The organism is Streptomyces sp. NPDC127119 (assembly GCF_042677425.1).
In the GTDB taxonomy this organism is placed as follows: domain Bacteria; phylum Actinomycetota; class Actinomycetes; order Streptomycetales; family Streptomycetaceae; genus Streptomyces.
Genome location: NZ_JBHXTO010000025.1, coordinates 1 through 57,671, shown reverse-complemented (window position 1 = coordinate 57,671; position 57,671 = coordinate 1). Strand labels below are relative to the sequence as shown.

Here is a 57,671-nt window from a genome sequence, read left to right as displayed (position 1 = left end):
GGGACCGAGACGGTCGACACGTTCGACTACGACTTCGAGAAGCAGATGAAGGACCTCACCGCGAAACTGGCCGCCGCCGAGGACCTCGCCGACGACGCCGCGGGCGTGAAGCCGGTCGAGGCCGCGACGGGCAACATGAAGGTCTGGAAGCAGCGGCACGCGGAGGCCCGCGAGAAGGACCAGCTGGGCGACTACCAGGGCGCGCTGGCCCGGATCATCGGCTCGAAGGCCGACAAGCCGACGGGCGAGTGCTTCGACAGCGTGGACACGAACCTGGCGGCAGCGCTCACGCACGAGCGCGCCGAGTTCGAGCAGGCGGCCGGTGACGGCCGGGGCGCGATGAACGGCCTCGTGGTGGGCGCCGCGGTGCTCGCCGTGCTGGCCGCGGCCGGCGCGGTGCTGGGCATCGGGCGCAGGCTGTCGGAGTACCGGTGAGAGGGGGCATGACGATGAACGCGCGACGTCTGCGGGCCAGCCTGAGGGGCTGGGGCGGTGTGGCGGCCATGGCGGTCGTCTGTGCCCTGGCGGTGGTCTTCGCACTGCTGCTGCCGGTGACCCAGTCACGCGGGGACGACGCCGAGGACCTCGCCGCGCCGGGCACGGCCAGGGGCGACCAGGTCAGGGCTCCGGAGAAGTGCCCCGACCCCGAGAAGCAGAGCCTGTCGCCGTCCTCGGGCGACCAGAACGGCAAGACGGTCCAGAAGATCAAGGAGCGCGGCTACCTGATCGTCGGCGTCGACCAGAACAGCTACCGCTTCGGCTACCGCGACCCGAACAGCGAGTCGGACAATGCCGAGCTGGAGGGCTTCGACATCGACCTCGCGCACGAGATCGCGAACAAGATCGTCGGAGACAAGCCGAACAACATCCGCTTCCGGGCCATCCCCACCGATCAGCGCATCCCGGCGATCCAGGACGAAAAGGTCGACATGGTGGTACGCACCATGACGATCAACTGCAAGCGGCTGGAACAGGTCGCCTTCTCCTCGCCGTACTTCGAGACCGGCCAGCAGGTGCTCGCCCCGAAGAAGTCGGACATCACCGGACTCGACAAGTCCCTGGCGGGCAAACGGATCTGCACGGCGAAGGGCTCGACCGCCTTCGACGCACTGGACGCGGCCGACGGGGACGGCACCCTCCCGGCGTCCGCCAAGTTCAGGGACCGCACCGTGCCGAACCAACTCGACTGTCTGGTACGGCTGCAGCTCGGTGAGGCGGACGCCGTGGTGACCGACGGGGCGCTCGCCGCGAGCCAGGCCGCACAGGACCCGACGGTCGGTCTCAAGGGCAAGCCGTTCACGGACGAGTTCTACGGCGTGGCGATGAAGAAGGGCACCGACGACCTGGTGCGCCGGGTCAACCAGATCCTCGTGGACTACCGCAAGGACGGGTGGCAGACGTCGTACGACAAGTGGCTCGCCGAGAGCCTCGGTGAGTCGTCCGGGCCACCCCCGGTCCAGTACAAATGACCATGACACTCCCGTAGTTCCACGGATGACGCGGATGATTTCGCACCGGGACGACGAGACGAGCGGCGCGGGACGAGCGGTACAGGACAGACCAGCGCGGGCAACAGGAAACGAGGGGTGATCGATGGGCGTCGCGGGACCATCCGGGCCGGTACTGGACCGGGACGAGGTGGACCGTGCGCTGGCGCGGCTCGGCGCGGAGCACGAGGCCATCGAGACCTCGCTCCTCGCCCTCCAGGACCACGCGGGCCGCAGACTCCTCGAAGGCGCCGAGCTGACGGGCACCACCAAGGAGCGCTGGGGCACCGCCGAGGCGTCGATCACCCTGCTCTGGTCCTACTTCGACGCGTACGCCGACGCGCTGCGCTCCGCCCGCGAGATCCGCTCCCGCAGACGCTGGTCCAGCCGCGACGACCTCGTGGAACTGACGGAACTGCTGCGCGGCGAGAGCGTCACGGTGGCCGGCAGCGCCTCCGCGACGGCCGCCGCGCCCACGATGGCGGGCACGGGCCGACTGAGCGAACGCTTCACCCTCGCCGAACTGGTCGAGCGGATGAACGAGTTGTACGCGACCTCGCTGGACATGGTCGTCACGGCCGACGCCGTCTGGTCGGCCCTGCCCGCGCGGATAGATTTACTGGCCGCCGAGCTGCAGCGCACCCGCAGGCTCGCGCACTCCGTGGGCGTACGGCCCGGTGAGCACCCCTCGGGCGACGACCTGGAGCGGATCACCCGCACCCTGACGTCGTTGCGCGAGCAGGTGGTGTCCGACCCGCTGGCCTTCTGGGCCCCCGCGCAGGGGAGTTCGGCGCCGGGCGGCGGTCGTCCCGACACCACGCGCTACGACCGCGAGGCGCGCGCCCTGGAAGAGGTGCGCCGCGAGATCGACGCCGTGCTCACCGTGCGGCAGGACGCGGAGGCACGGCTGGTGCGGCTGCGGGACGTGCTGAGCCGCGCGGACCGCACGCTGGCCGAGGCGAGGAGCGCGCGCGGCGAGGTGCTGGCGAAGATCGCCGCCTCCGAGGTGCCCGCGGTGAGCGGCCCGCCGACCGCGCTGCAGGAACAGCTGGCCATGGCCTCCGAGTACCGCAGGCACGCGCAGTGGCACCGCCTGTCGCCCCTGCTGGAGTCCCTGGAGGAGAAGGCCGAGGACGAACTGCTGCGCGCCCGCGAGTCGTTGACCGCGGTCACCGCGCCGCTCGCGGTCCGCGCGGAGCTGCGCGGCCGGCTCGACGCGTACAAGGCGAAGGTCGCCCGGCTCGGCTTCGCCGAGGATCCGCTGCTGGTGGAGCGGTACGACGCGGCGCGCCGCATGCTGTGGAGTGCGCCCTGCGACTTGCGCGTGGCGGAACAGGCGGTGCTGCGCTACCAGCAGGCAGCCGCCGAAGTACTGGTGCCGAGGGTCCCCGGGGACGGCGGGCCACAGGACCGGAGGGGGGAGTCATGAGTCAGCCGAACGAAAGCCGGCCGAGTCAGGAGAGTCAGCAGAAACAGTGTCAGCGGCCCGGCTGCCCCGGCTCGTACGAGGACATGGGCGGCGGCGAGCTGTACTGCGACACCTGCGGTCTGGCGCCGGTCGTCTCGTCGACCGGTATGGTGGGTTCGCCGCCGACCGGGATCACGGCGGGCGGCAGGGGCTCCCGCGGTTCGGGCAGCGGGAGTTCACGCTCCGGCTCCCGTGCGTCCGCCCGCTCCACGTCACGTTCCGCGCAGTCCCGGCGTTCGGTGTCGGGCCGCCTCTCGCGGGCCGTCTCGGGGCGGTCGACGGGCCGTTCGGTGTCGGTGCGCAGCTCCGGTTCGGCGGCCGGGTCCTCCAGCCGCGGCCGGCTCGGCGTCGGCCTCGTACAGGTGCCGGACGTGCCGCGGCCCGATCCGCGCGCGATGGTGCAGGAGAACCCCGAGGTTCCGGAGCGGAAGCGATTCTGCTCGCGGTCCGACTGCGGGGCGCCGGTGGGGCGTTCGCGCGGGGAGCGGTCCGGCCGTACGGAGGGTTTCTGCACCAAGTGCGGCCACCCGTATTCGTTCGTGCCGAAGCTGCAGACCGGCGACATCGTGCACGGCCAGTACGAGGTCATGGGCTGTCTGGCGCACGGCGGGCTCGGCTGGGTCTATCTCGCCGTGGACCGGGCGGTGTCCGACCGCTGGGTGGTCCTCAAGGGCCTCCTCGACACGGGCGACCAGGACGCCATGGCCGCCGCGATCTCCGAGCGCCGCTTCCTCGCCGAGATCGAGCACTCGAACATCGTGCGGATCTACAACTTCGTGGAGCACCTAGACCAGCGCACCGGCTCCCTCGACGGCTACATCGTCATGGAGTACGTCGGCGGAAAGTCCCTCAAGGAGATCGCCAACGACCGCCGCACCGCGACCGGCAAGCGTGACCCGCTGCCGGTGGAGCAGGCCTGCGCGTACGGCATCGAGGCGCTGGAGGCGCTCGGCCATCTGCACAGCCGCAACCTCCTGTACTGCGACTTCAAGGTCGACAACGCGATACAGACCGAGGACCAGCTCAAGCTGATCGACATGGGCGCGGTGCGCAGGATGGACGACGACGAGTCGGCCATCTACGGCACGGTCGGCTACCAGGCCCCGGAGGTCGCCGACGTCGGCCCCTCGGTCGCCTCCGACCTGTACACGGTCGCCCGCACCCTGGCCGTGATGACCTTCGACTTCCAGGGCTACACGAACGTGTTCGTGGACTCCCTGCCCGACCCCGACAACATCGAGGTCTTCCGCACCTACGAGTCGTTCTACCGGCTGCTCGTCCGGGCCACCGACCCCGACCCGGCCCGCAGGTTCGCCTCCGCGCAGGAGATGGCCGAGCAGCTCACGGGCGTGCTGCGCGAGGTCGTCTCCATGCAGACGGGCCGGGCGCGGCCCGCGCTGTCCACCCTGTTCGGACCCGAACTGAAGGTCACGGACACGGAGTTGTTCGGCAAGCTGAGCGGCGACGTGTCGCGGCTGGGCGTACGGGTGGAGCCCGTACGGGAGAAGCGGGGAAGGCGGGGGAGGAAGGGCGCGCCGGCCGTGACGGCCGGGGCGAACGGATCACCGCGGCTGCCTGCCGGAGCGTACGGATCACCGGCTCCGACGGCCGGAACGAACGGTTCGCCGCAGCTGACGGCGGGAGCGAACGGCTCACCCGGGACGCGGACGGGGGCAGGTACGGGGGCGGGGGCAGGTGCAGGTACGGGTGCGGGGGCAAACGGTTCCCCTCTTCTGGCGCCCGCTCCGGCCTCCCTCGTGAAACCGCTCAACACCTCGGCCGCCTCGCTCGCGCTCCCGGTCCCCCATGTCGACCCCGGCGATCCGAACGCGGGCTTCCTGGCCGGCCTCATGACGTCCGCGCCCGGGGAGCTGATCAGCGCCCTGCGGTCGGCGCCCGCCGGCTCCCCCGAGCTGCGGCTGCGCGAGCTGCGGGCCCGCCTGGAGCTGGGCGAGCTCGACCAGGCGACCAGGGCGCTCGAAACGCTGGAGAGCGACCACCCCGACGACTGGCGGGTCGTCTGGTACCGGGGCGTCGCCGCGCTCGCGGCCGGCGACCACGAGGTGGCGGCGGTGTCCTTCGACGCGATCTACGACGCGTTCCCGGGTGAGCCCGCGCCCAAGCTGGCCCTCGGCCTGTGCGCGGAGGTCCTCGGACAGCTGGACAACGCCGCCGAGTACTACCGGCTGGTGTGGACGACCGACCCGAGCTATGTCAGCGCCGCGTTCGGCCTGGCGCGCGTCCAGCTCGCGGCGGGCGACCGCACCGGCGCCGTACGGACGCTGGAGTCGGTGCCGGAGTCCTCGATCCACTACACGGCGGCCCGGGTCGCCGCGGTCCGGGCGCGGCTGCGGCAGCGCCTGGCCGAGGCCGCTCCGCGCCCGCCGGGAGCACCGGGCGCTCCAATCGGGGCTCCAGGGGCCCCGGTGACTCCTGGGACTTCTGAGGGCCCTGTGGCGCCGTTCCTGGACGACCTGACCTCGGCCGCGGCCCAGGTCGAGGCACTGGACGGGTACGGCCTGGACGCGGTGCGCCGCGAGCAGTTGTCCACAGAGGTCCTTGGCTGCGCCCTGGACTGGGTACTCTCCGGTATCCAGGGTTCCGCCCCGTCGAACACGGGTGCGCGGACCGTACTGCTCGGCAGTGACCTGGACGAGCGGGGCCTGCGCTTCGGACTGGAGCGTTCGTACCGGACCTTGGCCCGGCTCGCCCAGGGTGGCGAGGAGAGGATCGATCTGGTGGAGCGCGCCAACCGCTACCGCCCCCGGACGTGGGTGTAATTCATGTCGCAGATGCCCCAACTGGCCGCCTGCCCCAGCTGTGAGGAACCGCTGGAGTCGGGAGACCGCTTCTGCGGTGCGTGCGGCTACGACCTGTCGGCCGTGCCCGCGCCGCCGGACGACCGTCCCACGATCACCATGAACGGCTCGGCGCCACGGCCGCCCTCAGCCGTGGCCGGGGTGGCCCCCGCGGCGCCCGTGGCCCCGGTGACCGCCGTGGACTGGCCCGTCGCGCCCGAGGCCGACAGCTCGGGCACACCGGCGGCCGTGGTGCTGCCGGCGGACATCGAGGGCCGCGAGTCGGGTGGCTCCGACAGCCCCGGTGTGCGCTTCGACCGCCCCGCCGGGTCGCCCGTACCACCGCACGCGCAGTCGTCCGCCCTGCCACCGGAACGGTCGCAGCCCCCCTCGCCCGCCCAGCCGCATGCGCGACCGCAGTCGCAGGCCCAGGGACGAGGGCAGGGGCATGACCAGCCGCCGGCCCGCGCCGCGGCCGAGCCGGACGAGTACCCGCTCGCCGCCCCGCTGCCTCCCGAGATCCCGGCGGACGAGATGCCGACCGTCGAGGTGCCCACGATCGAGGCGTCGCCCGCCGACCCGCGGACGGCCGACCTCGTGACGCCCGCCGCCGGTCTGAAGGTCTGCGTGGCGTGCCGCGCGGGCCAGGTCGACCGGGACGGCTACTGCGAGAACTGCGGCCACGCGCAGCCGCGCGAACGCGACCACATGGAGCAGGAGCTGGACGCGGTCGCCGCGGTCAGCGACCGCGGGCTGCGCCACCACCGCAACGAGGACGCGTTCACCGTGTCCGCGACCGCGCTGCCCGACGGTTCGCCCGCGGTCGTCGCGATCGTCTGCGACGGCGTCTCCTCGGCGACCCGCCCCGACGAGGCCTCCCTGGCCGCCTCCCGCACCGCGAACGAGTCGCTGCTCGCCGCCCTGCCCTGCGGCACGCACCCGCAGCAGGCCATGCACGACGCGATCCTCGCCGCCGCCGAGGCGGTCAACTCCCTCGCGGACCCCGCCGCCCCGTCCCAGGAGCATCAGCCGCATGTGAACGCCCCGGCGTGCACGCTCGTCGGCGCCGTCGTCACCCCCACCCTGCTGGTCGTCGGCTGGGTCGGCGACAGCCGCGTCTACTGGGTGCCCGTCGACCGGTCGGCACCGCCCGCCCGGCTCACGGAGGACGACTCCTGGGCGGCCCAGATGGTCGCCGCGGGCCTGATGAGCGAGGCCGAGGCGTACGCGGACGACCGCGCCCACGCCATCACGGGCTGGCTCGGGGCGGACTCGTACGAACTGGAGCCGCACACCGCTTCCTTCAAGCCGGACCGGCCCGGTGTGGTCGTGGTGTGCACCGACGGACTGTGGAACTACGCCGAGGGCGCCGAGGAGATGGCCGAGGTCATCCCGGCCGACGCCGCCGACCGGCCGCTGCACAGCGCCCAGGTCCTGGTGGGCCACGCCCTGGACGGCGGGGGCCACGACAACGTAACAGTGGCCGTGCTTCCGTTCCCGGCACCGCAACAAGGGGCAGGATCGGCCTAAGAGGCCCAAGCGGTACGAAACGGTAGAGACGGCAGCGACGGTAGGGACGACCGGGAGAGCGCAGGGGCCTCGGCCCGGTCGGGGCCGGAGGGGACCGGTCCGCCTACCGACATCACCCACCACCTGTGGGAGTCCTGAGGGGGAGCAGAGAACGCATGGCCAATTTCTCGAAGTCGAACGTGCCGCAGTTCTCGGTGGAGGTCTACCAGAACGAGTACCTGCCGGAGGGGGGCCGCGAGGTCAACGCGATCGTGACGGTCACCTCCACCGGCGGCGGCACGGTCGGGAGTGCCGTCGCGGCACCCCATCTGTACACACCGGGAGAGAGCCCGGACGCGGCCGTGGCGATCATGGTCGACTGTTCCGGGTCCATGGACTACCCGCCGACCAAGATGCGCGGCGCCAGGGACGCGACGGCCGCCGCGATCGACGCCCTGCGGGACGGCGTGCACTTCGCGGTCATCGGCGGGACGCACGTGGCCAAGGAGGTCTACCCGGGCAACGGTGAACTGGCCGTCGCCGACGCCCGGACCCGTGAGCAGGCCAAGCAGTCGCTGCGCAAGCTCAGCGCGGGCGGCGGGACCGCGATCGGCACCTGGCTGAAGCTGGCCGACCGGCTGCTGTCCTCGGCGGACGTCACCATCCGGCACGGCATCGTGCTCACCGACGGCCGCAACGAACACGAGTCGCCCGAGGACCTCAAGGCCGCCCTGGACGCCTGCGCCGGCCGTTTCACCGCGGACGCCCGGGGCGTCGGCACGGACTGGGAAGTGAAAGAAGTCACGGGGATCGCGTCCGCGCTGCTCGGCACCGCCGACATCGTGGCCGATCCGGCGGGCCTGTCCGCCGACTTCACGCAGATGATGGAGACGGCCATGGGCAAGGAGGTCGCGGACGTGGCGCTGCGGCTGTGGACCCCGGTCGGCACCTCCATCAAGTTCGTCAAGCAGGTCGCGCCGACGGTCGAGCCGCTGACCGACCGCCGTACCGAGGCGGGCCCGCGCGCCGGGGACTACCCCACGGGCTCCTGGGGCGACGAGTCCCGCGACTACCACGTGTGCGTGGAGGTGCCCGAGGCCGGCCTCGGGCAGGAGATGCTCGCCGCCCGGGTCTCCCTGGTGATCCCGCACGGCGACGGCACCGCCCAGACCCTGGGCGCACAGGGCCTCGTACGGGCCGTGTGGACCGACGACATGACGGCGTCCACGTCGATCAATCCGCAGGTCGCGCACTACACGGGTCAGGCGGAACTGGCGCAAGTCATCCAACAGGGCCTGGATGCCCGTAAAGCGGGAGATGCCGACGGGGCAACAGCCAAACTGGGCCGCGCGGTTCAGCTCGCGAGTGCCTCCGGAAACGCGGATACGGCGAAACTGCTTGCGAAGGTGGTGGACGTGGTCGATGCCGCGGCGGGTACTGTGCGATTGAAGGCGAAGGTCGCGGAGGCCGACGAGATGACTCTCGAAACACGGTCCACAAAGACTGTTCGTGTAAAGAAGTAGCGCAGCGCACACGCACTGCGCGCACAGTTGCGTAGCGAAACGCGAGCATCACGCACGCCGTTCTGCACGATTTACGGTCCCCGGTGGGCCGGACATGAGAGGGGGAAGCGCCGACATGCCGACCTGCCCGAACGGACACCAGTCGGGTTCCGACGACTGGTGCGAGGTCTGCGGTCACCGCATGGCCGGTGCCGTGCCCCCGCCACCTCCGCCGCCGCCCCCGGCGGCCGGTTATGGCTATCCCCCGCCCGGTACGCAGCCGCCGCCCGGCCAGGGCGGCCGGCCCCACCTCTCCGCGGTGCCCGACCCGGCGCCCGAGGCGGAGCTGTGCCCGCAGTGCCGCACCCCGCGCGAGGGCGGGGCGCCGTTCTGCGAGGAGTGCCGGTGGAACTTCCTGACGAACACCGCGACCTCGTACACCCCCGCCGCGCCACGTCCACCGGGGCCCGGTCCCGGCGGTCCGGGTCCCGGCGGTCCGGGTCCCGGCGGTCCGGGTCCCGGCGGTCCGGGTGCGGGTCCCGGCGGTCCGGGTGCGGGTCCCGGCGGACAGAACCCGGCGCTCCGCTTCCAGCAGCAGCCGCCTCCCGGGCCGTCAGGACCGACCCACGGCGGCTTCGACTACCAGGGTTCCCGGCCCTCCCAGATGAACCGGCCCGCGGAACCGATCCCGCCCTACGGCGAGGACCCCTCGGGCTTCCCCGGTGATCCGTCACGACCGGTACCGGCACCGCCCGGTCCCGGGGGCACCAGCCCCGGCGGCCCTGGCGGGTACGGCGGCCCCGGCCCCGGCGGGCAGGGTGGGTACGGCGGTCCGAACGGTCCCGGTGGTCCGAACGGTCCTGGCGGCCCCGGTGGTCCCGGCGGCCCCCAGGGGTTCCAGCAGCCCGGTCCTCCCGGACAGCCGGGCCGGCCCGGTCCGCCCTCGTATCAGCAGGAGACCGCGTATCCGCCGGAGACCGGGCGTCCGCAGGCGCCGGGCGGTCCGTCCTTCGGCGGCGGCGCGGACGACTGGGTGATCTCCCCGCCGGCGCCCGGCAGCCCCGGCGGCCCGCCCGCACCCGGTGGCCCCGGTGGCGGTTACGGCTACCCGCAGGCCGGCTCGACGCAGGCGCCCGCCGGGTACCAGCAACAGCCGCAACAGCCCCAGCAGTCGTCGTCGTGGAGCATCACGATCGGGCCCGACCGTGAGTACTTCATGGCGATGATGCAACGCTCCGGACCGGAGGCCGCGGGGCTGAACCTGCCCGCGTACTCGCCGGAACAGCAGCGTCCGCTCAGCGGCAACCAGATCACGATCGGCCGTCGCCGCCACTCCACGGGCGACACCCCGGACATCGATCTGTCGGTGCCGCCGGAGGACCCGGGCGTCTCGCACCAGCACGCGGTGCTCGTGCAGCAGCCGGACAGCAGCTGGGCGGTCGTCGACCAGAACTCCACCAACGGCACCACGGTCAACGGCGCCGAGGACCCCATCCAGCCGTTCGTCCCCGTCCCGCTCCTGGACGGCGACCGCGTGCACGTGGGCGCCTGGACGACGATCACGATCAGGCGGGGCTAGGCACTTCGGGCGCGGTACGGCGGCGGGTAGCGGTCACCGGACACCGGAAAGCAGTCACCGGGCGGCGGTCACGGCAGCGGCCAGGTGTACCGCCCCCCGGGGTCGTCCAGCCACGCCCACGCGCGGTCGCCGGCGACCGTGATCCCGTACCGCTCGCGCGCCGGCCAGCCCCCGTGCTCCCACAGCGCGTGCGCCTCGTCCGAGGTGAGGCCGCCCGCCGTCAGGGTCAGCAGGAAGCGCAGCAGCTCGTGCTCCCTGGCCCGGCGCGGCAGACCGGAGAGGCGCACGTCAGGGGCCTCGGGCTCGGTCCGGGTGCCGCCGCGCAGGGGCACGAAGTAGGCGGACGTGTGCAGGAAGCGGCCTTCGGCGTGCCCGGCGTCCCGTACCCGCAGGGCGATCAGGCCGGTGGCGAGCGGGGCGAGGATCCGGGCGCCGGGACGGCACTGGGCGAGCCAGGGTCGCGGGACGGTGTTCAGCGCGCAGGTGGCGACGACACGGTCGAAGGGGGCTCGCTCGGGGCAGCCGCGCGCCCCGTCGCCGGTGACGACGGCCGGTCGGCGGCCCGCGGCGGCCAGGTGCCGCCGGGCGGACTCCGTGATCTCCGGGTCCAGGTCGACCGTGGTGACCAGCTCGTCGCCCAGCCGGTACGAGAGCAGCGCCGCGTTGTAGCCGGTGCCCGCGCCGATCTCCAGGACCGCGTCACCGTCCCGTACCGCCAGCTCGGCCAGCATCTTCGCCATCAGGGACGGCTGGCTGCTGGACGACAGCAGCTCGCCGTCGCGCATGCGTGTGGCCAGCGGGGTGTCCGCGTACGCCCCGCGCAGCCACTCCTCGCGTCGGCGCGCGCTGGGGTCCTCACCCCATCTGCGCTCGTAGCCGCCCCGCGGGCCGCCCGCGCCCACGTAGTAGTACGGCACGAAGAGGTGGCGCGGGACGGCCCCGAAGGCCGCCCGCCAGACCGGGTCGGCGTCCCAGGCCCCGCTCGCGTCGATCTCGCGCACCAGCGCCGCCCGCGCCGTGGCGGCGAGGTCGTCGAGCCCGTGGTCGACCGCGTACGTGCTCATGCCTCCACTGTGCTGCGGGACGGGCCGGGAGGCGAGCGCCGGCGCCGCCCGATCCGGAACCGGCCCCTTCGATTCAGGAACCGGCCCCTACGATCCAGCCGGTTCGATCCGGCCGATTCCCCGGTGGTCCTAAGTCTTGAGTCCTCGGTCGGCCCGTCTGAGACCATGGACGGTGTGAAAGAGATTCGGCGCGGCACGCTTCAGGAGCAGACCTTCTACGAGCAGGTCGGCGGCGAGGAGACCTTCCGGCGCCTGGTGCACCGGTTCTACGAGGGTGTCGCCGGGGATCCGCTGCTGCGGCCCATGTACCCCGAGGAGGACCTGGGCCCGGCCGAGGAGCGCTTCACGCTGTTCCTGATCCAGTACTGGGGCGGTCCGACCACGTACAGCGAGAACCGCGGTCACCCCCGGCTGCGGATGCGGCACGCCCCCTTCGCGGTCGACCGGGCTGCGCACGACGCCTGGCTGAAGCACATGCGGGTCGCCGTCGACGAGCTCGGCCTCTCCGAGGAGCACGAGCACACGCTGTGGAACTACCTGACGTACGCGGCGGCTTCGATGGTGAACACCGAGGGCTGATTCGATGGCGAACACCTGAGGCTGATTCGATGGTGAACACCTCGGGTTGAACAGCAACGCCCTTACCCGGCGGCACAGCAGCACCTGTCTTGGGCTCAACCACCCCGGCTGACGCGCGGATTCCGGTCGCGCGTCGCCGGATTCCGGTCACGATCCGGTCAAACCCGGTCCTCAAGCGCTTACCCGCGCCCCCTCACCTCTGACAACATCGTCGAAGATCCGGGAAGTCCGGCGATACGGCGGGGGGCCGGGTGACGGGGTTCGTCCTACTGCGTGTGCGAGCGCATCGTTTGCTGCTGACCGCCGCGCTGCTCACCGTCCTGCTGACGACGGCCGTGCTGGCGACCCTGACCGCGTACTCGGGTGCGATCGGCGACGCGGCGCTGCGGCACTCGCTCCTCGACACGTCGGCGACCACGACGGACCAGGCCGACCAGGAGGGCACCGCGCCCGGGGCGGCCAGCGCGGCTACGCAGAGCGCCGCGGCCACGACGCTGATCGTCAAGGCCGACGTCCCCGCGGCGGAGCGCGAGGCCGCCGACCGGGCCGTACGGGACGGGGCCGGGCGCACCTTCGACGGGCTGCCCGTGACGCTGCGGACGCTGACCCGGTCGGGGCCCTACGCCCTGCCGAGGTCGCTGCAGGAACCCGCCGCCCGCTCGAAGGACCCGGACCTCACGCACTTCGCGGCGCTGGACCCCTCCCAGGTGCGGACGGTCGAGGGACGCGCGCCCCGGGCTCCGGGCGACCGCGCCGACGGCCGCGAGATAGAGGTGGCCCTTCCCGAGACCGCCGCCCGCCGGCTGGCGGTCGAACCGGGCACGCGGCTGACCCTCGTCGACCGTTTCGACGGCCCGAAGGTACGGATCCTGGTGACCGGCCTCTACCGGCCCGTGCGCGTCACCTCGCCCTACTGGCAACTGGACGACCTGCACGGACGCGGGGTCAGCAAGGTCGACTTCACGACGTACGGGCCGCTGCTGACGGACCCGTCGGTGCTCGCGGCCTCCGGAAGCGGGCGGCCGGTCAGCGCCGGGCCGACCGCCTGGCTGGCGTCCGCCGACTTCTCGGCGCTGACGACCGGGCGGATCGGTGCCCTGCGGGAGGCGGCCACCGCCGGGCCCCGCGCCCTGCTCAAGTCGCCCGCGCTGCACGGCACCACGGCCATCACGACCTCGTTGCCGGAGGAACTGGAGCGGGTCGAGAAGTCGTTGCTGGTCTCCCGTTCGACGCTGCTGATCGTCGCGCTCCAGCTCGCCCTGCTCGCCGGTTACGCGCTGCTGCTCGTGGCCCGGCTGCTGAGCGTCGAACGTGCCGGTGAGACACGGCTGTTGCGGGCACGCGGCGCCTCACGCGGGCGGGTGGCCGCGCTCGCCGCGCTGGAGGCCTCGCTCCTCGCCCTGCCGGCCGCCGTCTGCGCGCCGCTGCTCGCCGGGCCGCTGACACGGCTGCTGGCCGGACAGGGGGCGCTGTCCCGGATCGGGCTGCGCCTGGACACCTCGGCGACGGCCGGAGCGGTGTGGACGACGGCTGCCGCGGTCGCCCTGGGATGCGCGCTGGCGGTGACCGTACCCGCGCTGACCGCGCGGGAGGAGACCGCGGAGGGCGGTCGGGCCCGCTCGCTCCCGGCGCCGGTACGGGCCGGTGCGGACCTCGGCCTGCTGGTCGTCGCGGCCGTCGCGTACTGGCAGTTGAGCCGGCAGACCTCCGGTGCCGTCGGCTCCACCGGCCCCGGCCGGTCGGAGGCGGCGCCCGCGGACACGCTCGGCATCGACCCCCTGCTGGTCGCCGCCCCCGCGCTGGCCCTGCTGGCCGGGACGGTCCTCACCCTGCGTCTCATGCCGCCCGTGGCCCGTCTCGCCGAGCGGCGCGCGGCCGGTGGCCGCGGGCTCCCGGCCGCGCTCGCGGGCTGGCAGTTCAGCCGCCGCCCGATGCGCGGCGCGGGACCGGTCCTGCTGCTCGTCCTCGCCGTCGCCATGGGCATGCTCGCGATCGGCCAGGGCGCGTCGTGGAACCGCTCGCAGGACGATCAGGCGGACTTCCTGGCCGGCACGTCGGTTCGGGTCCTGTCGGGCGGCGAGGACGGCCTGTCCCGGGCCGGGCTGTACGCGGACCTCGACGGCGTGCGCGGGGCGGCCCCCGCCATGCGTACGTCGCTGCCGCTGTCCGGCAACCGGACGGCCGCGGTACTGGCGCTGGACACGGAGGGTGCCGGGGCAGACTCCGGCGACGGCTCCGGTGACCGCTCCGGCGACGGCTCCGGAGGCAGTTCCGGCGACGGCGGCTCCGGGAGCGGGGACGCCGCCGCGATGCTGCTGCGCGGGGACCTCGCGGACAGGCCCGCCGGGCCGCTGCTGGCGGGGCTCGGCCCCGGCCGGGCGGGATCGACGGGCGTGACCCTGCCGAAGGACAGCACGCGGCTGGAACTGGAGCTGCGCATCCGGGCGAGCGCGCAGCCCTCGGCCCCCGGCCCGGCGGCGTACCGCTCCAAGATGTCGGCGGAGGTGACCGTGACACTGGAGGACCGCTACGGCACCCCGTACCGCATGTCCGCGGGCGACCTCCCAGCCGACGGCAAGGCACACCGCCTCACCGTGCAGCTGGCACAGGCCGAGCAGGCGCCGTCCGACCGGGCCGCCGAACCCCTCTCGCTGACCGGGGCGCAGCTGGACCTGTCCCAGCCGACCGGGCGCGCGGAGGAACACCGGCTGTCCGTCGAGCAGTTGACGGCCACGACGTCCGACGGGACGCGGCGGACGCTGTCGTCGCCCCCGTCCTGGCAGGTGACGTCGGAGAACAACCAGACCACGGCGGACCCCAAGGCGGGCAACACCCCGACGAGCCCGGACGTGACGTCCGAGCGCCCGCTGACCGTGACCTACGGAACGGGCTACATCCCCCGGGAGACCCCCTGGGAGACCTCGTCGGTGACGATCCGGCTGCAGGCGGAACGGCCCGCCGCACCCGAGGTCGAGGCCGTCGCGACCGACGCCTTCCTGAAGGCCGCGGGCGCGCGCGAGGGAGAACGCCTCGACGTCCCCTTCGGCGGCTCGGCCGTCCCCGTACGGATCGTGGAGAGCGTCCGCGCGCTGCCCACCACGGAGGGCACGGAGGGCTCCGGCACCGCGCGGAGCTCCGGCGGGGCGCTGCTGGTCGATCTGCGTTCCGTGAACCGGGTGCTGGAGGAGCGGTACGGGGAGAGCGTCGCGCCCACCGAGTGGTGGCTGCGCACCGAGCCCGGCGCCGAGGCGCGGGTGGCGGCCGAGTTGAGGCAGCGGCCCGATGTCGAGCCGTCGCAGGTCGTCGTGCGCGACGAGATCGCGGAACGGCTGCGGGACGATCCGTTCGGGGCGGGGCCGGAGGCGGCGTTCGCCGCGGCCTCCGTGGTCGCCGCCGCGCTGGCCGCGGTCGGCTTCGCGGTGAGCACGGCGGGCTCGCTGCGGGAGCGGAGCGCCGAGTTCGCGCTGCTCCGCGCGCTGGGGGCGCCCCGCCGCCAGCTGGCCCGGCTGGTCGCGGCCGAGCAGGGCGTCCTGGTGGCGCTGGCCCTGGTGGTGGGGGTGGCGCTGGGAGCGGTACTGACCCGGGCGGTCGTTCCGTTGATCGTGCTGACGTCCCGGGCCACCCGGCCGGTCCCGGAGGTACTGGTGGAACTGCCCCTCGCCCGCGTCGCGTTCCTGCTGGCGGGCCTGGTGGCCGCGCCGCTGATCGTGACCGGTGTGCTGGCGCTGCGGCGGGGCGACTCGGCCTCGTCGCTGCGGTCGCTGCGTGTGCTGCACGAACAGGGAGGTGAGTGAGATGGGCAGGGAGGAGAGCGAAACGGGCGGAGAAGTGAGTGGGACGGGCAAAGAGGTGAGTGAGATGGGCCGCCGCCGGACCTTCACGCGTCGGGATGCCGAACCCCCCGTCGTCGCCCCCTGGATCCGCACCCGGCTGCGCGCCGCACCCGGTGCGGCCGTCGCCCTCGCCCTGCTGGTGCTGGCGACCGTCTGCCTGGCCGCGTCCTTCCCGCGTGCCGTCGACCGTTACGAGGACGCGGGTCTGCGCCGGGCGGTCGCCGACGCCACGGCCCTCAGGACCTCCGTGCAGTTGTCGGCCCCGCCGCCCTCCCTCGGCGCCACGCAGCAGGAACGCGAGTCGGTCCTGCGCCCGGCCTCCCTGCGCGAGCAGTACCGGAGCATCCTGAAGGTGATCGAGCGCCCCCTGGTCGCCGACCCCGGGCAGTCCGCGTACGGCGTGCGGACCACGAAATCCCTCGAAGCGCCGGAGAAGTGGCTGCCGCGGCCGACCGGGCTGCCCGCGCAGATGACCCTCGCCGCGCAGAACGGCCTCGCCGACCACTCCAGGCTGCGCGAGGGCCGCCTCCCGCGCGCCGGCGGCACGGTCACCGCCTCGACGCCGGAACTGGAGGCCGCGGTCACCACGGAGACCGCCGACAGCCTCCACATCGAGGTCGGTGCGGTGATCCACGTACCCGCCGTCGAACGCGCCCCGCTCGCCGTACGCGTCACCGGCATCGTCGCCCCGCGCGACCGGGAGGGCGCCTACTGGGCGACCCAGCCCATCCTGCGCACCCCGTCCCTCGTACGACTGCCGACCCAGGGCGCGGAACCGAGCATCTACTGGCTCGGCGCGCTCCTCCTGGCCCCGGACGCGGCACCGGCCCTCCTCGGCACCCCCGGCGCCCCCGCCCGCTACTGGCAACTGGCCCCGTCCCCCGCCGCCCTGACCGCGAGCGGACTGCCCCGGCTGGCGAGCGCGATCGCCGCGCTGGAGTCCGGCCCCGGCCTGCTGAAGGTGCGCGCGCTCACGGATCCGGAGGCCGACGCGAGCACCGACCTCGACGACGTCCTCGCCTCGTACGCCGGACTCCGCTCCGGCATCCGCCCCCTGATCGCCGTCGCCGCCTTCGGCAGCGCCACGGTCGCGGCCGTCGTCCTGCTCATGGCGGGCGGCCTCACCGCCGACCGCCGCCGCGGCGAACTCGCCCTGCTGCGCGCCCGGGGCGTGTCCCTGCGCGGCCTGACGGCCCGGCTGTTCGCCGAGACGGCGGTGGTCGCGGTACCGGCCGCCGCGCTCGGCCTCGCGGCAGCCGTACTCGCCGTCCCGTACGGCCGCCTGTCGTACGCCGTCTGGACGGCCGCCGCGGTCGCGCTCCTCGCCTGCGCCATGCTGCCCGTGCGCGCCTGGATCACCCACCGTGCCGTACGGGTCCACGGCGCCCGTGAGGACCTCGCGTCCGTACGCCCTTCGCGCCGCCGTACGGTCGCCGAACTCACCCTGCTGGTACTGGCGTCGGCGGCGGTGTTCGCGCTGCGGAGCCGCGGGACGTCGGGCGGTTCCGCCGGTGCGGGCGGCTCGGGCGACCCGGCGGACCTGGACGGTTCCGCCTCCGGCTCCGGTGATCAACTCGTCGCGCTGGCACCGGTCCTGATCGGTGTGATCGCCGCGCTCCTGCTGGTCCGGCTCTACCCGCTTCCCCTGCGCTGGCTGGCCCGTCCCGCGGGCCGGCTGCGCGGTGCGGTCGGGCATCTCTCCCTGGCCCGCGCGGGCCGCACCTCCGTGTCCACGGTGCTGCCCCTGCTCGCCCTGCTGACGGCCCTCACCACGGCCGCGTTCGGCGGGTCCGTCCTCGCGGGCGTCGCGGACGCCCGGGACCGGGCGGCCCTGCTGAGCCTGGGCGCCGACGCCCGCGTCGAGGTGATGGGCGCGCTCCCCGCCGACCTCCCCGAACAGCTCCGCTCGGCACGCGGCGTACGCGAGGTCACACCGCTGAGCATCGGCTACCAGGCCAGGCCCGGGACCGGCGTGGAGACGGTACCCCTGGCGGGCGTGGAGCCCGAGGGATACGCCCGGCTGGCACGCAGCACACACCTCGGGGCCTTCCCCGCGGGCGAGTTGACGGCACCGGCGGACGCGAGGCCCGCGAACTCCTCGAAGCCGGCGAAGTCCGCGAAGCCCACCGAGTCCGCGAAGTCCGCCGGGAACGGCGCGTCGGTCGAGTCCCCGCTGCCCGCCCTCGCCTCCCCCACCGTCGCCGAGCGGTTCGGCACGCAGCCCTTCCCGGTGCGCCTGGAGGACGGCAGCGACATCACCGTCCGCATCACCGTGGTGCGCGAACTGACCCCGGCCGTCTCGGGAACCGAGTTCCTCGTCGTGGACCGCGCCGGCCTCGGTGCCGTCGCCGCACGGCCGACGGCCCTCCTGCTGACCGGGGACCGGATGGACGCGGGCGCCCTGCGCAAGGCCGCGGGCACCGCGGCCGACGTCCGCCTCCGGGCCGACGAACGCGCGCGGTACGTCGACTCCCCTCTCCAGTCCGGCGCCGAACGCGTCTACGCGGTGGCGGTCGCCGCCGGCTCCGGCTACGCCGTACTCGCGCTGCTGCTCGCCCTCGTACGCGCCGCTCCCGAACGCTCCGCCCTGCTGGCCCGGTTGCGCACCATGGGCCTCACCCGCAGCCAGGGCCGTCGGCTGCTCGTGCTCGAAGCGCTGCCGCAGGCCCTGCTCGCCGCGGTGGGCGGGGTCCTGACGGGCTGGGCGGCGGTCCGCCTCCTGGCACCCGGCGTCGACCTGACCGCCGTGGCCCTCGCCACCTCCAGCGGCAGCCCTCCCCCCGGCACCGCCGCGCTGCACACTGACCCGGCGTCCCTGCTCCTGCCCGCGCTCGCCGTGCTCCTCGTCGCCACAGGCATCGCCGCGGCCCAGGCGTGGTGGACCGGACGACGGGGTTCGGTCAGGGAACTGCGGGCGGGAGACGCCCGATGACCCCTCCCGAAGGCCTTTCCCGAGGCCACTCGATGCCGCTCGAAGAGAGTCGCCCGACGACGACCACGACCAGCCGGAGCCACCGGATGACGACCACGACCGGAGACGCCCGATGACGACCACCGACTCCGTCGGTCCTGCCGACTCCGTCGGTCCTGCCGGTTCCGCCGGTCCGGCCGGTCCCTCCTTCGCCGACCTCGCCCGGCGTGCCGCCGACCGCCGCGACCGCCCCGCCTACGGCCATGACGCCCTGATCACCTGTGACCGGCTGGTGCGGATCTTCTCCACGGACGGCGTGGAGGTTCAGGCGCTCCAGGGCCTCGATCTCCTCGTGCGCGAGGGCGAGTTGATGGCGCTGGTCGGCGCGTCCGGCAGCGGCAAGTCGACCCTGATGAACATCCTGGCGGGTCTGGACACCCCCACCGCGGGCGCCGCCCGGGTCGCGGGGCACGACCTGCTGACCATGGGGGCGAAGGACCGGCTCAGCTACCGGCGCGAGACCGTCGGCTTCGTCTGGCAGCAGACGGCCCGCAATCTCCTGCCCTATCTGACGGCCGCCCAGAACGTCGCCCTGCCGATGCAGCTCGGCGTCTCCCGCAAGGGCCGTCGCGCGCAGGCCCAACGCGCCCTGGAACTGCTGGAGTTGCTGGAGGTCGGGGAGTGCCGGGACCGCCGCCCGTTCCAGATGTCCGGCGGTCAGCAGCAGCGCGTCGCCATCGCCGTGGCGCTGGCCAACGACCCCTCGGTCCTCCTCGCCGACGAACCCACCGGTGAACTCGACTCCCACACCGCCGAACAGATCTTCGCCGCCTTCCGCACCGCGAACGAGCGTCTCGGCACGACCATCGTGATCGTCACGCACGACCAGGCGGTCGCCACCGAGGTCCGCCGGACCGTCGCCATCCGCGACGGCCGTACCTCCACGGAGGTCCTGCGCCGCACCGAGGTCGACGCCACGACCGGTCACGAGACGGTGGTGGCCCGCGAGTACGCGATGCTCGACCGGGCCGGCCGGCTCCAACTGCCCGCCGAGTACACCGAGGCCCTCGGTATGCGCGACCGCGTCGCCCTCGAACTCGAACCGGACCACATCGGCGTATGGCCGGACGACAGCGAACACCGCTGACCCGCGGTCGAAAGAGGCCGTGAAAAGGGAGCGCCGAAGGGGACGGTCTCCCCGGGGGGCTCCAGGGGGGGCTCCGGGGGCGGCCTCCCGGACGGTCTCCGGAGGGGAACGCTCAGCGGACGCTGACGTCCAGCGCCCCGAGCCCGGCCTTGCGCACGGCGACGGTCCCGTACGGCGTCCGCAGCCTGAGCCACGCGCCCGACGAGAGCAGGCGCAGCGGGGCCTCGTCGGGGGCGGCGGCGGAGGCGGAGGCGGTGCGCGCGGGCCTGAGGAAGCCCAGCGACTGGGCCGCGTGTGCGGCCCGTACCGGGAGTTCGGTGTCCCCGACCGGCCGGGACCAGATCTCCCGCCCGATCCCGTCGAGCGCGGCCCGCGTACGTCCCTCGGGCGCCAACTCGTCGATGCGTGAACGGAATTCGGCGACCACCGCGGCCACGATCGTGCGCACCGCGTCGAGGCCGGGCAGCCCCGGCTCCGGCCGCCAGCCGCCGCGCGGCGGCAGCACTCCGGCCCACGGCGGTCCGGTGACGGCGGCGGGCACGGCCGCCGTGGCCGCCGCCTCGTCGAGGGACTCCAGGAGTTCACCGGCCGAGACCGTCACGTCCAGGGTGAGGTCGAGACCGTCCTCGTACGGCTTCGCGAGCCGTGCCGTACGGATCGCGAGCACCTCGAACGACGGCGGCCGGCCGAACACCGCGAGCGTCGTCCCCGACGCCTGCAGCCGCACCGCGGCGGCCCGGTCGTAGTGGATCAGCCGGGCCAGGAAGGCGGCGAGATCCGCCGCCTCCCCCTCGTCGACGAGGTGCAGGGCCGTCATGCGGCGACGGCCCCCGCGGAACCGGCCCCGTCGTCCGCGTACTCCTGGAGGAACTCGCGCTCCTCCGCGGTGATACGACGCGGCCGCTGCGCCTCGAAGTCGAACGGCACTATCACCGTCTGGGCCCGTACATACACCTGGTCCGGGTCCTTGACCTCGTAGGAGATGGTGAACGAGGCCGCTCTGATCTGCGTGACCCACAGCTCGATGTCCACCGGGGTGTGCCGGTGCACCAACTGCTGCTTGTAGTCGATCTCATGGCGTGCCACCACGGACCCCTGCTGGAAATCCTTGTCCGGGCGGAACAGGAAGTCGATACGCGCCTCCTCCAGATAGCGGAGGAAGACCACGTTGTTGATGTGGCCGTACGCGTCCATGTCCGCCCAGCGCAGCGGGCAGCGGTAGATGTGCCGCAAGGAGATCAGCCCCGGGTCAGCTTCTTGTAGGTGGCACGGTGCGGACGGGCGGCGTCCGCACCGAGCCGCTCGACCTTGTTCTTCTCGTACGACTCGAAGTTGCCCTCGAACCAGTACCACTTCGACTCACCCTCGTACGCGAGGATGTGCGTCGCGACCCGGTCCAGGAACCACCGGTCGTGGGAGATGACCACGGCCGCGCCGGGGAACTCGAGCAGCGCGTTCTCCAGCGACGACAGGGTCTCCACGTCGAGGTCGTTGGTGGGCTCGTCGAGGAGCAGCAGGTTGCCGCCCTCCTTGAGGGTCAGCGCCAGGTTCAGGCGGTTGCGCTCACCACCGGAGAGGACACCGGCCGGCTTCTGCTGGTCCGGACCCTTGAAGCCGAACGCGGAGACGTACGCCCGCGACGGCATCTCGACCTGGCCGACGTTGATGTAGTCCAGCTCGTCGGAGACGACGGCCCACAGCGTCTTCTTGGGGTCGATGTTGGCGCGGCTCTGGTCGACATAGCTGATCTTGACGGTGTCGCCGACCTTGATGGCGCCGGAGTCCGGGGTCTCCAGACCCTGGATCATCTTGAAGAGCGTGGTCTTGCCTGCGCCGTTGGGACCGATGACGCCGACGATGCCGTTGCGCGGCAGCGTGAAGCTCAAGTCATCGATCAGAACCTTGTCACCGAAGGCCTTGGACAGGTTCTGGACCTCGACGACGATGGAGCCGAGTCGCGGGCCCGGCGGGATCTGGATCTCCTCGAAGTCCAGCTTCCGCATCTTGTCGGCCTCGGCCGCCATCTCCTCGTAACGGGCGAGGCGGGCCTTGGACTTGGTCTGGCGGCCCTTGGCGTTGGACCGCACCCACTCCAGCTCTTCCTTGAGCCGCTTCTGCCGCTTCTCGTCCTTGCGGCCCTCGACCTTGAGGCGGGCGGACTTCTTGTCGAGGTACGTGGAGTAGTTGCCCTCGTAGGGGATCGCGCGGCCGCGGTCCAGTTCGAGGATCCACTCGGCGACGTTGTTCAGGAAGTACCGGTCGTGCGTGACGGCGACGACGGCGCCCGCGTACTTCGAGAGGTGCTGCTCCAGCCAGTTCACCGACTCGGCGTCGAGATGGTTGGTGGGCTCGTCGAGGAGCAGCAGGTCGGGCGCCTCGATGAGGAGCTTGCAGAGCGCGACGCGGCGCTTCTCACCACCGGAGAGGTTGGTGACCGGCCAGTCGCCGGGCGGGCAGCCCAGCGCGTCCATGGCCTGCTCCAGCTGCGCGTCGAGGTCCCAGGCGTTCGCGTGGTCCAGGTCCTCCTGGAGCTTGCCCATCTCGTCCAGGAGCGCGTCCGAGTAGTCGGTCGCCATCAGCTCGGCGACCTCGTTGAAGCGGCTGAGCTTGCCCATGAGCTCGGCGGCGCCGTCCTGGACGTTCTGCAGAACCGTCTTGCTCTCGTCCAGCTGCGGCTCCTGCATGAGGATGCCGACGCTGAAGCCGGGCGACAGGAACGCGTCACCGTTGGACGGCTGCTCAAGGCCCGCCATGATCTTCAGCACGGTCGACTTACCGGCACCGTTCGGCCCGACGACGCCGATCTTCGCCCCCGGCAGGAAGTTCAGGGTGACGTCATCAAGAATCACCTTGTCGCCGTGCGCTTTGCGCGTCTTGCGCATGGTGTAAATGAACTCAGCCAAGAGAAACCGTCCGGACGCTTGAATTCGGCAGTGGGCAGATACACCCCATCTTGCCGCACGGCTACCCCCCGGGGGAAACGCGTTCGGCTGTGGGCACCTGACCTGGCGTTTCCCCACCAGCGACCAAAGCTCGCCTGTCACCGCCGGTCGCCGTTTGTCGGCCCCGGTCGCCCTCGCACGGCCCAGAGACGGCCCAGCATCGGCCGTGATCAAGGACGCCGTAACCTCCTCGGATGGACGCCTCCTCCTGCTTCTGTCTCCTGTGCGCCCCTCCTGCGGATGGCCCTGCCTGGGAGGAACGCGACAGTCGCACAGCCGCGAACGTGACCGAACACGGCTGGCACGTGATGGGCGTCGGCGCTGCGGATGAGGCTCCGGCGGACTGGGCCTACTCGATCGGTCTGTGGCACACCCTGCGCAGCCCGGAGGTCTGCATCTTCGGCCTGCGGACAGAAACGATGATGTCCGTCCTCAACGTCGCGGGTCGGGAGATCCGCAACGGTCACCCTCTGAAACCCGACCAACTGCGTGACGACATCCTGAACGGCTACTCGGTGGCCATCCGGCCGGTGCACACGAGTTGGTATCGGATCTTCTTCGGCGCTGGGCTCGACTTCTACCAGGCACCCCCGCTTCCGATCATGCAGCTGTTCTGGCCGGACAAGGACAGCCGGTTCCCCTGGGACAACCAGGCACAGGAACACTGCCGCACGAGCCAGCCCCAGCTGTGGCTCTCGAAGAAAGAGACCAGCGGAGCCTGGGCCGACCTCGACTGAGGCCCACGGCCCGACTCGTCTCCGGAACCGAGTGGAGCCCACTCCCCCGCTGCGCCGCTAACGACTGATCGGGATCTCGTAGACGATCTCGCAGTGAGCGGCGGGCACCACGATGTCCGCCGTCTCCACGGGCCGCCCCTGGTCGCTGTAGTACGTCCGCCGGATGTGCGTGACGAGCGCGGCTTTCTGGATTCCGAGAAGCGACGCCTCCTCGGCGCTGGCCTGCCTGGGCTCCGGCTGCTCCACGGCATGGCTGATGGTGATCCCAATCGCGGCCATGCGGTTCACGACACCCGCTCCGGCGTGCGGCCCTCCCTCCGGAAGGACGACGAGCGTTCCCGCGGTGAGGTCGTACGGCTCCCAGCTCGTCGACAGCTGCACTGGCCTGCCGTTGGCCAGGAACTCATAGACAGTCCGGACGCACAGAGCGCCTTCCTCGATACCCAACCGTGCCGCGACATCCACCGGAGCCGGCACTTTGGCGTCCGTCCGGCTCTCCCAGTCGCCCTGCTTGCCGACAGCCTTCATGTCCGCGCGAAACGGCGACCCCTCGGGCTGCTCACGCGCCGATGACCGCACGACCCGCACCCGCTTCCGCGGCTCGGCGACGTACGTACCTGATCCGGCGCGGCCTTCCAACAGGCCCTGCGAGATCAACAGTTCCTGCGCCCGCCGGACCACGTTCTCGCCCACGCCGTACTCCTGGCCGATCTGGGCGCGAGAGGGAAGCCGGTCCCCCGGCTCCCACGCGTGTTCCACGATCCGCCGTCGGAGCTCGTCGGCGATGCGAAGGAAGGGCGCTTGCTCAGGCATGTGGAAAATCTAGTCCACTAGCTCTAATCTAGTTAACTAGCTTCACTCCATGTGATCGCTGCTTAACGGAGGCTGTCCTGTGCCCGCTTCGGGAGTTAGCGCGGCGGCCATCGCCAACCGCCTGTCGGGGCTCGGACTCCCCACGCGCATAGAGCAACACGCCCAGTTCACGTCGGTCGAAGCGGAGGTGCCGGAAGAGCTCCCCGCCGAGTCGTGGAGGGAAGCCCTGGAGGTCGTGGCCGAGGCCGATCGATTCGGACTCCTCGCCACGAGCCTGGGCGCCCGCACCCTCTGGGCGGTCTTACACAAAGCGGTCCCAAGACAGACGACGCCACGGGACCAACCCATCAGCGACAGGAGCTGATCCATCGTGCTCAACCGCATCCTTCGCGCTGTCACACGAGCCGGAGCACGACACTCCAAGGGCAGGCACCGCCGCCCCTCAACACCTTCACGGCCACCGTCCGCTCCTGCTTCGGCGGCATTCACGGACGAACCGACGGTCGCCTTACGACGGACCCCCGATTCCGCGAGGCACTACTACCGGCTAACGGGCGAGGAAAACGCGCTCATCCGCCCGTACATGCTGGCCTGGGAAAAGCACGCGCAACAGCGACCGACGGTTGCCACGGCTCCCCACCTGCCGAGCGAAACATGGTCGGCACATCTGGAAACAGTCTGATGCGCTCCCGACACCAGACTCCCGCTTCAGACACTTCGGGCATCTCCTACCGATCGATCGCCTGCCGGATCGGCACACACCACGCCTGCGCGGAGTCCTCTCCGGCATCGGCACCGGTCGACGTGCCAGTGATCTATGAGGCCTGCGACTGCCCATGCCATCCAGTGCCTGACTGCTCCACACCCGCCGAAAGCGAACCGCCGAGCGGCTGGATCCCTGGATGTGCGCCGGCACCCAACCTCGAAACCACCGGAAGGCAGACTCAGTGATGACGGAACAGCGCGGACTCAGGCTCCTCCCGTGGGTGGGACCGGAAGGCAAACCGTGCTACCTGAGCACCAACGATGGTGACGGCTTCATGTCCCGTCTGGCGGACCGCATCGAGGCGGATCAGCTCGACACGGCGTCCGAACTCCTGAAGCACGCACTTCAGGTACTCGATCACAGGACGGGCGACTTTGATGAACTACCACTTCTTGCCGCCCAGTTGACTGCGACGCTGAGAGACGTATTGCGAGTTGCAACCAGCCGCGGGAGCCGCCTGGCCACACCGGAACATCTTCGAGAGGAACTACCGTCTGACCGCTGAGGGCGACGTCGGCCAGGCAACGTCCAGCACGACAGGGAGTCTCGGGCACGGTTCGAGGCTCCCTGCTTTGTGGGCAGTAGACGATCAGATCCCTACGGCCACTTACGAAAGCCCCGCCCAAATTGGTGTCTACGGTTCAGGATAGAAGCGCCCGCACCAACTTTCGCAACTCGTCATAGTGAGTGGTCTTCCGAGCTCCGTCACCCTTATGCCCCCACAATGTGAAACCACTAGAGCTCTCCTGTACCGGATCCGGTTTCCATTGCCCCTTGCTGACGAATCGGACATCCAGGAATCGTGTCGCGTCGTGCCGATGCCGAATATTGACAAGCTTCCGCGCCGCCGCCTCGTGGATCAAGTGTTCACCCTTGGTGTCCACTAGCAATACCCTATTCCTAATCCAGATGACAAAATCTGGATAGAAATTTTCGGTTGGCCCGAGCACTGCTAGAGGGATCTTATACCCAATACGAGACGGATTCCGGCACCAAGGCACATCGAACTGGTCTACAGCTTGAGCAAATTCAAGCTCAAACCGATTCAGGCGATCGTAACCCTCATGCAGAGAGTTTTGAAATAGGTGAATTTCATCCGATCTGGCGAGGATGGGCCCTATAGAATACGGATTTGACTTACGCTGCGTCAGGGATATGTTTTCGAGATAGGCGTCTACGACGTCGGCAGCGACTTCAGTGACATGAGTGTGCGCCGGGCTACCAACCCCGATACCCGCATCAAATTTCGGATCGTCTGTCAGGACAACGTTTAACACACTGGAGTGTCGCTGCCTGAGCTCACGGTTGAAAACCCAACGAACTGAAACCAAGCTAGGATTTTCCAGAACTTCCCATTCACTTTCCGTCTTTCTCCGCTCCGCAAGATCGAAGGAAGTGACTTTACGGCTTCCTTTTCCGTGAGTGTTGACTGACGGGACTCGGTAGTCGTGCAACTTGGCTAGAGCGTGTTCCATCGGATCGAGCGCATCTTTGGTTTCGTAACCAGTCGCCGGCAGCGACATCGGCTCAGAGGGCACATACTCTTGCGGACGAGGCTTCCCAGGCGGGGTGCTAATGAACTTCACCTGCGGAGCTTCCTGACCCAGTCGTTGCTCGACATCATTTAGAACTTTCTGGAAGGCCTCGTTTCTATCCACTCGAACATAGAAGTGCGCTGTGTTCAAACGCTCCGCTGGATAGTGCTGGGCTCCCGGTTGCCGGAGTACTCGGCCAATGATCTGCTCAATTTGAACTTTTGAGTCCATACTCTTGTCGACGTATGCGAAATAGCATAGCGGGTCGTCCCAGCCCTCCTGCAGACTTATGTTGAAAATAACATGTTTATAGTCCCCGCGAGTAAAGGATTCATAGTCCTTATCTCCTCCAGAGAAAAGGTTGAACTCATCAGGTAGGGGATAGTCCTTGTCCTGTTTTAGAGTACAATAGACAGCCACTTCCTCTGGGCTCACGCCACATTGTTCTGTTAGATATCGCCAGATTAGGATCGGAGGCGCTTTCCTTTGCGAGAACGGCTTCCTTGGGTCATCGATTCGGTAGCCGTCATCAGCGACAGTATTTATGTTACAGACATAAATTGCCTTCGGGGCTCCGAGAAGCCCCTGCGCGTCGCCCTCTGTTGCGGCTTCGCGCATATCGCTGAGCATGTCAGCAATCGTGTCTTCCATAGGCGAGTTATAACCTGCGAGAAGAACTGTACTCTTCACAAGTCCCGAGTCGGCAACTCGGTTTGCATCGATGCGAGTTGTGAACCAATTATCGGCCCTTCCGCCGGCGTCCCTCAGGTGTTCTACCTCTCTTGCAATGCGGACTGGAAGCTTCATAGTTGCACTTGCCAGGAGCAGGGCATCGGGCTGTAGCTCCAGTAGCAAATCACTCTGCTGATCACTCAAGTTATGCGCCTCGTCGTACACGACAAGCAGGGGGCGCCGGACGTTGTTAGCGTCGATGCGGGATTTCAATGCCTCCCAGATTGATTGGTCGGTCGTATCCAAACCAGACTTATAGATCAGGAGATTGCTATTCTCCTTCCCTTTCTGGTTAAAGGTACCGACCGTGGCAAAATACATCTGCGGTTGATTTGACTCCCTGACCTCCCCGGCATTGTATTCAGCTAACGGCTTAATTAAGTAGTTGCCGAGTAAGTGGTGATACTTACCACCTGCTTGAAAATTTGCAAAACTCTGCTCCACTACGACGTTTAGCTTGGATAGCCAGAGGACTACGGGTTCAACCGTAAGCGATGAGGCAATCACGTTAAGAGCGTCCGCCATGATGACGGTTTTTCCGGATGCCGTTAGCGATGAAAGCGCTTGAAAGAAAGGGACGCTGTGTCGATTCTGCGACGTACCTACCGTAACTGGATCTGCAGCGTATTCGAGGAACCTGGTTGCGATCTGAGTTGAGGCAATCTGCTGGAACGGCAAAAGAGAAATCATATCTCATCGTCCTCCGTGAATGAGTCGATTCTCAAATCGAGTCCAAAATCAACCAGTATTCGATCTGGTATCTTCAAAAAATTGACGTTGTCTGTGCGGAAAAGTTCGCGGCGGGCGTATACATGAAAGAACGGCTCTAACCCCTCCCTGACAGCTTCACTGGCACACTCTTCGTACACGTCTTCGGTTAGGTCTATATTCTGGTCCGGGCCATCCCAGACTAGAAAGTAACCCTCATTGTCGCCATTCCTGCCGACCAAGTACCGGTATGCAGAATTGTCGACCGCTACAATCCTAGGAGTTCGACGACGGCTTGAGTCGTAATGCGAGGCAAGTACAGTGTCTCGCATTTCGTCACGCTCCATTTGCAGAAGGGTAGCCGCGTCCACCTGCTTTGTAAGTTCGAGGAACTTGAACCCACCAGACAGGGGGATACCCTTCTTGTTTGCCCAATCACCTTTTATTGCATTGATTAGTCGTTTTGCAGTTAAGGTTCGCGCGTAAGAGTCTCCCCGCTCTGGTCTGCCTTGTTCGATCAGGATAAAACGACGATCAGTACCAGCTTCATTGTTTAGCCCGATGACGGCGTGAGCCGTCGTCCCTGATCCTGCAAATGGGTCCAAAACTAATCCGTCAGGCGGGCACCACAAACTGATTATTTTCCTCATCAGCATGAGGGGCTTTACAGTATCGAACCCGTGGCCTCGACCAACAATACGGTTGAGCTCCTGAACTCCAGCTTCGCTGGTTCCTGACTTAGGATGTTCCCACGATACGGCCCCCATAGCGATCGGCTCAAAATCATCATTGGCCCAAAAAGTTGTCGGAACCACTCCCTTGGCAACGTCGGTTAGGTATGTCTTGTAGCGTAATTCGCCATGCCCGGCATTTCTGCGCTGATCGTCTCTCCAGAAGAATCGAGGCCACACACCTCCCCTACGCTTGATGACCTTCTTTTGAGCCGCAATTACTTTCGGATCGGACTCATAGTCTTCTGTCAGGGGATTGCGAGCCCCTCGAATTATCAGGGCTGGACGAAGACCATCACCGACATCCCGGTCCTCATAGGTAATCCCCCATTCCTCAACCCCAGCCTTCATTTTTGCCCGCTCGTTTCGCCAGCAGCGTCCTTGCTGCGGATAATGGAGCCGTCCAGTGAATGGGTTCTGGATTCCGTACACCTGACCGGGGTGAGTCGGTGCCCCCATGAGCGTTGAGTCGGAAGGGCTCCACGATCCCAGTGGGTCGTTATCTCGACTCTGATAGCTTTGGGCTGCCTCTTCCGAGTGGGGTAACCGCCCAGTCGTAACGTGCTCGGCATCCCGGGCGTACACGAGCACATATTCAGTTGCCGTGGATACACCAGAGTCGTGATTTTTTGGAGACGTAATTTTCTGCCAATTAATGATCGCAAGTCTGTTTCGCTCGCCGAAGAGCTCATCTAGCATCTGGCCTAGGTGGAAAAGCTCTCTATGGTCTATGCAAATGGCGAGTACGCCGGTGGGCCTAAGCATGGCTTTCATCATCTGCAGCCGTGGAAGCATAAGCTTCATCCACTTTGTATGTCTGGCGCCGTCGTCAGCACTGACCCACTCGCCAAGATCGGTGTCGTTTGGATCCGAGTCCCATTTATCGTTGTATCGAAAGTCGTTGCCGGTATTATAGGGAGGATCGGCTAATATTAAGTCCACCTGACCGCGCTCGCGGTATAGGCTTACGAGGGCGTGTAAATTGTCACCTTCGATGAGTAGATTACGCGACTGATCTATTTCTGTGCCGACACTGTACCGGGTGACTGTTCTTTGCACGCGGGGTCGAACTCGTCTTGCCAATTGACGCGCTGTGGCCTTACCGGCGAAGCCAAGGCTGATCCCGGGTTCAGGCCGTTCCTGGAGGAGCCGGATTAACTCATCGCGAGTTAGTTCGTCAAGGTTCTTGATCTCGTCCATTGGTTCCGTACCTCGCTGTCCCTCGGGTTGGGGTCTAGATGAGCGCGCGAGCTACATGTACTGCGCCGCAAAGATGTTGACGGTGCATCAAGGCATCTTGGCATGAGGATCAAGCTTGGAAAAGAGCTTGTTACTGATGGGGATTTGCGGAATGTTCGCTTCTACTTATCCTTCGGCTGCGCAGGCCCGCTGCCCGCTAGAGCACTGTCACGCAGTGCTCCGAGAGTGTTGCGCGGGTAGCGTTGTCCGGAATACGGACGTAGATGTGCTGAAGTAGGGGCGCTAGTGGTGCAAGGATTCGCATGCCCGCAGAACCTGGCCGCCAGGGTGGATGAATCGGCGCTGCTGAGTAACCTGGTCGGTGGAGCGGCTTTGGGCTGGAGCTGCTTTGGCGCGAGTGATCATGGCCCCGTAAGCTTCCGGCGCGTCGGGCAGTCTGCGGACCTGCCCGGTAAAGCACGACGTGGGGGCCATGATCTTCGAGGCTCGCGCCAAAGTGGCTGCCTAAAGCCGTGGAGCCGACCCCCAGCCACGGCGTACCCCTTTTCTTGCGTCAGGCAGCTGCATGCTGGGCGCGCGGCACGGACGCCGGCCGGGCTGGAGCGGGGCGGAGACAGGAGCGCAGGCCCGGCCGGGGGCCGGGCCGCGCGCGGGGAGCGGAGCGAGCCGCCTTGATGAAGTAGGGAAAGTTCTACCGCGCACTCTGAGCACCTTTGATCATCGCCGTCGGACGACCTACTCACGTGAGCAGGTCAGGGCTACGCTTGTTGTGCGTGCCGACATAACCCGACGACAAGGAGCGTGCTCACGGGATGGGACCGAAGTCTGAGCGGGTCTACCGCACGATTCGCGAGTGGATCACGACAGGCAAGTACCACCCCGGTGCCAAGCTCCCGTCAGAGCGGACCCTGTCCGACGAACTGGAGATCGGCCGCACGGCCCTTCGTCAGGTGCTGGCGAGGCTGGTCGCCGAGGGCACCGTCGAAGTGCACGGCCGTAGCTCCTACCGCGTACCCGATCGGTCCGTAACCACCAAGGCCCCGACGGACGTCGAGCCCTGGCAGATCCATGGTGAGCGGACTCTGTACGACAACCGTTGGGTGAAGCTCGGTCTCGTCGATGTCGAGCCGCCCGGCGTTGAGCGCTTCGAGCATCACGTTGTACGCCTGCATCACGTGGCCATCGCTGCCGTCATCGACGATCAGGACCGTGTCCTGATGATGTGGCGGTACCGCTTCGTCCCCCAGTCCTTCGGCTGGGAGCTCCCTGGCGGGATCGTCGACGAGGGTGAGAACTCCTTGCAGGCGGCTCTGCGTGAGGTCGAGGAAGAGACCGGCTGGCGGCCTGACGGGCTTGAGCACGTGATCACCTATCAGCCGATGGTCGGCATGGTCGATTCGCCGCATGAGATCTTCGTGGGCCAGGGCGCAAAGCTCGTCGGCGAACCGACCGACCTGGAAGAAGCCGGGCACATCGCCTGGGTTCCCCTCGCTGACATTCCTGGCCTGATGGCTCGTGGGGAACTCATGGGGTCGGGAACCCTTGTTGCCCTGCTGCACGTGCTTGCTTCCCGCGGTGCCGGCGCTTCGCCTACAGCCGCTGGGTGAGCTGTTCGATTCGGCGGCGGTGACGCACGGACCCCGTACGGCTTGCCACCAAGCGTGCCTGGCGCAGGTGCTCGTGCGCCTGGTCGTACTCGCCGCGGGCCACGTGCGCCTGCGCGAGATCACAGCGCAGTCCTGCTGATGCCCGGATGAACGTCGGATCGGTCGCTTCCAAGGCCGTGTACAGGCTGCCTACCGCTTCCTCATCGCCTATCAGGGCCAGTGCGTTGCCTCGCCACCTGGCCAGGTGACCGCCGTTCAGGAAGATGCTCAGCATGTCGGGGTCGCGGGCTTCCTCGCCCGACGGTAGGCATTTCACCGCGTTGTCGAGTGCGCGCCGGCACTCATCCTGGAGCCCTGCTCTTGCGCAGATCTCGGCCTCGGCCGCGTGCAGCCATGCCCTGAGCCGCGGGGACATGGCCTTGCCGCCGAGTCGCTGGGCGTCTCGTACCAACTCGACAGCCATCGGGGCCCGGCCCGCATCGCAGAGTACGTACGCCTGCTCCGCGGTGGCGTGAGCCAGATACATCGGCTCGTCTGCCTCCTGTGCGGCCCGCTTGCCCAACTCGTAGTGGCGCCAAGCTCGTTCGACCGCTCCAACGTCGAGTGCCTGCCATGCCGCCAAGGTCGCCGCTCCGGCTAACGCCACGGCTACCGGGCGTCGCGTCTCGGGCAGTACGGCGAACGTGAGGGCGTCTTCCAGCGTCGACAGGTGCGCGGTCATCTGGTCGACAAGGCTCGCAGCGCCGAGTTGCCGGTCGATGGTCCGCAGTAGTTCGGTCTGGTCCATGAACGTCTTCACCATGGTCTGGCTGACGTTGCGGGCCGCGTCGATACGGCCCATGAGTTCGTCGTAACCGTCGACTGCGGAGCCGCTGGTTGGTGCCTCCGGCTTGCCGGTCAACTCGTCGTCCGTGACGCCCAGGAGGACGCGGAGGATGCTTGCGTATCGGGTCGAGATGGCTCGCCGGCCGTTCTCCCACTCCGAGACGTACACGCGCAGGCTCGCTGTCGACGCGACGCTGAGCATGTGCTGACGCGCATGACGTTCGATCTCGCGCACCAGACGTTCTTGCGACCACTCGCGCGCGGTTCTTGCTGTCTTGAGTCCGTTCATCACCTGTGCCGCTCCGCATGGGGTGTTGAGCCGTAACAGCAGCATGCCTCACATCGGTGCAGGTCGGCAGGGGTTAACGAGACGCGTGTTAACCCCTGTTGGCTACCGAATCGTTGGCGCGAGCGCTTCTCTAGAAGTGTCGCAGCAAAGCGAGTTGCACCACCGGAGTCAGTACAGCGCTTGACTTCTGGTGCGCACCAGTTGCAATCTACTGGTGCGCACCAGACGGACGGTGTGAGTGCCTACGGCTTCGCTGCGGGCCACCCGTCAACGCACAGGAGCGGCGTCCCCACCGCCAAGTAAGTACGCCGCTCCCACCCTCAGAGAGGTAGTTCCATAATGCGTCAGATCCCCGTCGACACTTCCAACGCCACCGTGATGGTCGCCAAGGCTCCGCAGACGAAGCTGAAGGACCGCCGGACCGGTGAGATCGCCATGGACGCCGAGACCGGCGCGAAGCTGCTGACCGTGGACGTGATGTTCGCGGCGAACAACGAGGTGGAGATCCTTTCTCTGACCGTTCCCGAGTCGGGCGTCTCCGAGGAGCTGGTCATGGGCACCCCGGTCGCGCTGACCGGTCTGATCGCCCGGCCGTGGGAGAACGAGTTCAACGGCCAGAAGCGCCACGGCATCGCCTTCCGCGTGGTCGCGGTCACCTCGCTGGCTGTCGCGGGCCCGGCTTCGCAGGCGGCCTGATCATGACTGCCTTCCTGATCGTCCTGATGCTGGTCGTCGCCACTGCGGGTCTCCTGCGGTGGCGACGCCCCGCCTGGTACTGGCTCGTCTTCGGCGTCACGTTCGCCGTCCTGCGGGTCCTGGTCCGCTACGTCTCGGTGATGGACGCCTGCGGGCTGACGGTGCCGCCCTCCCGGTGGCGCCTGGCCCTGGCCCGGATCACCAACCGACCGGTGCCCGAGTCTCGTGTCCCGCGCATCCTGCGGGTCCGGCCCACCCGTACGGGCCTGGTACTGCGCCTCAAGCTTCGCCCGGGTCAGGACGCCTTCGACGTCTCGGCCGCGTCGGACCGGCTCCGCCACTCCTTCGGCATGTACGGCGTGACCTCCCGTGAACTGCGCTCCGGCGTGGTGGAGGTACGCATGACCGGCTACGACGTGCTCAAGCGAGTACAGATGCCGGCCGTCGCCGATCCCCGGCCGATGCGGGTGCCGGTCGCGTTACGTGAGGACGGCTCGGTCCACTACCGCGACTACCGGGCCGTGCCGCACGGGCTAACGCTCGGCGCCACCGAGTCGGGGAAGTCCGTGTATCAGCGCAACCTTGTTGCCGGACTCGCCGCGCAGGACGTCGCCTTGGTCGGCATCGACTGCAAGCAGGGCGTCGAACTCTTCCCGCTGGCCCGGCGTTTCTCCGCGCTCGCCGACAACCCGGATACCGCCCTCGAACTTCTCGAAGCACTCGTGACGCACATGGAGGACGTCTACCAACTCATCCGCGCTCAGCAACGCATCAGCGTCAACGTTCCGGACGCACAGATCGCCGCAGACATCTGGGACCTGCCCGCCGACATGCGCCCGGTCCCGGTCGTCGTCCTGGTTGACGAAGTCGCCGAACTCGCCCTGTTCGCTACCAAGGATCAGGAGAAGCGCCGGGATCGCATCGTCACCGCTCTGGTCCGGCTCGCCCAGCTCGGCCGTGCCTCCGGGATCTATCTGGAGATCTGCGGGCAGCGCTTCGGTTCCGAACTCGGCAAGGGCATCACCATGCTCCGTGCCCAGCTCACCGGCCGCACCGCGCACCGCGTCAACGACGAATCCTCCGCGAACATGGCCTTCGGCGACATCGCCCCGGATGCCGTCCTCGCCGCCATCCAGATCCCCACCGAAACCCCCGGCATCGCCGTCACCGGCGACTCCTCCGGCGGCTGGGCCCGCATCCGCGCCCCGCACACCTCGCTGCGCCAAGCCGTGAACATCTGCAACAAGCACGCCGACCGGACCCCGGACCTGCCCGCCCTGGAGCCCTTCCGGCCCGTGGTCGCTCCGCTGCCCTCGGCCCGAGTGCCGCTGTCCAAGACGGCCTCCGCCACCGCTTGATCCTCTCTGCACTCCCGGTCGGCGCGACCGTCCCTCGCGCCAGGTCCCTACCCCCTCCATGCCTCATTGCCGGAAGGAGCCGTGATGGCCCGCCCCGCCCTCCGAGTCGACGCCGTACTCGTCCAAGCCGTCATTGCCGGGGCACTCTCCTTCGCCCACCTGCACGACCTGGCCGCCGCTGCCGGACAGAGCGGCTGGAAAGCCTGGGCCTACCCGATCAGCGTTGACCTGCTCCTGGTCGCCGCCTGGCGACGACTGCGCTCCGACGGGCCATCCCGGCTGGCCTGGTGCTGGTTCGTCATCGCCTTGGTCGCCTCGCTCGGCGCCAACATCGCCACCGCCGGGCTCCTCGACCTGGACCGGGTCCCGGCCTGGCTGAGCATCCTCGTCGCGGCCTGGCCCGCCCTGGCCTTCATGGGCGGCACGCTCCTGGCCCACTCCGCCAACGACCACCCGGCGGCGCCCGAAGCGCCGGCCACTGCACCGGAGTCCGAGACCTGCCCCGAACCAGTCGCCTCGCCTGAGCCGGGATCCGTGCCAGCCGCGGTGCCCGAGTCCGAGGAAATTCCCGCGCTCTCGGCCGCTGGTCCGGTCCCAGCTCCGGAACCTGCCCCGGCTCTGCCCGTCACCGCGGCCCCGCCGGTTCCGGCCGCGTTGGTCGACCACGCCCGGAAAGTCGCCGCCGACCACCACGCCCGCACCGGCACCCGGATCGACCTCGACACCCTGCGCGCACGCCTCGGCGTTCCACCCCAGCTCGCCCACGCCATCGCCGCCCAACTCGCCTGATCAGAAGGGAGCGCCACCGACATGCCTGCTCGCGACCACTTCCACTCCGTGATGCGGATCGGGCCCGTGCAGATCGGCACCCACCGCGACCGCAATGGCCAGACCAAACACGCCGCTGTGTGCACGAACGACCGGTGCGGCTGGTCCGCCGACTACGGCAGCGCAACCGCCGCCCAGCTCGCCGCCCGTACCCACCGCTGCACCGCTCGATAGGAGCCCGCCCCGTGGACGTCCCGCTCTGGCTCGCCCTTGCCGCCGTCGGCTACCTCGGCGTCAAGCTCATCCGCCCGCCGTTCTGGCTGGTCCTGGTGCTGCTCCTCGGCGGCTACCTCATCGCGGACAGCCTCCTCGCCCCGGTCATCGACACCGCCGTCAAGTAACCCGCCCCGAAGGGAGATCCGCTGATGTTCCGCCCGAAGATCCCAGCCATGCCGCAGCCCACCGGCTTCATCACCCCGCCCGTCGTCATCGAGCCGACGGCCATCATCCAGCACACCCCGCCAGCCCCCGCGCCCGTACCTGTTGCTCCGACTCAGCCGACTGTTCAGCTCACCCCTGGCGTCGTCGTCGCCCTCGTCGGAAGCGGCACGGCCGTCGTCCTGGTCGTCGGCGCCGTACTCGTCTCGATGCTCCTGGCGGTCGCCATCACTGGTGCGTCCGTCGCCATCTGCGCCTTGGTCATCCGCTCGCTCATCACGAGCGAGGCGAAGCACCGCTGACCTACTCCCGGGCGGCCTCAACCGCCAAGTCTCCGCCGCCCGGGAGCCGTGCCCCTCTCCGATCTCGCAACCGGAAGGAACCCCCAGCATGCCCCCGCACAGCCACCCGCAGGCTCACATCTGCTCGAACTGCAACGGTCATGCTTCCGTCGCCATCACCCTCGGCGGACGTGACCGGCACGGCCACCTGCGGATCATCACCGCCAACTGCCCGGCCTGCCACGGCACCGGTACCTGCCGCCGCTCGACCGCAGGGGAGGGCGCCCGTGCCTGACGTCCTCCTCAACCCGATCACCCTCGGCGACCTGCTGAGGGTGGCTTCGGCCGACGACTTCGACCGCTGGCAGGAGCAGATTCGCCGTACCGGCGGCTGCGCCGACCCGATCCACCTCACCGGCTGGACCCTCGCCAAGGACAAGACGACCGGCGAGAGCTTGCACCGCTACTCCACCGAGAACGAGCCCGGCGGACGTCTGCGCGTCGCCTGCGGAAACCGCCGCGCCTCCCGCTGCCCCTCCTGCGCCTGGACGTACGCCGGAGACACCTACCACCTCATCCGCGCGGGCCTGGCCGGGGACGACCGCCGAGACATCCCCGCCACCGTTCGCGACCACCCCCGCGTCTTCGCCACCCTCACCGCTCCGTCCTTCGGACCGGTCCACAACCGTCCCGACCGGGGCACCTGCCGCTGCGGCACCCGCCACCCGTCGGACGCCCCCGTGCTCGGCACGGCACTCGATCCGAAGACGTACGACTACGCGGGCGCCGTCCTGTTCAACAACTACGCCGGACAGCTGTGGCAGCGCTTCACCAACCGACTGCGCCGCGAGATCGCTGTCCGCGCCGGCCTCACCCAACGCGAGCTCAAGGAGGTCGCTCGGCTCTCGTACGGAAAGGTCGCCGAGTTCCAGAAGCGCGGCGCCCTGCACTTCCACGCCGTAATCCGCATCGATGGTCCGGACGGGCCCGACACCCCGCCCCCGTTCTGGGCATCGGCTGACCTGCTCTCAAATGCCATCAAGTCCGCCGCCGCGCACTCGTACACCTCTGTCTCTGTGCCTGCCATCGAGGACGAGCCCGCCCGCACCTTCCAGTGGGGCACTCAGCTCGACGTGCGGCCCGTGAAGGCGTTCGGCGACGGCTCCGACATCACGGAACAAGCCGTGGCCTCGTACGTTGCCAAGTACGCCACCAAGGCCGCCGAGAACACCGGCTCCATCGATCGCCGCATCGGCGAACTCTCCGAACTCGACCGCCACGGCGTTCCCGACCACACCCGCAGCCTGATCGAAGCGTGCAAGCGACTCGACCCGCTGTATCCGGACCGGCGGCTCTGGGCCTGGGCTCACATGCTCGGCTTCCGCGGCCACTTCTCCTCCAAGTCCCGCCGCTACTCGACCACCCTCGGGGAGCTCCGGCAGGCCCGCGCCGACTTCCGCGCCGCCCAGGAACGCCAATCCCTCGGCTTGGACGACATCGAGCCGGACACCGTCCTCGTCCTGGCCGACTGGCAGTACGCCGGGCACGGCCACACCCCCGGCGAATCCGCACTCGCCGCCACCATCGCCCGGGACCTGCAACTCAACCGTGAAACCGCCCGTGAGGCGCTACGCACGCTCGCCGTAGAGGAGGGGTGGTGACCATGGTCTCGGAGCTGCCGAACCGCTTCCTCACTCCTGACGACCTGGTGGAGATGTTCGAGCTGCCCAGCATCGAGACGGTCTACCAGTGGCGGCGCAAGCGGACCGGGCCTCGTGGCTTCCGGGTCGGCCGGCACCTGCGCTTCGACCCGACCGACGTACGGGCTTGGGTCGACTCGCAACTCGGGGAGGCGGCCTGATGGCTGGGCACATCCAAGACCGCTGGTTCCGAGTCGAGATCGGCTCGGACGGCAAGACACGCAAGGTTCAGACGGAACGCCACGGCATGGGTCTGCGGTACCGGGCCCGCTACATAGGCCCGGACGGCACCGAGAAGTCCAAGAGCTTCCCCGACAAACAGAAGCGCTTGGCCGACACCTGGCTGACCAACATCGAAGCGGACATGGCTCGCGGGCAGTACATCGACCCGAAGGCGGGCCGCGTCACCTTCCGCGAGTACACGGAACGCTGGCTCGGCGCCCTCACGACCGATCTCACTAGCCGCGCGGCCGTGGAGGGACGGCTACGGCTTCACGCACTGCCGTACCTCGGTACTCGCCCCATCGGGTCGTTCCAGCCGGAGCACATCCGCGACTGGAACCGCCAGCTCGAAGACGCCGTGACGTCCGCGCAGTACCGACGTCTCATCTTCGACGCGGTCTCTTCCGTGCTGAACGCGGCCGTGGATGACCGTCTCCTGGCCTCGAATCCCTGCCGGGCGCGATCGGTCAAGGCGCCCCGTCCTGTGCCGACACGAGTGCATCCGTGGTCCGCTGAGCAGATATTCGGTGTTCGGGCTGGTCTCCCAGACCGCTACCAAGCCATGGTCGACCCCGGCGCCGGATGCGGGCTGCGTCAAGGGGAGATCTTCGGTCTGGCCGACGACAACATCGGAGATCTCGGCTGGCTGTACGTGCGTCAGCAGGTGAAGAAGGTCCGTGGCACGCTCGTTTTCGCCCCGCCCAAGCGCGGCAAGGTCCGGGACGTTCCGCTCGATCCCGAGGTATCGGCCGGACTGCAGGAGCACATGAAACGCTTCCCGCCCGTGGAGGTGACCTTGCCCTGGCTGACTCCCACCGGCCCCAAGGTCACGCGTCGGCTCGTCTTCACGAGCGGCAGCGGTGCGGCCATCTGGAGCCAAGCCTTCAATGACCAGTCCTGGAAGCCCGCTTTGGCATCAGCCGGCATCATCCCCGTCCCCGAGAAGGGGCAGCGGTACGCAGCGGCACGCGAACACGGCATGCACGCTCTACGGCACTTCTACGCTTCGGTGCTCTTGGACGCTGGGGAGAACATCAAAGCGCTGAGCCTCTACCTCGGTCACAGCGACCCGGGATTCACGCTTCGCGTCTACACGCACCTCATGCCGTCCAGCGAGACGCGGACCCGGAAAGCCATCTCCGCGATGTACCGGGCCGCCGGTCACGCTCATGACGGCCCAGGGACGGCCCAAGCCGCCTGACACGACCCCTTATCGGCAGGAAACCTGCTGGTGAGGGGCTGTTTCATGCCCTCCTGCGGCAAGTAACACCCCATCTTGCCGTACCGCCACCCCTCGGGGGAAACGCGTATGGCGGAGGCCGCTGAGCTGGGACACCGCGGTCGGCCTTGAGCAGTCGGCGCAACAATGAGTTTATGTCCGGTGACTCACTGTTGACTTGTCAAGGTGCGACTTCTCGTTCCGGGGGCCGTTTTCGCGGCGCTCACGAAGCTGGAACCCGAGCGCCCTGGTACCGGGCGCCCCAGTTCAACTCCTCCCCGGCCTTCAGTCCTGCGTGGGTGTCTTCTTCTTGCGGATGAAGAGGATCGTGGCGCCGCCGATCAGGACCAGGCCGATGGCGATTCCGGCTATCACCGGGGTCGCGCTCGACGTGCCGGTCTCGGCGAGGTCCGTGGTCGTGGCGGCCGTGCCGCCCACCGTGGCGGGGCTCGGCTCGTTCAGTGTCCGGACGGTCTCCTCGGCTGCGGCGCCGCTCTGCGTCTTGCAGTCGAGGACGCCCTGGAACCGCTTCTCGTAGCCGCCGGGCCCCTCGACCGTGAAGTCGTACGCCTGGTCCTCCTGCAGCGGAACCGTCACGGTCTGTGACGCGCCCGCCTCGACGGTGTGCTCGGTGCCCAGCAGCTCGAAGGTGAACGGCTCGTCGCCCTCGTTCACCGCCGTGACGTCGAGGCCGCCCTCCGCGCAGTTCTTCTCGGCCGACAGCGCGGGTATCGCCCCGGCGCCGGCCCAGTTCGCGGTCGCCGCCGCGGAGACCGTCGACTCGCTGGAGCCGGCCAGGATCTGGGTCTGGCTCCTCGTCTCGGAGGCGAAGGCCCGCCCGACCGGCACGGTGGTCGAGGCCTGCACCGTCAGCGCGGCCGAACCGTCCGGGGCGTCCTCGGCCACGTCGAAGAACAGCTCGCTGCCGTCGGTCGCGGACGTGATCTCCTTGCCGTCCCGGCCGACGACCTTCACTCCGCTCGTGGCGTCGGCGAGCGGCGTCACCGTCACCCCGGCCGCGTTGGTGCGCACGGTGACCGGGCCGAGCAGTTCGCCCGGGCGACCGGATACCGCAGGCGGATCCAGTTCCAGGGACGGGGCGGGCTCCGCCAGGTCACGTGCGCTGCGCTGCAGATAGTCGGCGAGCTTCTCCGCCTGCGGGTCCACGGCGTCCACGTCGGCGCCGTCCGAGTACCGCCAGATCGCCACCTGCGTGCCGACCGCCGCGTCCTGCTGCGTGAGACCCTTCGCGCCCGCCTTCTCGGCCAGCGCGGCGAGGTCGTTGACCTGCGGGTAGGAGTTCTGCAGGATCCAGCGGATCCGGCCCGCGTCGGGGTTCCCGTTCAGCGACGTGCCGCTCCAGGGGGTCTCCTGGTACTTGGCGTCCTTCTGCGTCGGGCTGTAGATGTCGACGCAGTAGGTCTGCAGCGTGCCGCCGTTGTCCACGGACATCTCGAAGAGCCCGGCGGAGACCTGCTTGTCCCCGCCCTCCTCGTGGATGACCGCGGGCCCGGACGTCTTCAGGCCGCCTATCGTGGCCGTCGCACCGCCCTGACTCAGAGGGACTTCGTCCGCGACGGCCGCACCGGCCGCGGTCACGGCGCTCACGGCGACGAGGCCGGACACGAGCATTACCGCGGCCAGGCGGGCGGCAGCGGCACCTCGCCCGTGCACGGACGGCGCAGAGAACGAAGAAAGCACAGAATTCCCTTTCGAGCGGGACCCGTTGAACTGGAGGGTTACGGTCCCACCAGCGGAATCAGCAGCCCCGAGAGCTATGCCCGGCATCCTAAGGACGGGGCGCAGCTCCCTCCCCGGTCATGTCATCCGATCAGTGATCCGAATCGGAATCGTTATCGCCAGGGCCGATTGAGGGCCTCGCTTATCGACAAATCCACTGGGACCGTTCGCAACACATTCGCCGATAAGCCGCACTTCGGTCAGGCCGAGATTTCAACACGCAGAGTCACCGCGGTCAGTCACTGCAGTCAGTCACCGCAGTCGGTCACCACGTCAGTCATCCCGCCAACGCCGGTTCCTGCCGCCGCAGACCTTTCCGCCCGGTCGGCTCGGCCCCGTCGGCCGACTCGGCCGCATCAGTCGGCTCGACCCCATCGGTCTGCTCGGCCGGATCAGCCCGATCGGCCGGCTCCGTCTCCCAGTTCGGCTCCGGTCGGGCCGCCCCGCCCGACGACTGGCCGGGCACCTGCTCCGGCGCCTGGTCTCCCCTGAGCGATCGCCGGAACGCCGCGGTACCGCGCGCCAGATCGTGCCCGATCGCCGAGGCCTCGATGTCCGCGCCCGTCCACGACTGCCCGTCGCGCTGCTCGGAGCGGACCTTCAGCCTGCCTCGCACCATCAGCGGCTCCCCGAGCGACACGGACGCCTGCACGTTCGCCGCCAGCGCCCGGTTGGCCCACACCGTGAAGAAGTTGGTGTGCCCGTCCCGCCACGCGCTCTTCTCCCGGTCCCAGAACCGCTGCGTGACCGCCAGCCGGAACCTCGCCGACGGACCTGCCGCCGTCTCCCGGAACACCGGCTGTGTCGCCACGTTCCCCACCACGCACACCATCGTCTCGTTCATCGCGGAAGCCCTCCCTGCCCACGCGCACGGGCTCGTCCCGTACGGCTGCGTCCGTCCGTCCCGGCGGACGCGACCCGGTGCTCATGCGTCGACCTCCCCATGAGCGCCTCATCACCGCGCCATGACCGCCTCGCGATCACGTCACGATCACGTCGTGTCCGCCGAGACCTCAGACTGCCTCGGTCCGTCCGAACCCGCTGAGCCCTGTGGGCCGTCCCCCGGTTGTGGACAACTCCGCCACCCGAACGAGAGTCTCCGCCCGCACCCTCTCGCCTCCCTCCCCCTCTCGCTTCCCTCCCCCTCCCCCCCTCTCACCTCACCCCGCCGACACGGTGACCCCCGAGACCCGCAGAAACTGCTCCCGCACCTCCCGGTACCGCAGCAACTCCGCCGCCACCGGATCGAGAACCCGGGCCCGGCCGCATCCCGACGCCGCCTCCCGCAATTTCCGTTCCGCCTCGGACCCGTACCGCCGCGCGGGCCCGTTCGCCGCGAGTCTGCAGGCCCACTCGACGCCCGGGCCGCCCACGATGCCGATGACCATCAGCAGCACGGGCACCCCGAGGTTCGGCGACATGAAGCCGATGACCTGGGCCAACAGCCACAGCCCACCGACGACCTGAAGGACGGTCATGGCCGCCTGCGCGAGTACGGCGGCCGGCCACCAGCCCGGCCGCGGCGGCCTGCCGACCGGTGTCCCGGCCCGTACCGCCAGTTCGTCCAGGGCCTCGCACAGCCCCTGCGACCCCCGTACGGCCGCCTCACGGACCGCCTGTGCCCAGGGCGCGGGCAGTCCGTCGGTCGCCTGCTCGGCCACCGTGCGCACCGCCTGCTCGACGCGCTGGCGCGCCGTGGCCTCCTCGTCGTCGTACGACCGTACGGACAGCCGTCCCGTCGCGGGCTCGCGCCGGTCCTCGTACCAGCGCCAAAGGCGCAGCCAGGGCGTGCCGCACGCGCGGTTGGCGTTGCGGCGCCAGGCGCGCTCGGCGGCCTCGCCCGCCGCCGTGGCGCCGACCGCGTCGGCGAGCCGATCGGCGAACTCGTCGCGTGCCTCCTCGCTGAGCCCCGCCTGCCGCCGGTTGGCGTAGACGGGCCACAGGTGCACCGCGGCCGCGTCCACGTCGGCGGAGATCCGGCGGGCCGCGGCGCCCCGTTCGGCCACGAAGTGCCCGAGCACCTCGCGCAGTTCCCCGATGCCGTCCCCGGTGAGCGCGGACAGGGCGAGGACGGTCGCGCCCGGCTCGCCGTACTCGCCGAGCGCGATCCCGTCCTCGTCGAGCAGCCGCCGCAGGTCGTCGAGGACCTGGTCGGCGGCGTCCCCGGGCAGCCGGTCGACCTGATTGAGGACCACGAAGGTGACTTCCGCGTGGCCCGCCATCGGCCGCAGATAACGCTCATGGAGTACCGCGTCGGCGTACTTCTCCGGGTCGACGACCCAGATGACGGCGTCCACGAGCCCGAGGATCCGGTCCACGTGCTCCCGGTGCTGGACGGCCGCCGAGTCGTGGTCGGGCAGGTCCACCAGGACGAGCCCGCGCAACTGCGCCTCGGCCTCGGCGCTCTGCAGCGGCCGGCGGCGCAACCGCCCCGGGATGCCGAGCCGGTCGATGAGCCCGGCCGCGCCGTCGCTCCAGCTGCACGCGATGGGGGCGGCGGTGGTCGGCCTGCGTACCCCGGTCTCCGAGATGGCCACTCCGGCGAGCGCGTTGAAGAGCTGCGACTTGCCGCTCCCGGTGGCTCCCGCGATGGCGACCACGGTGTGCTGCCCCGAGAGCCTGCGCCGCGCCGCGGCCTCGTCCAGGACCTGCCCCGCCTCGGCGAGGGTCCGGCTGTCCAGCCGCGTCCTGGAGAGCCCCACCAGTTCGCGCAGCGCGTCGAGACGGGACCGCAACGGCCCGTCGTACGCGAGGGGGGCCACCACGGGCGGCCTGTTGTCCACGACGGTCTCCTGTACGGGCCTGGCGTGTCCCTCGGCCGTGGCGGACACGCGCCGCGCGATCAGCCCGTCGTCCCAGCCGCCCAGCGCGTCCGCGGAGCCCGCGACGTCCGCGCCTCCGGAGCCGGAGCCGGTGTCGGAACGGGAACCCGCCCCGGAGCCCACCCCCGTAGTCTCCCGAGCGTCCCGTGCGTCCCGAGCGTCCCGCCCGGAATCACCCCTCTCTTTGTGCCCGGCTTCCCTGCCGGACCTCTCCTTGCGCACGATTTCCCCGCCGGGGCCCTTCTTGCGGGCGTCGTCGTCCCCCGGCTGGTCGGCGTGATCCGTGTGGTCCGTGACGGCGGTCACCGCGGTCACCTCTCCTTCTGCAGTACCGACAGCGCGGCGATGAGTTCGGCCTGGGGTTCGGGGTGTACGTCGAGTGCGTCGAGCGGGGCGAGCCGCCGCTCCCGTTCGTCGTGCAGCGCCTTGTCGAGGTAGTCGGTGAGCAGCCGGCCGCCCTTGTCACGCAGCCGCAGCGCCCCGTGCGCGCCGATCCGCTCGGCGAGCCCCTCGCCCGCGGAACGCGCCCGCCGGCCGCCCAGGAGCGCGGTGGCGACCAGCGCGGCCACCGCCTCGGGATCCGGCGCGACGCTCTTCTCCAGGGCACGTACCTCGTCCTCGGCGTACTCCTCCAGGACGCGGCGCCAGCGCCGGGCCGCCATTCCGATACGGTGCTCGGCGCTCTCCAGCGTGGGATCGCGGTCCGTCAGCCCCGGGGCGCCCGCGGCGGGTTCGCGCCGCCACGCCTCGTCGATGCGCTCGTCGGCCGCGGTGACGGCGCACAGCAGGAGTGCGGCCAGGCTCTCGACGAGCGCGTCCAGCAGTTCACCGGCGCTGGAGTCCAGCGGGTAGCTGCGCCACCGTTTGAGCGCGCCCCCGGCGAGGACCGCCCCGGCCTGCAGCCAGCCCCGCAGACGGGTGTACTCGCTGTCGTACGCCCCGTCGACGGCCGCGGTGAGCCGCAGCGCGGCGGCGTACTGGGCCGCGGCGGCGGAGGCCAGTTCGGGCATCCGTGACTTGAGCGAGTCGAGCGCCCCGTACGCGGTACGTGCCATGGTCCGGTGCCGGGCGCCCGGGTCCTGGGCCTGCTGGGCCAGCCAGGCGCGCAGGGGCGCCACGGCGGTGGCCGGAAGCAGTCCCCCGCCCCAGGCCGACTCGGGCAGCTCGGGCACCGTGAAACGGGGCACGTCGCCCAGCCCCGCCTTGGCGAGGAGCGCGCCGAACTGCCGCGAGACCTCGGACACCACCTGGTGGGGCACCCGGTCGAGCACGGTGACGAGGGTGGCGTCATGGTCCTTCGCGGTACGCAGCAGATGCCACGGCACCGCGTCGGCGTACCGTGCCGCCGTGGTGACCATCACCCAGATGTCCGCCGCGCACATGAGCTCGGCGGCGAGCACCCGGTTGCTGGCCACCAGGGAGTCGATGTCGGGCGCGTCGAGGAGCGCGAGCCCCCGGGGAAGGGTGTCGGCGGTCTCGATGCGCAGGACGCGCATGTCCTCCTCGCCGGGCAGCAGCGGATCGTCGTCGATGTCCTGTTGGGGCATCCACACGCGCGTGAGGTCGGGCAGTACGCGCATCCCGCTGAACCAGTGATGGTCCTCGGGGTGGCACACGAGCACCGGAGTACGCGTCGTGGGCCGGAGCACCCCGGCCTCGCTGACCCGCCGTCCCACAAGGGAGTTGACCAGCGTCGACTTGCCCGCCCCGGTCGATCCTCCGATCACGGCGAGCAGGGGTGCTTCGGGTTCTCTCAACCGGGGCACGAGATAGTCGTCGAGTTGCGCGAGCAGTTCGTCGCGGTTCGCACGCGCGCGTGGAGCCCCCGCCAGGGGCAGCGGGAAGCGTGCGGCGGCGACACGGTCGCGCAGGGCGGAGAGTGCGTCGAGCAGCTGGGGCCGTACGTCCAAGGTCACCACATGCGAAGAATGCCCAATTTTGCAGGCTTTCTAAAGCATATGGGCATGTCTGCGCGCCGATTGGACACACGGGGCCTAAGGGACGACTGGGGCGCAGGCATAACGAGTGCACAACACCCGGGGCGTGAGGCGCCAAAAGCGATGCACGATTCGTACCTGCCTGCGATTATCAGGACCGCTTCACTGAACCTCCACATCGAGCCACGGAGGGGAAGCGCGAGGCGCAGGGACCCAGGAGCTCTATCCTTGTCCCCGGCAAGGTCACAGCCCGCCCATACCCGGGCACCAGCACCACAGGCCACCACACCCGGCCCCCGTAGCTCAGTGGATAGAGCAGGCGCCTTCTAAGCGCTTGGCCGCAGGTTCGAGTCCTGCCGGGGGCGCACCGCTACACACTGCGTTCTCGCAGGCCAGGTAGCCCGTATCGGGCGACACGCCAGGATCCCGGCACGGCCCCGGACGCGCTCACCGCCGCACGACCGCTCAGGTACCCCGGCGGGCTCGCTCGACGATCTCGTCCTCCGTGAGCGGCACATCGTGGTGACTGAGGCAGATCGGCACCTCGATCTTGCTGAATCCGGTCCCCTCGCCTGCGGCGTTGAACTGGCCGGCCTTGAGACCGGCGAGGTTGTCGAGGACCGCGTTCCGCGCCTGAGCCATGGTCCTGGCCGCCTCGATGTGGGCGGGCCCTGTGAGTCGGCCGATGAACTGGTTCACGGTGTTGCCCAGCGCCTGGTTGTGGATCCCCCTGGGGAGCTGTGAGGCGAGGACCATCCCGAGACCGTACTTGCGTATCTGGCGGATGAGTTCGACCGTGCTGTCCCTGCTCGGATTCGACGCACCGGAGGGCACGAAGTTCTGCGCCTCGTCCATCACCAGCAGCCCGCCCAGGGCACGGTCGCCGACCGGATGTGCCCTGAACCAGGAGAACAGGGTCGCCTGGAGGCGGCTGACGAATTGGGCCGGTCCGTCGCCGGACAGGCCGGTGAAGCTGATCACCGAGATACGGGCGGCCTTTCCCGTCGACGGGATCAGGAGCATGCCGGGATCGGCGGGTGCGCCGGACTCCCCGAACAGCGGGTCGGTCTCCATCGCGGCTTCCAGCGTGTCCGCCATCTGAACCGCGAAGCGACCGGTCCTGCTGTTCACGATGTCGCCCGGGGGCTCGGCGAGCAGTTCGACGAAGCCGGCCAGGGTCTTGCCGCCGTCGCGCGCGTACCGTTCGAGGGCACGTTTGAGGACCCCCAGCTGCTGGGTCGCGCGCGCACTGCTGCCGCGTACACCGGCATGTGGGGCGAGTGAGGTCACGGTCGACCTGACCAGGCGGGGGAAGTCGTCCTCGTCGTCGAGGACGGGACCGAAGTCGGGAAGCGGGTGGAAGGAGATCGGACGTCCTCGGTTCAGACCCGGTGTCCACACCACCACTTCGACATCCGCGAAATAGCGTCGGGCCTCGCGCTCGTGGTCGTCCGTCCACCCCTTCGGCGGGCGCGACCAGGGGTCGCCGAGCCGTGCGAGGTCGTCGTTCGGATCCAGCACGATCACCGAGACGCCGCGCAGGGCGCACTGCTCCACAAGCCGCTTGATCAGGACGGTCTTGCCCGATCCCGCCGCGCCCACCACCGCGGTGTGCATCCGGAGCCCTTCCATGGGCACCGCGAACGAACGGCCGCCCCGGACGGTGGTTCCGACGACGATTTCGGTACGGGCGGGCTCGGCGTCCTGCGGTGTGCCCGCCGCATCCGCCGCCACCCTGGAGCCGGCTTCCGTGGTCGCGATGCCGAGATGCTGCCGCAGGTCGCCCAGCACCGGCGCGAAGACCTCGATGCGGGAAGCGGGGTGCTCCTGTCGCAGCCATGCGTCCAGGCCCGACGTACGGTCGTCGAGCATGGCCCGGAGGGCGGCCAGGGTCCGGAGGTCGGCGGCGCCGATCGGTAACGACACCCCGCCCCGCGCCTCGAAGTCGTCCTTGATGTCCTTGGTTTTGGGGCCGCTCGGGTACGGCGTGTTCCGCAGCAGGATCAGCCGGCGGCTCGCCAGTTCGGCCGTCAGGCCGGCCTCGACGGCCGCGTTGCGGATCCGGTTCTGGGCGGCGATGGCGTTGTTGGCGGCGATCGCCCGGAAGGACCAGTGGAATTCGTTCTCGCTGGCCTCGTCCATGACATAGCGCAACCGGGCGTGCAACGCCGCCTTGCGGCCGAAGTCGGTCTCGATGGAGAACCGCGTCTCGTCGGCACCCAGTTCCCTGAGCAGACTCCGCAGCCCCGCGTCCAGCAGAGCGGGCATCCGCCCGTCCTCGGTCGCGTGTTCGAGCGGCCCGAGGTCGTCCGCGTCGGCACGGAGCTTGTCGAAGGTCTCCGTCAGGGTGCTCAGGTTGACGGCCCTCGCCGGTGCGGGCGGTGCGGCTGCCGTGGGCTCCGCGCCCGCCAGGGACGTCAGTTCGGCCGCCGTGCGGGTCTGCAGACACGCCTCGATGTGCTTCTGGACCCGGATGAGCAGCCGCCGTGCGGTGTAGCGGTGCGGGGCTTCGGTCAGCGCCTCCGGGGTGACCGGCCAGGTGGCATACCTCGGAGTGAACCCCAGCGACTCGTAGGAGGGCCGGAAGCGGCTGCTGACGATGGCGGCGGCGGTGGCCTCGTCGGGGATCGCGCCGAGCGTCGGCAGAACCTCGAACCGGTCCAGGGCGGACCGGACCGCCTCCCGGGAGATCTGCTCCCAGGTGTCCTCGTGGCACGCCACGACCAGCAGGGTCCGGCGGGCTTCCTCCCGCAGTTCCATCAGGCCGGTGGCGATCTCACCGCTCAGCCGCTTCGCGGCCCGGCCCTCGCCGGAGGCGGGCGACGTCAGCGACGACGTCTCCGCGGCGGACACCAGGGGGTCGAGCTGGTCGAAGGCGAACACCAGCGGTCCGACCAGGGCGAACAGTCGCGTCAGATCGCGGAGGACGAGTTGGGCCGGTCGCCCGCCCGGCGACATCCCCCAGGCGGCGCGCTTGTCCCCGTCGTCGTCGTTGAGCGCGAAGTAGGCCCTGCCGATCTCCACAGGATCGCCGTCGGAGGCCAGGAGCGCCAGCGCGCGGGCCGTGTCCGCGGCCTCGTTGCCCACCTGTCGGTCGATGGTCCGGATCCCCCGGACGAACGCGTCGACATGGGCGCGCGTCACCTCGCCCTGGCCAATGACGGCGGTACGGGTGTCCGTGTCGAGGCGAGCCCGGCGCGAAAGCTCGTCGAGCAGGCGAGTCAGTTGTTCCTGGCCACCCTCGTCCTTCCGATAGAGACTGTCGACGAGACTGCCGGTGGTGCTCTCCCAGAAGTTCCGGCCGGAGACGAGCCTGATGTAGAAGAAGGAGCCGCCGCGCTCCCGGATCTCGTGGCGGGTCCAGCCGAGCAGATGCGTCTTGCCGGAGCCGGTCTCGCCACGCACCACGGTCGCCACCGGCGAGTGGGCGCGTTCGACGGCGCCCATCGCCCTCCCCAGCCGCCGGAACACCTCGGGATGAAGGCCGTCGACGTGGTAGGAGGTCACCGGTGTCCAGATCTCCTCCTGGGTCAGCGCGGTGCTGATGTACAGCGTTTCCAGGGCGGCGAGTTCCCCGTTCACGCCGGTCCGATCCGCAGCAGGTGGCGGGGTTCGCCGCCGATGTCGACGGCGGCTCTGCGGTCCTCGTCGCTGAGCGTGCGCCGGTTGAACTCGCCCATCAGCTGTACGTCGTCCTGCTCGATCATCCGGTCGAGTTCGGCGTCGACGGCCCCTCGCGGCAAGCTCTCAAGCCATGGGCGCAGCGCCGACAGTCTGACCCAGCTGCCCGGTTTCCGGCGGCCGGTGAGTTCCGTGTAGACCGCGCGGATCCAGTCCTCGACGTCGGGCTGGAAGAACTCGCCGAACTTGGTGCCGGAGCGGGCCAGGTACTGTCCGACGTTGCCCAGCACCGCGTAGAGCACCCCGGCCGGAAACTTCGCTCCGTCCGGGCGTCCGACCACCAGGGCGGACTCGCACCAGGTCCGGCCCGCAGGCGTGAGCTGGTGCGTGTTGACCGCACCGCGCTTCCTGGTCACGATCCGCTCGGCATCCTGGTTCACCCGCCGTCGCACCACCGCGGTGATCTCCAGGCCGGCGAGTTCGCGCAGTTCACGGTTGGTCACCGGCCGTGCGACCACCATCAGGGCGAACAGCGATGCATGATCCCGTACAGTCAACTCCGTCGGCACAGTACCCCTCCTCGATGAGCCGGAATCCGGTCAGATGTCGAACCCCCGCCTGGGCACCAGTTCCACCCGGCCGGTCATGCTGGACAACTCGCCCATGACGGTGATCACCTGCCGTTCCCGATGCGCGGTGATCGCACGGTCGTACGAGGCCTGGTCCGGGAGCCGCACCCAGACGGCCCTCCGCACCAGTTCGGTGTGCTCGGTGCGCAGCTCACCGCGGACCTTGATCCGCCACCGGTCGTTGCCGGAGGAGTCGTCATACAGCCCCTCGACCACGCCGGAGACCGTCGCGGCACCGGTGGCGTTGAGACCGCTGAGCCGCTGGGACGCGGCGTACAGAAGCGATCCCGAGGTCTCCGGGAACGCGACGACGTGTGACGGCACATCGAGTGGCTGCGAGCGCGCCCACCGGAAGCCGATCTCGAAGGGCTCTCTCCGGTCGTGGCCGGAGAGCTCACTGAGCGCCTTGCACAGATCCGCGGAGACGCCGGCCGTGACGGTCTCGTCGAAGGCCGCGGGCGCGTCCGCCGCCACGGCTGCCTGGGCCGCGCTCACCGCTTCGAGCATCTGGACCAGCACGCCCCGACCGGTGACCTGCTCCCCGCTCGGGGTTCGGGCCGTCGCGTCCGCGGCCACCCGGATCTCGATGACGTAGCTCCCGGCGCGGGAGGGGCCGAGTTCGGCTGCGCGCAGAAGGTCGCCCACCACGCCCGGTTGCCGGCCGGCGAAGGCGAAGTGCGGACCCTGCACGACGGTGCGCGCCGCCGCCGCCAGGGCGTTGCGGACGCCCAGCACCGTCTGCGCACCCATGAGCAGCGAGGTGTAGCCGGGGTCGTGGCCGGTGGGGAACGTGCGGAAGGACTGCTTGTCCAACTGCGGTCGTGCGATCTCCAGGGCGATGTCGCCCGCCGGCCGGTCCTCCAGCGCGCACAGACAGCGCAGGATCTCCCGTAATCGGCGGTCGCTGTCGCCCATCCCGTCGCGAGCGGGTACCAGCACCTCGTAGTCGCCCGGGTGTTGCCACACACTCGCTCCGCGCCAGCCTTGTGGATCCCGCTCCCAGCCCGTGTCCGCCAGATAGCTGGCGATGTCGTCGACCTTCAGCGGAATCGTCATCGCTTCCCCTACCAGTCGGACTGCGTCTCGGTGAGCCGGCGCAGTGAGGCGGCGGTGAGCACGTTCGCTGTCGGGACTCTGACCGGACGCCTTCGGTCACGGTCGGGGTCCTTGATCGGCTCCTCGGCGCGGAGCGAGACGAAGTAGCCGAGGTGACGGAGCATCACACCGTCGGTGCTCATGGCCGCGTACGCCTGGTTGTCGGCGGGGACGCAGATGACGAACAGGAACCGCGGCACGGTGAAGTCGGGACCGGCGAGCTTGTTGAACTGCCGTTCGTTGAGCCCGCGGAAGTTCAGGTGGCCGGACGACACGGACGGCTTCGACCATGTCTTGATCTGGGCCTCGACAGTGGGTGACATCGTCCGTCCGTAGCGGCCGGTGGCGCGGAACCCGAGATCGACCCCGTCCACGTCCAGATCGCCTTCCACGACGAGCAGCCCTGCCGCAGAGGCCAGCACACGGACGTAGTCTTCGCCGAACTTGCCCTGATGCTGCTTCGCATCGAGCACGAAAGCCCCCCAATGTCCCCCGGCTGTGGCACACGGTAGTCGGAATATTACGGGACGCGCCGACGGCTGTCAGGGCCCCGTGACGGACCTTCCGACAGGCCTGCGAATCGATGGCCGGCATGCGGCTGTTCATCCCTGCTGCGATGGAGGGCCCCGCGCCCCCACTCCCCGCCCACCCCGTCGGCCCCGCTCACAGCCCGCACTAATCTGTCCGCCATGAACGCTCCGGGGGACATGATCGACGGTCGGTTCGAGCTGGTCGCGCGGCTCGGCAGTGGCGGAATGGGCACGGTGTGGCGCGCGCGGGACAGCATGCTGCACCGGGATGTCGCGCTGAAGGCCGTACGGCACGACGCGGCGGCCTCCGAGGCCGTCCGCGCGCGGGTGCTGCGGGAGGCGCGGGCGCTGGCCCGGGTCAGCCACCCGAACGTGGTGATGATCCATCACATCGTGAACGACGACCCGCACCCCTGGCTCGTGATGGAACTGGTCGAGGGCGTCTCGCTCCAGGAACGGCTCGCCGAGGGCCCGTTGTCGCCCACGGAGGCCGCCCGGCTGGGCCGCCAGGTGCTCGGTGCCCTGCGCGCCGCCGACGCGGCCGGGGTCCAGCACCGGGACGTCAAACCCGCCAACATCCTGCTGCGCGCCGACGGCTCCGCGGTCCTCACCGACTTCGGCATCGCGGCGCTCCAGGGCTCCACCGCCCTGACGGCGACCGGCGAACTCATCGGCTCACCCGAGTACATCGCCCCCGAGCGGATCCGCGGCAACGACGACGACCCGGCGTCCGACCTGTGGTCCCTGGGGCTCGTCCTGTACGTGTGCGTCGAGGGCGTCAGTCCGCTGCGCCGCGGGACGACCCTGGCCACCCTGGCCGCCGTGCTCGACGAGGCCCTGCCCCCGCCGGTGCGCTCCGGCCCGCTGGCACCCGTGCTCCAGGCCCTGCTCGTACGGGATCCGGCGGGCCGCCCCGACGCGGTACGGCTGGACGCGATGCTGGCGCAGGCCGAGTCGGGTACGACGCCGGACTGGGCCCTGCCGACGACGACCGCTCCGCTGCCGCCCGGCCCCACAGGGACCCCGGCCCCCGCCCCGGGCGCCCCGTCCGCGCAGGCTGGCCCCGGCGGCCCGCCGCACTCCGGAGCAGCCGCCGGGGCACCGGGCCCACCTGCCCCCGCACCGGGTGAGGAGCCGACGCGCGTCGGGGCCGACCGGCCGTCCGGGCGCGGAGGGCGTGCGTCGCTCGTCGCCACCGTCGCCGTCGTCGTGGTCGCCCTCGCGACGGCCACGACCGCTCTCGTACTCACCCTGGGCGACCGGGGCGGCGGCGACGGCAAGGAGGACGGCGCCAAGGGCGTCGGCAACCCCGCCACCACGTCGTCCTCGTCGAACTCCACGCCCTCGCCGTCCTCGAAGCCGTCCTCGAAGCGGTCGTCGACCCCGACACCCACGCCGAAGCCCTCGGCCGAGCAGTCCTCCCCCGCCTCCGGAGGCCGGTGGATCGCCCAGCTCTTCTCCGAACCGGTCGGTTCCGGCACCGCCGCCCGGGACCGGCGGCTCGACGCCGTGCGGAAGTCCGTCCCCGAGGCCGTCTACCTCCGCAGCGACGACTACGCGTCCCTTCGCCCGGGCTACTGGGTCGTCTACGCGCCGGGCCCCTTCACCGACGGCCGCGACGCGCTGGCCTTCTGCCAGGAACGCGGACGGACCTCGCCGACCACCTGCGTCGGCCGGTACGTGAGCACGAGCGCGGACGACTACAAGCTCCAGTGCCGCCCCCCGGCCGCCGACCCGACGGGCTTCTGCACCCGCCCATGAACGACACACGCCTGTGAACGGCACACGCCCGTGTACGGCACGCGCGCGTAGACCCCGCCAAACCGACCAGCTCATATGATCTATGACCCGGTATGACACATCTTGGTGAATGATGTCAGCTTGGGTGCCGTTACCCGCTGTGAGTCCTCGCGTTGAAGGGTCAGTGCGGTCGCGTTCATGCTTCCGCGCTCACCGATTCGAAGGAGAAACGTGATGTCTCGCATCGCGAAGGCAGCGGTCGTCGCTCTCGGCACGGGTGCCGTTGTGCTCAGTGGTGCCGGTCTGGCCATGGCGGACGCGGACGCCGCGGGCTCGGCCGTCGGCTCGCCCGGCGTGGCGTCGGGCAACGTCGTCCAGGTTCCGGTCCACGTCCCGGTCAACCTCTGCGGCAACACCGTGAACGTCATCGCCCTGCTGAACCCGGCGTTCGGCAACCAGTGCGCCAACATCTCCGACACCCACGAGGGTTACGGCCGCTGAACCGCCGCACCACCGACGCGAAGGCCCCCGGCGGTATCCACCGCCGGGGGCTTCCCCGTATCCCAGGTGCCTCAAGTACCCCGCGCGACCCACGCACTCCGCGTGACCCGCGCACCCCGGGCGCCTCACCGCCCGCGCGAGCGCCTCACACGTACCGGTAGATCCGGCTGTGGTCCTCCAGCTGGTCCGGCGTCACGCCCCACGGCGGCATCTCCTCGTGCCGCGCGACGATCCGCCCGTACGCCCGCTCCCCGAGCTCCGGCGGCGACTCGGGCAGATACCGCGCGCCCTGGTGCCGCTTCTGCCAGCGCGTCCAGAGCAGGTCCACGAAGGAGTGGTGCAGCCAGAAGACGGGGTCGTTGACGGAGCCGCCGCCCAGCATGTGCCCGCCGATCCAGCGGTGGACGCGGTTGTGGTTGCGCCAGGCGTCGTTGCCGCGCCCGGTCCCCCACCCCTCCAGCTTGTTGCGGAAACCGCGGCCGGAGGTGGAGTCCCAGGGGGCCGTGTCGTACACGGGATCGTCGAGGGCCGTGGCGAGTTCGCCCGCGGTGGGCAGGGCCAGCGGATCGCGGGGCCTGCCGAAGTCGCGCGTGAGGTAGTCGCCGTCGGTCATCGACTCCTTGACGACCCACTTCTTGTGCCGGCGCGCGAACGGACCGGTCGTCACCTGGTGGTCGGACCGGCGTCCGTTGCCGCCGAGGAGGTCCTCCCCCCACAGCGAGGCGGCGGGGGTGCGGTCCTTCGTCCAGTCCCAGTACGGCACGGACACCCCGGAGTCCACCTTGCGCAGCGCCCGCTCCAGGTCCAGCAGGAACCGCCGGTGCCAGGGCAGGAAGGAGGGAGCCATATGGGCCGCGCGCAGCCCGTCCTCGCCGTCCGCCACATAGTGGTCGATGTGCATACGGACGAATTCGTCGTACTCGCCGGTGCGTTTGATCTCCAGGAACGCGCCGACGAGCCTGCTCTTCTCCGTACGCGTCAACGCGTTCACGTTCTTACGCGTGTACGCCATGCCCGTGCCCCTCCCCCGGTTCCGCGTCCATGCCGGCCGCGCGCAACCGCAGCGTGCCGCCCAGTTCGTCCACGACGGCGCGGGCGGCGGCCAGCGGTGTCGGGTACGCCTGGTAGTGGTCGACCATCGTCAGATAGCCGCCGTCGGCCCGCCGCATGAGGTGCAGCGGCCGGTCGTCCACCGTGACCCGCCAGGCCCCGGCGGGAGCCGTACGCGCGTCGCCGGCCGGACGTACGCCGTCCGCCGTCCCGTCCTTGCAGCCGCGGATGCGGCATCCGCCGTACATCTCGTCGAACCCGGCCGCGAACCGCGCCTCGAAGTCGGCCAGTTCGCGCGACGGCCCACCGGCGGGGCCGTCCGGCGCGGCCGGCTCCTCGCGCGTCGGTCCCGATGCCGCGACGAACGGAGCCACTGCTGCCGCCACGGCCGCGGCGAGCACCCCTCTCAGGACGTCACGCCGCGTGCCGTTCCCCACTCTCAACCGCATTCCCCGCCCCCTTGGATACGTCCTGTCCCTGCTGTCGTTGCCTACAGGCCCGGAGCGAGGCCCAGGGTCGCGCCCGGTGCCGCCTGCAGGACCGGGGTCAGCACGGCCACCTGGGGCAGCTTCGCGGCCGGCAGGCCGAGCATGTCCGCGCGCGGCGCGGTCAGCGGGGCGTCCAGCGAGGCGCCGGGCGTCAGGGCGCGCATCCCGGAGGTGGGCGTGCTGGCCGCGAGGTGGTCGAAGGTGTCGCCCAGCACGCGCGGCAGCGGCGTACGCAGGTCGAGCGAGGGCAGGTCGCTGGTGACCGGCAGTTGCGGGAGGGCCCGCTCCGGCAGCAGCCGGCCCTCGACGTACCGCGGCCCGTCGGGGCTGCCCGGCGTGATCAGCGGCACGGTGCCGCTGATGCTGGGCATCTCCATGTTCAGGGAGTGCTCCACACCTTCCAGGGGCACGGCGACCGGAACCCCGTCGGCCGCGACGGCGGGCGTCGCGACGGCGGCCGCCACACAGGTGACGACGGCGGCAAGAGTTCCTCGGGTGGTCGACTTCATCTCAGGCACGGGCCTTTCGGGATTCGGGAGGGTGCGTCCGAAACGGGTAACGACCCGGCACACGGGATCCGGTCAAAATTCCCCCGGTCGGTGCAATCTTCAGCTCGTCCATAAGTCCCACCGCGGCGGCGGCGCGAGCCTCCCGAGGCCCCGGGGTGCCCCGGCGGCCCCGGGTCGCGTGACCGGGCGCGGTGCGCGGGGTCAGGCGCGCAGGCTGCGGGCCGGTACGAGGGCGTGCGCCGCGCTCTTCAGGGTCTCCTCGTCGCCGGCGAAGGCGGCCAGCGCCTCGGGCTCGACGGGCTTGCCCGGCTCGGCCTCGGGCCACGGGCGGGTGGTGAACAGGAAGTAGGCGTAGCCGCGTTCGCCGACCGCGGCGAGCCACTCCGGCGGCACGGGGCACTGGGCGTTGAGCTGGGTCATGCTGACGACGGCCTGGCCCGACTCGACGAGGAGGCGGACCGGGAAGCTCGGCTGCCGGGTGGCGTCGACGACCTGGTCGCCGACGGGCAGTCCGTTGGCCGTCAGCAGCTGCTCGACGGCCGCCGCGGAGCCCTCGGGGCCGTTCGCGCCGTCACCGAGGGAGTAGGCCAGGAGATAGGGCATGTCGCCGTCGGGCTGTTCACCGCTCCACGCCATGACGACGAGGGTGCCGAGGTCCGCGGCGGGGAAAGGGCGCGTTTCACTGGAGATTGAGGTCACCGCGGAACCGTATCGACGTGTCGGAATGCCTCCGCCCCCTTTCTCACCCGCCCGGGGGATTTCCTTGAAGGTCTCCACACGAACGAGGGACGGCGTCGAACGGACCGGAAGAGAGAAACAGCCCGGACACCGGAAAGGAACAGCCGGAACGCGGCGAATGGGCGGGGCGGCGGGACGGGGCGGCGGGGCTCCTCCCGGGGGACGAGGCCCGACGCGAAGGGCCGGTCCCGCGCTGATGCGCAACCGGCCCCGCGTCACTTCCGGCCCCGTACGGACCCCTGTCGGTTCCGTACGGCCCCGCGTCACTTCTGGAGGGGAAGACCGCCCAGGAGCGCCGTGGGCCCGCCCGCCGAGTTCAGGGCGTCCGTCACGTCGTTGAGGGTGCTGAGCGCGGAGTCCTGGTTCTCCGTGTCGAGGGCCCTCGACTGCGACTGCAGCGGCATGGCGTCCACCGGCTGGGTGGTGAGCTGGGTGAGAGCCGAGTTGAGGCCGCCGTTGAGGCTCGTGGGCGGCGTGAGGTCGGCGGCAAAGGCGGGCGCGGCGACACCAGCGATGGCCATGGACCCGGCAACGACAGCGGCGGCCTTCAGGGACTTCATCGTGTTCCTTTCATCGGTGACTCGCGTCACCAGAGGGAATTCTCACTGTTCAGGCACCGTGCATGCCTGCTCTCGCACTGCTTCCTGCCCAACGACCCCTCGTCCGGGCGGAAACCCCGAACGCTGAAAATTCCTGGAACCCACCCGATTGAAGGCTGTGTTTCATCACCAAATGGGATCCCTCATATGAGAACCCTGAAAGATTGTGCAAACAGAGGGTGGAACAGCCGTGGGGGGGGGGCCCGGGGCGGGGGGGCCCGCCCGCCC

At 69.8% G+C, this 57,671-nt stretch carries 47 protein-coding genes, 1 tRNA gene and 1 pseudogene (1 of these 49 running past the window's edge); 28 read left to right on the top strand and 21 right to left on the bottom strand.

The window, feature by feature from the left end; genetic code table 11:
• The 7 genes from ACFVH5_RS14505 to ACFVH5_RS14475 all read left to right on the top strand — a co-directional run.
• Nucleotides 1–435: the end of a hypothetical protein gene (locus ACFVH5_RS14505; protein ID WP_385833946.1), read on the top strand. Its footprint begins 1,023 nt before the window's first position; only the last 435 of its 1,458 coding nucleotides appear in the window; its start codon lies off the left edge, out of view; the stop codon is at nt 433–435.
• Between the two features lie 14 nt (nt 436–449).
• Complete coding sequence (locus tag ACFVH5_RS14500; RefSeq protein WP_385833944.1) at nt 450–1,469, top strand: glutamate ABC transporter substrate-binding protein; 1,020 nt, start codon at nt 450–452, stop codon at nt 1,467–1,469.
• 124 nt (nt 1,470–1,593) lie between these two features.
• Entirely contained in the window at nt 1,594–2,916 is a 1,323-nt protein-coding gene (locus ACFVH5_RS14495) for a hypothetical protein (protein WP_107016184.1), read from the top strand.
• The gene (locus ACFVH5_RS14490; RefSeq protein WP_385833942.1) at nt 2,913–5,735 is read left to right on the top strand and encodes a tetratricopeptide repeat protein; all 2,823 of its coding nucleotides are present in this window, start codon (nt 2,913–2,915) and stop codon (nt 5,733–5,735) included. The genes ACFVH5_RS14495 and ACFVH5_RS14490 overlap by 4 nt, the downstream gene beginning before the upstream one ends.
• Before the next feature lie 3 nt (nt 5,736–5,738).
• On the top strand, nt 5,739–7,283 hold the full coding sequence (locus tag ACFVH5_RS14485) for a protein phosphatase 2C domain-containing protein (RefSeq protein WP_385833940.1): 1,545 nt from the start codon (nt 5,739–5,741) through the stop codon (nt 7,281–7,283).
• Nucleotides 7,284–7,438: 155 nt separating this feature from the next.
• Complete coding sequence (locus tag ACFVH5_RS14480) at nt 7,439–8,785, top strand: VWA domain-containing protein (protein WP_385833939.1); 1,347 nt, start codon at nt 7,439–7,441, stop codon at nt 8,783–8,785.
• A 115-nt stretch (nt 8,786–8,900) separates the two neighbouring features.
• On the top strand, nt 8,901–10,343 hold the full coding sequence (locus ACFVH5_RS14475; RefSeq protein WP_385833987.1) for an FHA domain-containing protein: 1,443 nt from the start codon (nt 8,901–8,903) through the stop codon (nt 10,341–10,343).
• 68 nt (nt 10,344–10,411) lie between these two features.
• Here ACFVH5_RS14475 and ACFVH5_RS14470 read toward each other — a convergent pair whose 3' ends face one another.
• Nucleotides 10,412–11,407 (bottom strand): methyltransferase domain-containing protein, encoded by a 996-nt coding sequence (locus tag ACFVH5_RS14470; RefSeq protein ID WP_385833938.1) that lies wholly within the window; start codon nt 11,405–11,407, stop codon nt 10,412–10,414.
• A gap of 165 nt (nt 11,408–11,572) precedes the next feature.
• On the opposite strand from ACFVH5_RS14470, the gene ACFVH5_RS14465 reads away from it, so the two are divergent.
• The 4 genes from ACFVH5_RS14465 to ACFVH5_RS14450 all read left to right on the top strand — a co-directional run bounded on the left by ACFVH5_RS14465 (nt 11,573) and on the right by ACFVH5_RS14450 (nt 19,877).
• Nucleotides 11,573–11,986 carry a globin gene (locus ACFVH5_RS14465; protein ID WP_107016178.1) on the top strand — a complete coding sequence of 138 codons (414 nt, stop codon included), beginning with the start codon at nt 11,573–11,575 and terminating at the stop codon, nt 11,984–11,986.
• A gap of 275 nt (nt 11,987–12,261) precedes the next feature.
• Entirely contained in the window at nt 12,262–15,780 is a 3,519-nt protein-coding gene (locus ACFVH5_RS14460) for an FtsX-like permease family protein (protein WP_385833936.1), read from the top strand.
• Between the two features lie 64 nt (nt 15,781–15,844).
• The gene (locus tag ACFVH5_RS14455; protein ID WP_385833985.1) at nt 15,845–18,751 is read left to right on the top strand and encodes an FtsX-like permease family protein; all 2,907 of its coding nucleotides are present in this window, start codon (nt 15,845–15,847) and stop codon (nt 18,749–18,751) included.
• Nucleotides 18,752–18,863: 112 nt separating this feature from the next.
• Complete coding sequence (locus ACFVH5_RS14450) at nt 18,864–19,877, top strand: ABC transporter ATP-binding protein (protein WP_385833935.1); 1,014 nt, start codon at nt 18,864–18,866, stop codon at nt 19,875–19,877.
• 112 nt (nt 19,878–19,989) lie between these two features.
• Here ACFVH5_RS14450 and ACFVH5_RS14445 read toward each other — a convergent pair whose 3' ends face one another.
• Genes ACFVH5_RS14445 through ettA form a run of 3 tightly spaced genes read right to left on the bottom strand, consistent with a single transcriptional unit; the run spans nt 19,990 to nt 22,780 of the window.
• Nucleotides 19,990–20,694 carry a hypothetical protein gene (locus ACFVH5_RS14445; protein ID WP_385833933.1) on the bottom strand — a complete coding sequence of 235 codons (705 nt, stop codon included), beginning with the start codon at nt 20,692–20,694 and terminating at the stop codon, nt 19,990–19,992.
• Nucleotides 20,691–21,110: an acyl-CoA thioesterase gene (locus ACFVH5_RS14440; protein WP_384802410.1), complete on the bottom strand. Its 420-nt coding sequence runs from the start codon at nt 21,108–21,110 to the stop codon at nt 20,691–20,693. Before ACFVH5_RS14440 ends, ACFVH5_RS14445 begins: the two co-directional genes overlap by 4 nt.
• Before the next feature lie 5 nt (nt 21,111–21,115).
• Nucleotides 21,116–22,780: an energy-dependent translational throttle protein EttA gene (gene ettA / locus ACFVH5_RS14435; RefSeq protein WP_384802407.1), complete on the bottom strand. Its 1,665-nt coding sequence runs from the start codon at nt 22,778–22,780 to the stop codon at nt 21,116–21,118.
• A gap of 323 nt (nt 22,781–23,103) precedes the next feature.
• On the opposite strand from ettA, the gene ACFVH5_RS14430 reads away from it, so the two are divergent.
• A complete protein-coding gene (locus ACFVH5_RS14430) occupies nt 23,104–23,556 on the top strand; it encodes a DUF4262 domain-containing protein (protein WP_385833932.1) in 453 nt (150 codons plus the stop codon).
• 57 nt (nt 23,557–23,613) lie between these two features.
• On the opposite strand, the gene ACFVH5_RS14425 is transcribed toward ACFVH5_RS14430, so the two are convergent.
• Nucleotides 23,614–24,369 (bottom strand): GntR family transcriptional regulator, encoded by a 756-nt coding sequence (locus ACFVH5_RS14425; RefSeq protein WP_385833931.1) that lies wholly within the window; start codon nt 24,367–24,369, stop codon nt 23,614–23,616.
• 79 nt (nt 24,370–24,448) lie between these two features.
• Between ACFVH5_RS14425 and ACFVH5_RS14420 the strand changes: the two are divergent.
• Nucleotides 24,449–24,723 (top strand): annotated as a pseudogene (locus ACFVH5_RS14420) (hypothetical protein); the annotation flags it as partial.
• Between the two features lie 596 nt (nt 24,724–25,319).
• Nucleotides 25,320–25,640, top strand: coding sequence for a hypothetical protein (locus ACFVH5_RS14415; RefSeq protein WP_385833929.1), 321 nt, complete (start codon nt 25,320–25,322; stop codon nt 25,638–25,640).
• A gap of 136 nt (nt 25,641–25,776) precedes the next feature.
• Here the strand turns inward: ACFVH5_RS14415 and ACFVH5_RS14410 are convergent, their stop codons facing one another.
• Together ACFVH5_RS14410 and ACFVH5_RS14405 are read right to left on the bottom strand one after the other, a co-directional pair.
• On the bottom strand, nt 25,777–28,092 hold the full coding sequence (locus ACFVH5_RS14410) for a DEAD/DEAH box helicase family protein (RefSeq protein WP_385833927.1): 2,316 nt from the start codon (nt 28,090–28,092) through the stop codon (nt 25,777–25,779).
• Nucleotides 28,089–30,041 (bottom strand): site-specific DNA-methyltransferase, encoded by a 1,953-nt coding sequence (locus ACFVH5_RS14405; RefSeq protein ID WP_385833926.1) that lies wholly within the window; start codon nt 30,039–30,041, stop codon nt 28,089–28,091. Before ACFVH5_RS14405 ends, ACFVH5_RS14410 begins: the two co-directional genes overlap by 4 nt.
• 812 nt (nt 30,042–30,853) lie before the next feature.
• On the opposite strand from ACFVH5_RS14405, the gene ACFVH5_RS14400 reads away from it, so the two are divergent.
• Nucleotides 30,854–31,648, top strand: a complete 795-nt coding sequence (locus ACFVH5_RS14400) for an NUDIX domain-containing protein (RefSeq protein ID WP_385833924.1) — start codon at nt 30,854–30,856, stop codon at nt 31,646–31,648.
• Here the strand turns inward: ACFVH5_RS14400 and ACFVH5_RS14395 are convergent.
• Nucleotides 31,632–32,675, bottom strand: a complete 1,044-nt coding sequence (locus ACFVH5_RS14395) for an XRE family transcriptional regulator (RefSeq protein WP_385833983.1) — start codon at nt 32,673–32,675, stop codon at nt 31,632–31,634. The two genes, ACFVH5_RS14400 and ACFVH5_RS14395, sit on opposite strands and share 17 nt — an antisense overlap.
• Before the next feature lie 426 nt (nt 32,676–33,101).
• Between ACFVH5_RS14395 and ACFVH5_RS14390 the strand changes: the two genes are divergently transcribed.
• From ACFVH5_RS14390 to ACFVH5_RS14345, 10 genes are all read left to right on the top strand, one after another.
• The gene (locus ACFVH5_RS14390) at nt 33,102–33,458 is read left to right on the top strand and encodes a hypothetical protein (RefSeq protein ID WP_385833923.1); all 357 of its coding nucleotides are present in this window, start codon (nt 33,102–33,104) and stop codon (nt 33,456–33,458) included.
• A 2-nt stretch (nt 33,459–33,460) separates the two neighbouring features.
• Nucleotides 33,461–34,816, top strand: a complete 1,356-nt coding sequence (locus tag ACFVH5_RS14385) for an FtsK/SpoIIIE domain-containing protein (RefSeq protein WP_385833922.1) — start codon at nt 33,461–33,463, stop codon at nt 34,814–34,816.
• Between the two features lie 84 nt (nt 34,817–34,900).
• Nucleotides 34,901–35,605 carry a DUF2637 domain-containing protein gene (locus ACFVH5_RS14380; protein ID WP_385833921.1) on the top strand — a complete coding sequence of 235 codons (705 nt, stop codon included), beginning with the start codon at nt 34,901–34,903 and terminating at the stop codon, nt 35,603–35,605.
• Between the two features lie 21 nt (nt 35,606–35,626).
• Nucleotides 35,627–35,818, top strand: a complete 192-nt coding sequence (locus tag ACFVH5_RS14375) for a mobile element transfer protein (protein WP_189779709.1) — start codon at nt 35,627–35,629, stop codon at nt 35,816–35,818.
• A gap of 11 nt (nt 35,819–35,829) precedes the next feature.
• Nucleotides 35,830–35,985 (top strand): hypothetical protein, encoded by a 156-nt coding sequence (locus tag ACFVH5_RS14370; RefSeq protein ID WP_189838082.1) that lies wholly within the window; start codon nt 35,830–35,832, stop codon nt 35,983–35,985.
• Nucleotides 35,986–36,009: 24 nt separating this feature from the next.
• Nucleotides 36,010–36,324, top strand: a complete 315-nt coding sequence (locus ACFVH5_RS14365; protein ID WP_385833920.1) for a SpdD-like protein — start codon at nt 36,010–36,012, stop codon at nt 36,322–36,324.
• Between the two features lie 88 nt (nt 36,325–36,412).
• Nucleotides 36,413–36,598, top strand: a complete 186-nt coding sequence (locus ACFVH5_RS14360) for a hypothetical protein (protein ID WP_385833918.1) — start codon at nt 36,413–36,415, stop codon at nt 36,596–36,598.
• Nucleotides 36,591–37,964: a replication initiator protein RepSA gene (gene repSA, locus ACFVH5_RS14355; RefSeq protein WP_385833917.1), complete on the top strand. Its 1,374-nt coding sequence runs from the start codon at nt 36,591–36,593 to the stop codon at nt 37,962–37,964. Before ACFVH5_RS14360 ends, repSA begins: the two co-directional genes overlap by 8 nt.
• A gap of 2 nt (nt 37,965–37,966) precedes the next feature.
• On the top strand, nt 37,967–38,164 hold the full coding sequence (locus ACFVH5_RS14350; protein ID WP_356544348.1) for a helix-turn-helix domain-containing protein: 198 nt from the start codon (nt 37,967–37,969) through the stop codon (nt 38,162–38,164).
• Entirely contained in the window at nt 38,164–39,426 is a 1,263-nt protein-coding gene (locus ACFVH5_RS14345; protein WP_385833915.1) for a tyrosine-type recombinase/integrase, read from the top strand. The genes ACFVH5_RS14350 and ACFVH5_RS14345 overlap by 1 nt, the downstream gene beginning before the upstream one ends.
• A gap of 303 nt (nt 39,427–39,729) precedes the next feature.
• On the opposite strand, the gene ACFVH5_RS14340 is transcribed toward ACFVH5_RS14345, so the two are convergent.
• The 4 genes from ACFVH5_RS14340 to ACFVH5_RS14325 form a co-directional block, all read right to left on the bottom strand.
• Nucleotides 39,730–41,145: a TQXA domain-containing protein gene (locus tag ACFVH5_RS14340; RefSeq protein ID WP_385833914.1), complete on the bottom strand. Its 1,416-nt coding sequence runs from the start codon at nt 41,143–41,145 to the stop codon at nt 39,730–39,732.
• Between the two features lie 316 nt (nt 41,146–41,461).
• Nucleotides 41,462–42,028 (bottom strand): single-stranded DNA-binding protein, encoded by a 567-nt coding sequence (locus ACFVH5_RS14335; protein ID WP_385833913.1) that lies wholly within the window; start codon nt 42,026–42,028, stop codon nt 41,462–41,464.
• Nucleotides 42,029–42,344: 316 nt separating this feature from the next.
• Nucleotides 42,345–44,312: a GTPase gene (locus ACFVH5_RS14330; protein WP_385833911.1), complete on the bottom strand. Its 1,968-nt coding sequence runs from the start codon at nt 44,310–44,312 to the stop codon at nt 42,345–42,347.
• 5 nt (nt 44,313–44,317) lie between these two features.
• Entirely contained in the window at nt 44,318–45,925 is a 1,608-nt protein-coding gene (locus ACFVH5_RS14325) for a dynamin family protein (protein ID WP_385833909.1), read from the bottom strand.
• 310 nt (nt 45,926–46,235) lie between these two features.
• On the opposite strand from ACFVH5_RS14325, the gene ACFVH5_RS14320 reads away from it, so the two are divergent.
• Nucleotides 46,236–46,308, top strand: a tRNA-Arg gene (locus ACFVH5_RS14320).
• A gap of 100 nt (nt 46,309–46,408) precedes the next feature.
• Here ACFVH5_RS14320 and ACFVH5_RS14315 read toward each other — a convergent pair.
• Genes ACFVH5_RS14315 through ACFVH5_RS14300 form a run of 4 tightly spaced genes read right to left on the bottom strand, consistent with a single transcriptional unit; the run spans nt 46,409 to nt 51,761 of the window.
• Nucleotides 46,409–49,525 carry an ATP-binding protein gene (locus ACFVH5_RS14315; protein ID WP_385833908.1) on the bottom strand — a complete coding sequence of 1,039 codons (3,117 nt, stop codon included), beginning with the start codon at nt 49,523–49,525 and terminating at the stop codon, nt 46,409–46,411.
• Complete coding sequence (locus ACFVH5_RS14310) at nt 49,522–50,121, bottom strand: hypothetical protein (RefSeq protein ID WP_385833906.1); 600 nt, start codon at nt 50,119–50,121, stop codon at nt 49,522–49,524. Before ACFVH5_RS14310 ends, ACFVH5_RS14315 begins: the two co-directional genes overlap by 4 nt.
• A 42-nt stretch (nt 50,122–50,163) precedes the next feature.
• Nucleotides 50,164–51,249: a hypothetical protein gene (locus ACFVH5_RS14305; protein WP_385833904.1), complete on the bottom strand. Its 1,086-nt coding sequence runs from the start codon at nt 51,247–51,249 to the stop codon at nt 50,164–50,166.
• An 8-nt stretch (nt 51,250–51,257) separates the two neighbouring features.
• Nucleotides 51,258–51,761 (bottom strand): DUF4365 domain-containing protein, encoded by a 504-nt coding sequence (locus tag ACFVH5_RS14300; protein ID WP_384802387.1) that lies wholly within the window; start codon nt 51,759–51,761, stop codon nt 51,258–51,260.
• Between the two features lie 216 nt (nt 51,762–51,977).
• Here ACFVH5_RS14300 and ACFVH5_RS14295 point away from each other — a divergent pair, with 216 nt between their 5' ends.
• Nucleotides 51,978–53,579, top strand: coding sequence for a serine/threonine-protein kinase (locus ACFVH5_RS14295; protein WP_385833903.1), 1,602 nt, complete (start codon nt 51,978–51,980; stop codon nt 53,577–53,579).
• A gap of 213 nt (nt 53,580–53,792) precedes the next feature.
• A complete protein-coding gene (locus ACFVH5_RS14290; RefSeq protein WP_384802381.1) occupies nt 53,793–54,059 on the top strand; it encodes a chaplin in 267 nt (88 codons plus the stop codon).
• Nucleotides 54,060–54,204: 145 nt separating this feature from the next.
• Here ACFVH5_RS14290 and ACFVH5_RS14285 read toward each other — a convergent pair whose 3' ends face one another.
• From ACFVH5_RS14285 to ACFVH5_RS14265, 5 genes are all read right to left on the bottom strand, one after another.
• The gene (locus ACFVH5_RS14285; protein ID WP_385833902.1) at nt 54,205–55,071 is read right to left on the bottom strand and encodes a tyrosinase family protein; all 867 of its coding nucleotides are present in this window, start codon (nt 55,069–55,071) and stop codon (nt 54,205–54,207) included.
• Complete coding sequence (locus ACFVH5_RS14280) at nt 55,055–55,558, bottom strand: tyrosinase family oxidase copper chaperone (RefSeq protein ID WP_385833900.1); 504 nt, start codon at nt 55,556–55,558, stop codon at nt 55,055–55,057. Before ACFVH5_RS14280 ends, ACFVH5_RS14285 begins: the two co-directional genes overlap by 17 nt.
• A 41-nt stretch (nt 55,559–55,599) precedes the next feature.
• The gene (locus tag ACFVH5_RS14275) at nt 55,600–56,106 is read right to left on the bottom strand and encodes a hypothetical protein (protein ID WP_384802372.1); all 507 of its coding nucleotides are present in this window, start codon (nt 56,104–56,106) and stop codon (nt 55,600–55,602) included.
• Between the two features lie 201 nt (nt 56,107–56,307).
• A complete protein-coding gene (locus ACFVH5_RS14270) occupies nt 56,308–56,805 on the bottom strand; it encodes a DUF5949 family protein (protein WP_385833898.1) in 498 nt (165 codons plus the stop codon).
• Nucleotides 56,806–57,107: 302 nt separating this feature from the next.
• A complete protein-coding gene (locus ACFVH5_RS14265; protein ID WP_384802366.1) occupies nt 57,108–57,404 on the bottom strand; it encodes a hypothetical protein in 297 nt (98 codons plus the stop codon).
• Nucleotides 57,405–57,671: the final 267 nt, after the last annotated feature.

Excerpts from the sequence above, each read along its gene's own strand:
- ACFVH5_RS14455 (WP_385833985.1), top strand. The coding sequence starts at position 15,845 with ATGGGCCGCCGCCGGACCTTCACGCGTCGGGATGCCGAACCCCCCGTC.
- ACFVH5_RS14450 (WP_385833935.1), top strand. The coding sequence starts at position 18,864 with ATGACGACCACCGACTCCGTCGGTCCTGCCGACTCCGTCGGTCCTGCC.
- ACFVH5_RS14350 (WP_356544348.1), top strand. The coding sequence starts at position 37,967 with ATGGTCTCGGAGCTGCCGAACCGCTTCCTCACTCCTGACGACCTGGTG.
- ACFVH5_RS14385 (WP_385833922.1), top strand. The coding sequence starts at position 33,461 with ATGACTGCCTTCCTGATCGTCCTGATGCTGGTCGTCGCCACTGCGGGT.
- ACFVH5_RS14425 (WP_385833931.1), bottom strand. The coding sequence starts at position 24,369 with ATGCCTGAGCAAGCGCCCTTCCTTCGCATCGCCGACGAGCTCCGACGG.
- ACFVH5_RS14295 (WP_385833903.1), top strand. The coding sequence starts at position 51,978 with ATGAACGCTCCGGGGGACATGATCGACGGTCGGTTCGAGCTGGTCGCG.
- ACFVH5_RS14375 (WP_189779709.1), top strand. The coding sequence starts at position 35,627 with ATGCCTGCTCGCGACCACTTCCACTCCGTGATGCGGATCGGGCCCGTG.
- ACFVH5_RS14410 (WP_385833927.1), bottom strand. The coding sequence starts at position 28,092 with ATGATTTCTCTTTTGCCGTTCCAGCAGATTGCCTCAACTCAGATCGCA.
- ACFVH5_RS14500 (WP_385833944.1), top strand. The coding sequence starts at position 450 with ATGAACGCGCGACGTCTGCGGGCCAGCCTGAGGGGCTGGGGCGGTGTG.
- ACFVH5_RS14445 (WP_385833933.1), bottom strand. The coding sequence starts at position 20,694 with ATGACGGCCCTGCACCTCGTCGACGAGGGGGAGGCGGCGGATCTCGCC.
- ACFVH5_RS14345 (WP_385833915.1), top strand. The coding sequence starts at position 38,164 with ATGGCTGGGCACATCCAAGACCGCTGGTTCCGAGTCGAGATCGGCTCG.
- ACFVH5_RS14365 (WP_385833920.1), top strand. The coding sequence starts at position 36,010 with ATGTTCCGCCCGAAGATCCCAGCCATGCCGCAGCCCACCGGCTTCATC.
- ACFVH5_RS14490 (WP_385833942.1), top strand. The coding sequence starts at position 2,913 with ATGAGTCAGCCGAACGAAAGCCGGCCGAGTCAGGAGAGTCAGCAGAAA.
- ACFVH5_RS14290 (WP_384802381.1), top strand. The coding sequence starts at position 53,793 with ATGTCTCGCATCGCGAAGGCAGCGGTCGTCGCTCTCGGCACGGGTGCC.
- ACFVH5_RS14475 (WP_385833987.1), top strand. The coding sequence starts at position 8,901 with ATGCCGACCTGCCCGAACGGACACCAGTCGGGTTCCGACGACTGGTGC.
- ACFVH5_RS14285 (WP_385833902.1), bottom strand. The coding sequence starts at position 55,071 with ATGGCGTACACGCGTAAGAACGTGAACGCGTTGACGCGTACGGAGAAG.
- ACFVH5_RS14400 (WP_385833924.1), top strand. The coding sequence starts at position 30,854 with ATGGGACCGAAGTCTGAGCGGGTCTACCGCACGATTCGCGAGTGGATC.
- ACFVH5_RS14265 (WP_384802366.1), bottom strand. The coding sequence starts at position 57,404 with ATGAAGTCCCTGAAGGCCGCCGCTGTCGTTGCCGGGTCCATGGCCATC.
- ACFVH5_RS14495 (WP_107016184.1), top strand. The coding sequence starts at position 1,594 with ATGGGCGTCGCGGGACCATCCGGGCCGGTACTGGACCGGGACGAGGTG.
- ACFVH5_RS14280 (WP_385833900.1), bottom strand. The coding sequence starts at position 55,558 with ATGCGGTTGAGAGTGGGGAACGGCACGCGGCGTGACGTCCTGAGAGGG.
- ACFVH5_RS14390 (WP_385833923.1), top strand. The coding sequence starts at position 33,102 with ATGCGTCAGATCCCCGTCGACACTTCCAACGCCACCGTGATGGTCGCC.
- ACFVH5_RS14275 (WP_384802372.1), bottom strand. The coding sequence starts at position 56,106 with ATGAAGTCGACCACCCGAGGAACTCTTGCCGCCGTCGTCACCTGTGTG.
- ACFVH5_RS14470 (WP_385833938.1), bottom strand. The coding sequence starts at position 11,407 with ATGAGCACGTACGCGGTCGACCACGGGCTCGACGACCTCGCCGCCACG.
- ACFVH5_RS14485 (WP_385833940.1), top strand. The coding sequence starts at position 5,739 with ATGTCGCAGATGCCCCAACTGGCCGCCTGCCCCAGCTGTGAGGAACCG.
- ACFVH5_RS14480 (WP_385833939.1), top strand. The coding sequence starts at position 7,439 with ATGGCCAATTTCTCGAAGTCGAACGTGCCGCAGTTCTCGGTGGAGGTC.
- ACFVH5_RS14360 (WP_385833918.1), top strand. The coding sequence starts at position 36,413 with ATGCCCCCGCACAGCCACCCGCAGGCTCACATCTGCTCGAACTGCAAC.
- ACFVH5_RS14465 (WP_107016178.1), top strand. The coding sequence starts at position 11,573 with ATGGACGGTGTGAAAGAGATTCGGCGCGGCACGCTTCAGGAGCAGACC.
- ACFVH5_RS14305 (WP_385833904.1), bottom strand. The coding sequence starts at position 51,249 with ATGACGATTCCGCTGAAGGTCGACGACATCGCCAGCTATCTGGCGGAC.
- ACFVH5_RS14405 (WP_385833926.1), bottom strand. The coding sequence starts at position 30,041 with ATGGACGAGATCAAGAACCTTGACGAACTAACTCGCGATGAGTTAATC.
- ACFVH5_RS14335 (WP_385833913.1), bottom strand. The coding sequence starts at position 42,028 with ATGAACGAGACGATGGTGTGCGTGGTGGGGAACGTGGCGACACAGCCG.
- ACFVH5_RS14380 (WP_385833921.1), top strand. The coding sequence starts at position 34,901 with ATGGCCCGCCCCGCCCTCCGAGTCGACGCCGTACTCGTCCAAGCCGTC.
- ACFVH5_RS14395 (WP_385833983.1), bottom strand. The coding sequence starts at position 32,675 with ATGCTCAGCGTCGCGTCGACAGCGAGCCTGCGCGTGTACGTCTCGGAG.
- ACFVH5_RS14415 (WP_385833929.1), top strand. The coding sequence starts at position 25,320 with ATGACGGAACAGCGCGGACTCAGGCTCCTCCCGTGGGTGGGACCGGAA.